Origin of the sequence: Streptomyces sp. NBC_01384 (genome assembly GCF_045040035.1) — a bacterium.
In the GTDB taxonomy this organism is placed as follows: domain Bacteria; phylum Actinomycetota; class Actinomycetes; order Streptomycetales; family Streptomycetaceae; genus Streptomyces.
In genome coordinates this window covers 10,249,510-10,304,033 of sequence record NZ_CP109559.1, presented here as the reverse complement: position 1 = coordinate 10,304,033, position 54,524 = coordinate 10,249,510, and the positions used below count along the sequence as shown (strand labels likewise).

Below are 54,524 nucleotides of genomic sequence, written 5' to 3'. Positions count from 1 at the left end.
GTCACACACACGTGTGATCACACCACCGCTCAGCTGCTCAGCCACTCAGAAGGAGATCGACCGATGGTTGCCAGGAATCTTGTTCTCATCGCCGGCGCCGGTGGCGTGGGCCGCACAGTCCTCGGCCAACTGCGCGCGCAGGACGTGCCGGTGCGCGCGATGGTCCGCCGCGACGACGATCGTGCGGCTGAGTTGCGTGCGCTCGGCGTGGAGGTCGTCGTCGGCGATCTGACCCGACCCGAGAGCGTCGCGGCCGCACTGGAGGGTGTCGGACGGATGTACTTCGCGATGCCCGTGTCACCGGACCATCTCCTGGCGACGACCGTGGTGGCCACCGTGGCGCGCGAGCACGGGAAACTGGACTGCCTGGTGGGCATGTCACAGATGACGGTGTCGCAAATGACCGCCACCAGCACCGCGGAGTCGCACCAGCAGCGGCTGCACTGGCTGGCGGAGCAGGTACTGAACTGGTCGGGCCTGCCGGTGGTACACATCCGGCCGACATCGTTCCTGGACAACCCGCTGTTCACCACGCTGGCGGCGCGGTCGATCCGGGAGAACGGCACGATCGCGCTGCCTTTCGGTACCGGGCGCACGTCGCCGGTCGCCGTGGACGACGTCGCCCGGGTGGTCGCCATCGTGCTCCGTGACCCGGCTGCGCACGTCGGGCACGTCTATGAACTGACCGGGCCACGTACGGTCGACATGACCGAGATGGCCGAGGAGTTCTCGCGGGCGTTGGGGCGTCCGGTGTCCTATGTGGACGTGCCGCTGGACCGGTGGCGGGCCGAGGTGCTCGCGAAGGTGGGCCTGCCGCCGCACACCGAACAGCACATCGCCACCATGGCCCGACTGCACCGCGAGAACCGCTACGACCGCGCGTCCGACGACGTCGAACGCGTGACGGGCGTACCTGCCCAAACGATCGAGGCGTTCGTGGCCGCTCGCAGGGACTTCTACCTGGGCTGAGCCGCTCCGGCTGGGAGGCCGGCCTTCGTTGGCCGTGCCGGGCCGCAACCGACCGGGAGCCGTCACCAAACTGCTGAGGAGACGAGCAGGACGATGCGATGCAACCGTTCCTAAGGACTGAGCGGGAGTGAGTCCTGTTGCCAGGACCCGTGCTCAGCCGTGTGCCCCGAACGGTGTTGGGCACAGCAGGTTCGTATCCATCAGGGGTGCGAGCCCCGGAGTCGACTGGCGAAGCCGTGTGCAGGAGACGGCTGAGAAGGCCACGTTGAACGTCCATGGTGGCGTCCGGGAGCCATGGCGCATGAGGAAGAGCGCCGGCGGGTTCGCGGTGGAGCATGCCGCGAGGGCGTTGCGGGTCAGTGCGGGTGGTCGTGGTCGTCGGGGTGGTCACGGTGGTCGTGGCCTGGGGGGCGTTGTGCCAGGGCTTGGGTGCGTGTGGTGACCTCGTCCGTGGACACGGCGCCCTGGCCGACGAGCACGTCCTCCAGGGCGGCCAGCCAGAGCTGGTAGTAGTTCCACGGCTCGTCCTGGGCCGGTGCGGTCTCCCAGGCCGCGATCCGGGCGATCAGTGCGGCCTGGAATTGCGGCCAGGTGAACGCGCCCGCCTCGTACAGGGTGACGGCCATGCCGAAAGCGCGGCTCTCCCACGGCTCGGCGAACACCAGCTCGCCGTTGGAGCGGGGCGGTGCGGCCGGGCCCTCGATGTCCAGCGGCGCGGTCATGGCGCCTTGACCTTGGCCACGCCGACCATCGCGTCCCGAGTCACCAGCGGCACGAGCTGTTCCTCGGACAGGTGCTCGGTGCCGGCCGGACGCTCGGGCAGCACCAGCCAGCGCACCTCACTGGTGGAGTCGCGGACGGTGATCTGCACATCGTCGGCGAGTTCGAGTCCCATCTCGGACAGCACCGTGCGCGGCTCCTTGACCACACGCGAACGGTAGGCGGGATCCTTGTACCAACTCGGCGGCAGGCCCAGCACCGGCCACGGATAGCACGAGCACAGCGTGCACACCACCACGTTGTGGGTGGTCGCAGTATTCTCCACCACGACGATGTGCTCGCCCTGCGGCCCCGCGAAGCCCAACTCCTTGATGGCAGCGGTGCCTTCGTCGAGCAGCCGTCGCCGGTACTGCGGGTCGGTCCACGCCTTGGCGACAACCTTGGCGCCGTTGAGCGGGCCCACGTTGGTCTCGTATTCGGTGATGATCCCGTCCATCACCTTCGGGTCGATCAGGCCCCGCTCGGTGAGCAGTTGCTCGAGCGCCTCGGTGCGCAGGGCCGCAGGAAGGCGCTCGCCCGGTCCGCCGGTAGTGGTCATGAGTTTGTCTCCAGGTAGCTCTCGAACAGCTCTGCGGTGAGCGCGAAGGGTTCGGCGTCGGCGCCCCACAGCTCGCGTGAGTCGAACCGCACCGAGTAGACGTGCTGCGGGTTCTCGCCCTGGAAGTGCGCGTTGGTGTCCGGCAGCACGGCAGCGGGCTGGATTACCTCGACGACACCGATGTGTCCCCGCACATAGCCCGGCAGCCTGGTGTGCCCGGGTACCGAGATGTCCTTGGCGCGCACGCGCTCGCCGACGGCGAAGGCCGGTGCGGTGTCCACGGTGCGCAGCGAGCCCTCGGCGGTCGGCGCGTAGTCGGGCCTGGCGGGCTCGGGGATCGGTGGTTCCTCGACGTGTTCGCCGCGCAGGTTGCGGGCGCGGGCGTCGATCGCGCCCGGCGCCAGGATGGCACTTTCGGTGAGCATCAGCTCCGCGCCGTTGAGCCAGCGCCCGTAGTAGCCGTCGTCCAGGTAGGCGGCTCGGTCCAGGCGCTCGTGCGCGTGCCGGAAGGCATCCGGGTTGACGCCGCCGCACGCAACGCGGCTGGAGAGAAGCGCCAGCGCGAATGCCCGGCGCTGCCAGGGCTCCTCGAAGACCGGTTCATCACGCCTCGGCGGATGAACGGGACCCCATCCCGGGGTGCCCCCCATATCGGCAATACCCTCCATGGCATAACCTCCCAATTGCCTGTAATAGCAGACATATCTACTCGAATTGTATTCGGCCGCCGCCTTCGACGTCACGGCGTAGGCCGTGCTTGAATCTGTCGATTGCGGCATCTGCAGCATCTGTGCCGGTCTATGAGGGGGCGAAGCCACCCCGGTCGGCCCTGTTCACCAGGCTGAGTCCGTCAATTGCGCGTGCCCGTCACCGCGTTGCGACGCGAAGGTGTCGACCTGGCGTGTACGGGCCGGCCGTGGAGCCTGCGGCGGGAGGCCGGATGCTGCTGCAGCCGTGCCAAGAGGGTCTGCAGAGACATCCGCTGATCGTGGACGGTGCTTGGTCCCGTGCGTAACCCACACGGTCGCCGAGCGGTCACGGAGTCACTGGTACTCGACCGGCGACACGGCTGTCATCGACGCCGACCCCGGCTCGCCATCGTCCTGAGCCGGCTGGTTGCAGGCACCTGCAATGACTGCACGGCGTGGGAGCTGTCCGGCGTGAAGGACGCCGTCGGCAGGGCCGCGCCGCGCCGGGCACGCGTTCACCTGCCCCCGCCTGCACAGCCTCACCGGCATCGCCCCCGGCGCGTTCGGCAGCCAGGGCCTGGCTTCCCGATCGATGGTCACCGGGTGACATGGAAGGTGAGGTGCCTCTCCGTCGCACCGGCGGGGACGGTGTGGACATAGCCCCCAGCCGCACCATAGGCGCCCGTGCCGCCGGTGATGGCGATGTCGACCGCGGAGGCGGCGGGCAGGTGGAGCAGCGCCTGCCCGGTGATCTGCCCCTGAGGCAGGGCGAAGGTGCCCAGGCACTGCAGCTCGTCCGGACTGGTATGCACGTAGGCACACACCACGCTGTGGTCACCGATCTTCTTGCCGTCGCGGTACAGGTCTTCGGCAACGATGAGCTCGTCACCGAGGCTGTGTCCCTTCTTGCCCAGATCGAGGGATGCGGTCTGGGTCTGCCTGGCGACCAGCTGGATGATTTCCGTGCGCCGGTGCGTGACGTGTGTGCTGCTGGTGTCAGCCGACGCCGGCGGGGCGCCGACGAGGATTGCTGCGGCCACGCCGGTGACCGGGATCAGGCAGCGGAAATTGATCTTGCGCATGGTGTGCCTCCTGGTGGTGTTCTGGATCGGTTCCGCCATTGAGCGGCAAGTGGCGATCGTTCGACCAGCAGCCGATCAAGGGCGCAACAGCAAGGGAGCCTCAGCGCTCATCCGCGTATGAGCTGTGATCTGTTGAGAGATGCCGAATACGACGATGGCGGCTGCCTTCGTGGCTGTGACGGTGCAGTTGGCGCCGCCTCGGACGGCCTGAGGTGGACCCACCCGAATCGGACTACCCCTGTATTGGTCCGGCCCACCTCTCACCAGGCCGAACAGGGGAAAGTGGGGCCACAGCAGGCCGTCCTCGAACACGAGAGTGGAGCCAGGTCGAGCCGTCCAAGGTGGGGCCGATCACTCCGTCACAGCCGGCCTTCGACGTTGGCGAGCCACCGTCGGGTCACTCAGGCATGAACGAGGGGTCTGGAGCTGCTGCCGCTGGAGTGCGCTCAAGCGTGTTCTGGTGAGCGGGAGTGAGTGCCGGTGGTCTGTGTCGTGCCTAGCGCCAGGCGGGAACTGACGTTCTTGTGTCGAATGGGTGACCTTTGCGGGTGGTGCTCGTTGGGTGCGGTGACAAGATCTTCGGGTGGGGCCGGGCGGGGGTGACGGGGTGGGCGGGCTGAGGGGGGTGGCGGAGTCGTTCGTCGTGTCCGGTCCGACCGGTGTGGCGGTCCGTACCCGGCTGGGGCACCTGACGCCCGGGGATGAGGAGGTGCTGCGGCTGGTCGGCGCGCACCTGGGCACGCTGGCCTCCCGTGACCTCAAGACGCGCTGCCGGGACGGCCTGGAACACTCCGCCGACACGTGGGCGGCCCGCAAGCGCGAGCTGACGACCCTCTCGTCGTCACGCTGGGCAGGCAGCATCACCAAGGCGTCGCACGACCAGTGGGCACTGGCACGCCGCTGTCAGCTCACCCACGTCCAGAACCTGGAAGCAGGCATCAGGACCCTCGCGCACCGGCTGTCCCTGCCCGTCGGGCAGAAGGGCTCGAAGGGGACGCCGGGCGGCTACCGGTCGCGGCAGGAGTGGCATGCCAAGGCCCGTCGCCTGCACGTGCTGGAGGACCGGCTGGCCGCCGGGCGGGCCGACCGCGAAGCCGGGCTCGTGCATGTCGTACGCGGCGGCAAACGGCTGGCTCGCACCCGGCACCACCTGGATGCCGCCCGGCTCACCAAGCCCGACTGGCGTCAGCGGTGGGAGGCCGAACGCTGGTTCTGCCAGGCCGACGGAGAGTCCGGCAAGCGGTACGGCAACGAGACGATCCGCGTCAGCCCCGGGGGCGAGGTGAGCATCAAGCTGCCCGCTCCGCTCGCGCATCTGGCGAACGCCGGGCACGGCCGGTACGTCCTCGCCTGCCGCGTCAGATTCCCGCACCGGGGCACCGAGTGGGCCGACCGCGTCGAGGCCAACCGGGCGGTGGCCTACCGCATCCACCTGGACGTGGGCCGGGACCGCTGGTACCTGACCGCCTCCTGGCAGATCCGGCCCACCCAGACCATCCCCATCCGTGCCGCGCTCGCCGAGGGCGTGATCGGCGTGGACATGAACGCCGACCACCTCGCCGCCTGGCGCCTGGACGTCCACGGCAACCCGACCGGCCCCCCGCGCCGCTTCTTCTACGACCTGACCGGCAGCGCAGACCACCGCGACGCCCAGGTCCGCCACGCCCTCACCCGGCTACTGCACTGGGCCACCACCTGCGGCGTGAAGGCGATCGCCATCGAGGACCTGGACTTCACGGCGGAGAAGACCCGCGAGAAACACGGACGCAGGAAACGGTTCCGCCGGCTCATCTCCGGCATGCCCACCGGCAGGCTCCGCGCCCGGCTCACCTCGATGGCCGACCACACCGGCATCGCCATCATCGCCGTGGACCCCGCCTACACCTCCAAGTGGGGCGCCCAGCACTGGCAGAAGCCCCTCACCAGCAACAACCGTAAGACGACTCGCCACGACGCGGCAGCGGTGGCGATCGGAAGGCGCGCCCAGGGACACCCGATCCGGCGACGGACGGCACCGCCCCCACACGACCAGAGCGATCGTGCGGGGCATCGGACCGTCCAGGCCCGACCGGACATCCCCGGGCGTGAGGGAACCCGCCCCCGCATTCCCGGACCACGGACACGATCCGTGCCGCCCGGACGCGGAGCGAACGCGGGCGACCAGTGTGCCCAACACCGTTCGGGGCACACGGCTGAGCCTGGATCCTGGCAACAGGACTCACTCCCGCTCAGTCCTTAGGAACGGTGGTCTACTTCACGACGCCGAGGTTCGTACCCCAGAGCTGGCTGTCGGGTACGTGCGTCGGGTCGCCCATCAGCCTGCGTACCCGGATCTGCGAAGACCGGTGCTCGTTCGAGTGGGCGTGGCCCCAGCGGGCGTGGCTCGGGTAGGTCATCGCAAACGGGTGGGCGAAGTCCTTGGTTGAGCCGTTGACCAGCGGGAAGTACCCGTTGGCCGCGGTCGCGGGCGAATCCGTGGTGTCGACGATCCACACGGTCTTGCCCGGAAGGTCGCACGGCTGCAGGGTGAGTCCTTCGTTCTGGTACGCGGTGGCGGCCAGGCCCACGCACAGGCCGCTGGCCTTGCCGGAGGGCGCGTACTCGATCTCTGCCGCGCGCAGGTTGCCGTAGTGACGGTTCACCTTGGAGGAGACCAGGCCGGCCTTGTAGAAGTCGGACACCTTGCCGGCGCGGGGGAGGAAGTCCTCAGCCGGGTTGGAGCTGCTGGCGCGGTGCAGGATCGTCGGCCGGCCGACCTTCGCCACCCCCTTGTACACGGTCTCGACGAAGCGGGGGCTGTCCGCCGTGCCGAACTTTTTGTTGTAGATGTCAATGCAGTGCTGGCCGCACTGCGGGGTGGCCGCGCTCGCGGAGAGCGTCCCCACCGTGCTGACGCCGCCGACCAAGGTCAGCGTCGCCGCGGCGGCGAACACCTTGCTCTTGATGGACATGAGTAATTCCTTTCTTGCACCACAGCCGTACCCTGCGCACGGCTGTGGTGCCGGCTGCTGGACAAAGTCCGGGCCGATGCGTCGTCCTCGGCCGCGAGCGATGGTTCTTACCGGTCGGCTGCGTCACGGCGACCGCTTCGGCTTCCGCTCCGCCGGCCGATCGTGGCCCTGGCGTGCGCCACCACCAATAAGAGCATATGCTCCTATTCATCTGACGGCAAGGTGCACCCCTCAGGACGAACCCGCCGACCCGCCACCGATCACCGGCCCCGGGCGACCCTTTCGCATGTGCGAGCACATGCTCCTATCATGGGTGGAGAAGCCCTGGAGGAGACCATGACCCCTACGCCGACGAACCTCGCCGACCCGTGCAACAACCTGGCACTTCGCAAGGCGGCCCGGTACCTCGGCGCGACTTACGACAAGGCCCTGGCCCCGGTCGGTCTTCGTGCGACGCAGTTCAGCATCCTGCAAAAGCTCAGCGCTCACGGAGAAATGACGATCACCAGCCTCGCCGACATGATCGCTATGGACCGCACGACGATGGCCTCCAACCTCAAGCCGCTCGCACGGGAGGGCCTGGTGACCGTCGAGCCGTCAGCAGCCGACCGCCGCGCACGGGTCGTCACGATCACACCGGACGGCCTCTCCCGGATGAAGGCGGCGCTGCCACTGTGGAAAGCCGTACAAACGCAGTTCGAGGACAACTTCGGCGCTGACGACGCAGCCCGACTGCGCGCATCCCTCGAAGCCGTCCTGCACACCGGCTTCACGCCCTGGGCCGAGTAAGGCACAACTCTCCGAGCGCTGCCGAGAGTTCGGCGGCCGGCAGATGCGTGCCGTTTCGTCGTCGATCCCGTGGGTCCAGCGGTGGATCGTGACCTGCCGGCGGGCTCGGCCGTTGGCGAGCGTGAGGAGCCCGTCGTCACCACCCAGGTGGAGCTTCAGGCGGGGGTGCGCCACGGCCACTGGTCGACGGGCACATGGTGCCACCAGGACCGGGCGCAGGCGCTCGTCCTGGTGGCACCACCGGCACACCGCGAGTGGCGTGCCCTTCGCGGCGGGGAAGAAGAAGTACCGCATCGGCCCGTCGGTGCCGCACCGCGCGCATCGCACCTGGGCTGGTCGGTCCCGAGGCAGTGGCGGGTCGCCCTGCCGCCGGGAAGCTCGCTCCGCTCAGGCACGGGCATCCCTTCGTCGTACGGCTCGCGGGGCCCCCGCCCAGTCCTTGCCGCTCTCCTCGGACTCCCGCGCCGCCCAACGTGCGCAGCGGCTCCTCCCCCAGCAGCGCCACCTCAAGTGCAGGACGTGGATCAGGCGACGATCAGGTGACGACGCCGGACTCCTCGATGACGATCTTCTTGGCGGTGGCGCCGGAGCGGCTGCCGAGGGCCTCGATCGCCTGAACGATGTCCGCGCCCTCGACGACCTCGCCGAAGACGACATGCTTGCCGTCGAGCCAGGGGGTCGTCACGGTCGTGACGAAGAACTGCGAGCCGTTGGTGCCCGGCCCCGCGTTGGCCATGCTCAGCAGGAACGGCCGGTCGTGCTTGAGCCGGAAGTTCTCGTCGGCGAAGGTCTCGCCGTAGATGCTCTTGCCGCCGGTGCCGTTGCCGTTGGTGAAGTCACCGCCCTGCAGCATGAACTCGGGGATGACCCGATGGAAGGGCGAGCCCTTGTAGCCGAAGCCGTTCTGGCCGGTGGCCAGCTCGCGGAAGTTGCGGGCGGTCTTCGGCACGACATCGTCGAACAGCCTGAAGACGATCCGGCCGAGGTCCTTGCCGCCCGCCGAAACCTGGAAATAGACATTCTCACTCATGGCCCGATTCTCCACGACGGACGGACTCAGATCGACACAGGACATGCGCGGCCCGTGGCCAAGGCTCACGCCTTTCCTTGGGCATCCACGGTGATTCGTCACCCCCTGGCGTCATGCCGTCTGTCCGGCGCGGGTGTCGTATGCGGGTGCGAGGGTCGACTGCGCGAGCTTTTCGAGGGGGTGTCGTTGATCGGATGACAGCATCGTGGGCGGGGAGGGAGGCGGTGGTGAGCCGGAACCTGCCGCTCGCCCAGGGGGACGGCCCGCACTGCCTGTGTCCGTGGGCTGCTGCGTGGGGGCGTGGAGGAGGAGACGGGTGAAGTCCTGTCCGCTGGTGTGCTGGTGGAGCGGGCGGGGCGGGCTGCTGATCTGGTGTCCGGTATGGTCGCCGCCCTGCTGACCGACCACTGGAACACCGCCGATGTGGACGTGCCCATCACGCAGTCGCGGTCAGAACCGTTCTGTTGGCCAGTCCGAGCATTCGGGTCGGCCACTCTTGAGTGTTCATCGCGGCAGGGTCCGCGTGATGCGCCACAGGCGACGGGGCAGGTCACTGCTGGAAGCGGCCTACGGCTACGCCTTGCGCAACGGCCTCGGCGAGCTGTCCCTGCGCCGCCCCGGGTCCTGGCCACCGGCCACCTCGTCGGGCTGGTCGAGTGGACCCGCATGCAGGCCCCAAAAGGGCACCTCGACGAGGGCGAGCGCACCCTGGGCGTACATGTCGACCTCAGCCATGAGGCCCCCACCCCGCCCGGCGAGACCCTGACGATCGACGTCGGCTGACCGAGGTGGACGGGCGTCGCCTGCCGTTCGAGGTCACCGCCGTGACGAGGCCGCGGTGGTCTGCCGCGGTACCCACCGGCGCGGGGTGGTCGGCCTGGACCGGTTCGAGGCGAAGCCGAGGCGGAACTGTCCGCCCGCACTGCGGCTTCGGGAGCGTCGGCATGAGCAAGCCCGTTCCTGAGCGCCCGGTCTTCGACGCGCACCTGCACATCATCGACCCGCGCTTCCCGCTCATCGAGAACGACGGCTGCCTCCCGCCCACGTTCACCGTCGAGCAGTACCGCGAGCGCACGAACGGACGCCGACCGGGAGCGTGGGCCCACCCGGACGGAAGCAGGTTCGCCGAAGCCCCGCCGCCGAACGGGCCCGCGTCTGCGTTGCGGCACGGGTGACTCCACAACGCACCCGGTTTCGGAATCGGCGACGGATTTTCCCGCGCCGACTGGTCTAGATACGGACCGAACCCGACCACCACTTCGGAGTGTCCGATGTCCCTTCCCTTCCAGACCGCCGTCGTCACGGGTGCCAGCCGCGGCTTCGGGCGCGCGCTCTGCGCCGCGCTCGTCGCCACGGGCACCAGTGTCATCGGCATCGCCCTCGACAAGTCGGAGCTGCGCGCCGTACGGGACGAACTCGGCGAGGGCTTCACATTCGCAGTCGGCGCAGGCGGCGGGTGGTCTTCTTCGGACGCCTCACCAGGCGCACGGTGCCCTCGATCGTGGTGCGGATGGTCCGGGTGTTGGTGGCGCGGTCGGTGAGGGTGTGGGTCTGGGCGAGCAGGCCGCGGGAGACGATCCGGCGGGCGGCGGCGTGGTCCCGGTCCGTCGACAGTCCACACCCGGTGCAGTGTGCCCACTTCCAGCCGCGTTCGGCGAGTCGGTCGGGGGCGGGGTGGTGGGTGAGCTTGTCGAGGCAGCCGGGGCACAGTGTGGAGGTGCCCCGGGCCGGGACGGTGACCACCGCGATCCCCGCCTTGGCTCCCAGGTGCCGCATCGCCTCGGCGACCGTGCCGCGGACCTGCCCGGACAGGCGGGCGTTGCCGCGCCGGTGGCCGCGGGCTTCCAGGGTGGTGAGGTCTTCGAGGTAGATGACGCTCGCGCCGAGGGCGGTCGCCTGGTCGACGGCCCAGCGGGCCGCCGCCCAGGCCAGCGCATCATTCAGGTGCCGGATGCGGGCACACACCCGGCCGTGCTCCACCTCCAGTACCCGGGCCCGGTTGAGGTGTTCGCCCCAGGCCGGGTGCGGGGAGCCGAGCCCGTCCGCGAGGGCCTGGTAGTGGTCGCGCTTGGCGGCGAGGTGCTCGCGGTGGCCGCGCAGCCGGTGCAGGGCGGCACTGACCGTGGTGGCGTCGAAGACCAGGACGGCCGTCGGTGACCACCCGCCTGGCCGGGCCCTGGCCGGTCAGGCGGCCCAGGATGCCGGTGAGCAGGGTGTTGACACCCCAGTCGAAGCCGAGTGCCACGGTATGCCTGCTCGTCTTGGTGGCTGGGGCGGGCCAGGAGTGTGGCAGGTCGACGGCGATCCGGCCCGTGCGGGTGGTGCGCAGGGTCGGGGTGTGCAGCACCGCGTCGGGTGTGATGGTGCCGGGCAGCCGGATGTCGATCACGTGCCAGGCCCAGTCCCGCCCCGTGGCCGGGGCGGCGCGCAGGGGGAGTTTGACCCGCAGCCGGGCGGTGACCTCGTCCACCCGGGCCAGGGTGACCTGTTGGCGGTCCATCGCCGCCAGCAACACCTGCCCGGCCACCCGGGGCGGGCCCTCCAGGGCGCACAGCCCGGCGGGCAACTGCCCGTGCTCGGTTACATACGCGCCGATCTGCCGGGTGCGGTTGCGGATCTCCGCACCACTCACGTGGGCGGGCAACACCGCACGCAGTGCTGTCCACTCCGCCTCCGTGCGCCGCCGCGGATCATCCGGCCAGGTGGCCAGGACCGCGGCCACGATGGTGCGCCGGTGCAGGGCCAGCCGCAGCGTGCGCGCCGCGTACTCCTCCACGCCCCGGCGCACCCGGTCCGAGACGTACACCCCCGCCGGGGGCGTGACAGTCTGCGGCCAGTTCAGGCGGCGCAGCGCCATCCACCCCTTGGACGGCAGCGCCTCGCCCCGCTCATCCACCCCGGCGGCCAGCACATCCAGGGAATCCTCATCCCACCGGGCGGCCACCAGAGCACCGGCCAGCGTCTGGCTCAACTCCGCGAGAAAACCCACCCGTTCCAGCAGGACCCGCTGCCCGACCCGCTCACCACTGCCCTCCAGCACACCGGAGAAGGCGGTGCACGTGGTCGTCGCCATCAGCCTGGCCATGCCCGCCACCCCGCTTTCCCGCACGCGTCCGGCCATCTTCAGCAGCGGCCGCATCCCGGCACTCCGATCGGCCTAACGACCGACCATCACACAAAGACACGGCCTTCCCGCACCCTCAGGGTCCGGGAAGGCCGGGAAAGTGCGGGAAGACCACGATCGTCGGCATCCGACGAGGACAAGACGGTGAACACCCGCGTCTCTCAAAGTCGACGGAAACCCTAACCAGCCAGGATGAAAGCAGTGGCAGATCCTGAGGATCCGCACCGATGACACGAAATAGCATCAACCAGCCCGCTCAAGCCAAACACCCAACAGTTGAAGACCCTCCGCACCGCGACGGCGGCATCCGAGCGGCGACGGGCCGCGAACAGTCAGCCGGCGGTGCGGGTGGATGCCTGGTCCGCCCGAAGCCGAGCAGGATCTCGTCCGACAAGAACCACAGGCAACTCCACCCCGGCGAACCAACTCCGCGACCGCGAGCGCGGCGAGACCGGTCAGCTCCACTGATGAGTCTCATCTGACCCGCTGTCAGCTCTCTTCGCATCTCGGGGGACCTCAGCCCGGAACGATCCCGAAGGTCAGGTGCGGGAAATCGGTGAAGACCGCGGTGTCCGCGGCGATGACGATGTCGGACAGCAGTACGTACTCACTGTGCGCAGAGGCAGAGCCGTTGACCGCCGCGATGATGGGCATCTCCAGATCGACCAGGCGCTGCCTGACGCGGCGGCCCTCGGCGATGGTGCGATCCCAGTCGGCGGGCTTGGTGATGTCATCCAGGCTGGCACCACGATCGTCAACGGTTGCCGTACGCGTTCCCGGGCCAGGCCCTGCCGGCAAGATCTCGGCACTAGGGCGCGTATCTGGTTTCGATCAATCTGCCGGATCTGGCCCGCGCGGTGGGGTGGATCCGGTAGATCGTCGTGTATGACGCGTGCGCAACTGACTGATGCCGAGTGGGCGTTGATCGAGCCGTACCTGCCGGTCGGCGAGCGGGGTCCGTACCCGGAGCGGCTGCGGCAGCAGTTCGAGGGAGTGATCTGGCGGTTCAGGGCGGGTGCGCAGTGGCGTGAGGTGCCGAGTGAGTTCGGCGCCTGGACGACTGTGTCCAACCGGTTCCGGCAGTGGCGGGACGCCGGGGTCTTCGAGGCGCTTCTGGAGGGGATGATCGCGGAGGCCGCGAAGCGGGGTGAGGTGGACTTGTCCCTGGTCAGTGTGGATTCCACCACCGCCCGGGCTCACCACGACGCTGCCGGGATGCACCTCGGCCAAGAGGTCATGGCCGCCTTGGAGAAGGCGGCCGCCGAGGAGGAGAATGCCCGCCAAAAGGGGGCAGTCCGGAAGGACAAGACGGGCAGGGTGCTTTAGCTGATCCCGAGCGGGAGGAACGGCGACGTATCCGGCGCCGGCACAAGGCCCGCCTGAAAGCAGCCCTGCTCGGACGCTCGAGGGGCGGGCAGACCAGCAAGATCCACGTCGCCGCCGACCGCAAGTGCCGCCCGCTGGTCTTCGTCCTGACCGCCGGCCAGGCGGCGGACAGCCCGCAGTTCATCCCGGTACTCAAGAAAGTCCGGGTGCCCGGGCCGGTCGGCCGCCCCCGGACCCGGCCCGACGCTGCTGCCGGCGACAAGGCCTACTCGTCCCGCGGCAATCGCTCCTACCTGCGCAAACGACGCATCAAGGCGGTCATCCCGGAGAAGAAGGACCAGGCCGCCAACCGCAAGAAGAAGGGCAGCCGGGGCGGCCGGCCCGTCAGCCACGACACCGCGCTCTACAAAGAGCGGAACACAGTCGAGCGTCTGATCAACAAGCTCAAGGCGTGGAGAGGCATCGCCACCCGCTACGACAAGACACCCAAGAGCTACCTCGCCGGAGTCCACCTGCGCGGCTCGATGATCTGGATCAAGGAGCTCGCGCGGGCCACCCCTTGATCAAAACCAGATACGCGCCCTAGGGTGCTGATCGTGACGACAGAACGATGTGCACTGGGCGGCGACTTGAGCGTCGCGAGGATCGGGTACGGCGCGATGAAGCTGACCGGTTGGCCGAGGGGCGACCGGCCCAGCCGGGAAACGGCACTGGCTATCCTGCGCCGGGCCGTGGAACTCGGGGTGAACCACATCGATACCTCGCACTACTACTCGCGTGACGGGGTGGCGGCCAACGAGCTGATCCAGGAGGCGCTGCACCCCTACCCGGACGACCTGGTGATCGCGACCAAGGTTGGCGCGCTGGTCGAGGGCTCTGATATCGCCCTGCCGGCGGCGGAAAAGACCGGTCTCACCCCTGACAACCTGCGCCGTGGCATCGAGGCGAACCTGCGCTCGCTCGGCCTGGACCGCCTGGATGTGGTGAACCTGCGGTTGGGCGACCTCGACCGGACCGGGACACCCTTGGCCGCGCCCCTGGAGACCCTGCTCGCGCTGCGCGAGGAGGGCCTGATCCGCCATCTGGGCATCTCCAACGTCACAGCCGCCGAGTTCACCGAGGCCCGCAAGATCGCGCCGATCGCCTGTGTCCAGAACCTCTACAACGTGTCCCGGCGCGATGACGACCTGCTCATCGACGCCTGCGCGGAGGCCGGCATTGCCTATGTCCCCTTCTTCCCAGTCGGCGGTTTCCAGCCGATCACGGCCGAGCACCTGGACACCGTCGCGGCCCGGCACCGCGTGACCGTGCCGCAGGTGGCGCTGGCTTGGCTGCTGGCCCGGTCTCCGAACATCCTTCTTATCCCCGGCACAGGCTCGCTGGACCACTTGGAGGAGAACATCGCCGCTGGCGCGCTGAGGTTGAGCACGGAGGACATCGCCGAGCTCGGGTAGGGCGAAGGCAGCTTGAACAACCCCGCAGCCGACGCTCACGCTCACCCGGTTGCCGTCATCTCCCCCGCTCAACTCCTCTGCTCGTTGGCTTGGTTGGGTGATGGCGCGGTCCGCTGGGCTCGGCAGTGAAGAACATCCGGGGCCGCTGTCACACCTGCCCGCTAGGGTCGCGATCATGAGTGACGGAATCGAGTGGATAGACGACGAGCTGGGCCGTGGAGGCTTCTCCCTCACGATGGTGAAAGGGATCGGCCAGGAGGAACTGGCCGTCTACCTGGGCGCGCAGCCCGGCACCGTCATGGACCCGGACACCGCCCACGAAATGCTGAAGCTCTCCCCTGGACCGTGGGACCTGCCCGACTACGCGATGCTGGGCGAAACCGGCAACGGCTGGGCGTTCGCGGTCGAGTCTCCCGAGGCCCGTGACCGCGTAGACCGGCTCGCCCCGGGCAGGGACATGTGGTCGAAGCACACCGTCGTCAGTATCTGGGACAGCACCATGGACCCGCCGATCATCAGCGTCAGCGTGGACGGGAAGCACGATTGGATGTTCTGGGAGTACAACACCAACGAGACAGACCACCCGCTCACCCGCCGCTTGGTCGCCGAGGGCGGATTCGTCGTGCTCTCCGACCGCGTCCACAGAGACGATGAGTCCGACGATGTGACGATGTCGGACGTGTACCGGATCATGGGCGAGTACTATGGTCTGTCCCTGCCGCGGCAGGCCATCACCGACCAGCGCCTGCCGCACGTCTTCAGCGAACCCAGGGTGCTGGTGCGGCCGCAGACGCGGTGCCCGGTCTGCAATAAGCAGATGGTGCCGTACGGCGGCGGATCCTGGGGGCCGGGCGAATACCGGCTGGTGTGCGTCTACTACAAGGTCCGCGACATACCTGGCCACCCGCCGCAGGGATGCCCAGGAGAGATCAGCGGACCCGCGCTGGCCCAGGTGGTGCGCGAGGAGCCGAACCCGAAGTACGGCAACATCCGCATGCCTCGCGTTACGTGAGGACCGCGGCATCACATGATCGGCCGGACACGACCTGAGCGCCCTCTTGGTGGACCGCATGATGTTCGGGCGCACGGGCCTGACGGGAGATGCCACCTTCTGTCCCACTCCCCCTGCGACAACCAGCACCACCTCCCAGGCCGCCTGCAACGCCATCGCCCTCGGACGGGAACCGACCTGGCATCGGGGTCGCATCAACGACGTGCCGGCGGCTTGGGAGGCCGAGCAACTGGCCCTCGACCGACGGCTGTTCACGCAACGGACCGTGCTGGGCAGCCGGAGCCGGGGCGGACTCCACCGCGTCCTCCCTCACAGGAGCCTGCCGGTGCGTTGATCAGGCATCGGCCCTCACGCGCACGCCGGTCCTCCCGCGGCCGCGCGACGAAGACGCCCTTTCGGCCTCATGACGGCGAGCCCCGCGTCCAAGGCCAGGGAGATGAGATACACATCGAACACGGACGGTGGCCGGCTCGGCCGCAGCGGGCCGACCGGGCATCAGGGGCCGTCCGCCGGTGTCGCATCACAAGAAGGACGGCGCCGGCACCGCCGCACGTCCTGACCGACACAAGGAGCCTCTGTGAGCGCGGAACTGTCGGGATCCACCGCCCTCGTCACCGGCGCCACCGCCGGCATCGGCCAGGCCATCGCCGGCCGCCTGGCCACGCTGGGTGCCACGGTCATCGTCCACGGGCGGGACGAGCACCGCGGAGCCGAGACGGTGGGCACCATCGCCGCCGCGGGCGGAACCGCCCGGTTCGTCGCCGCCGACCTGGCCGATCCCGACGACGTGCTGCGCCTCGCCGCTGAAGCCGGCGAGGTGGATGTTCTGGTCAACAACGCGGGCATCTATCAGTTCGCCAGCACCCCGAACACCACAGCCGGGATGTTCGACACCCATATGGCCATCAACACACGGGCTCCACTACTGCTGGTCGGCGCGCTCGCCCCGGGGATGACCGCACGGGGACATGGCGTCATCATCAATCTGAGCACGTTGGCGGCCACCACTCCGGCTCAGGGCGCAGCGGCCTACGGGGCTTCCAAAGCAGCCCTCGAACTTCTGACTCGCGTGTGGGCCGCGGAGTTCGGCGCGCAGGGCGTCCGCGTGAACGCTGTGGCCTGCGGCCCCGTCCGTACCCCCGGGAGCGCGGACATGGGCGAGGAGGCCCTCCAGATGATTGGGCGGACCACCGTCTTGGGACGCGCCGCGGAGCCCGAAGAGATCGCCGAGGCAGTCCTCTTCCTTGTTTCCTCCCGGGCCAGCTACGTCACCGGCACCGTCCTTGAAGCCCGTGGTGGCCAGCTCGCCATCGGCTGACGTCATCACGTCGCTTGTCCTGCCATCAGGCGACTGCCCCACGGCCGCCCGGTACCGGCTTGCAGGCAGATCCTGAGCGAAGGAAAAGACGATGACCGCGATGGATCTGGGTCCCACCGTCCTCGCCCGGATCCAGTGGAGAGCCCGGTTCGCGCAGCGCGTCCGGGCTCGCGCCGTGCGGTGCTACCCATACCCCGGCGGCCGCAGGCTGACCATGTGAAGTGGCCTGCAGACGTCGCCCCGGCGCGGCCCGTGCCTCAGTTGCCGACCGGACCGCGGGCCGACGAGATCAATGGAGAGGGTTTTCAACTGTCCGTTGTTCCTGCCTGGTTATCGATCGGATCGGAAGCGGGCACGTCGCCAGGGTGGCGCTGCGGGCGTAGGTGAGCGGCAGCCGGACGACGTTCCTCTCCGTCCGCCAAAAGGCCCGCCGGGGGTTCGACATGAGCAAGCTGTGCAAGCGAGGGTGACCGTTTGAGTTTCGAGCGACAAGTGAGCGACTGCGGAGTAGTCAGGTGACTCCTCCCCGGCGTGAAGGCCGGGGAGGTTCGTCAAGCCGGTTGGGCTTGCCGACGGACCAACCCGCCCGTAAAACGTCAGGCGTTCCGGGCGCGGGCGGCCCGGCCGGGCGAATGCGCCGGCCGCCATGGACCCCGCGTACGGCAGCCTTCAGCCGTTGGAGGGCACCGGCGGCAAAGACGTGTCGTTCTGCCGCAGTTCGACCAGCAGTTCGTTCTGCCCGGCCAGCAGCTCGGTGAGAATGCGGCGGGCCGAGCACAGGAGCTCTGCGACGTCACCGCCGGCCAGCGCGTAGCTGACGGTGGAGCCCTCCCGGATGGACACCACGATGCCGGAACGACGCAGGACGGCCAGTTGCTGCGACAGGCTGGACGGCTCGATCTCGATGTCGGCGAGCAGGTCCCGCACCGGAACGGGGCCATGCTGCAGCAGTTCCAGGACCCTGATGCGCACGGGGTGTCCGAGCATGCGGAAGAACTCCGCCTTGGCCTGGTAGAGGGGGACCCGCATCGGTGCTCGCTCCCTGCCGCGTGGGGATGGTCGTCACGGTGCGGCGACGCCCGGAAGGCGCCGCCGCAGGATGTGTCCGTCGGTACCGATCCTTCTCGCCCGCGGCCACGCGCATCCACCTATTGGAATCATGCTGATGTGGTGACTTGAAGAAGTCTTCACATCATGGGCGCGCGTCAGCCGAAGGCTCCGGCCGGCCTAGATTTCCAGCTGCTCCTCGACACGCTTGAGTTGGTGGCGGGCCATCGCCAGGTTCGAACGCGCCTTGTCGAGCACGAGGTAGAGGAACAGGCCATTGCCGTTGCGTCCGGTGACCAGTCGCAGGAGGTGGTACTGAGAATTGAGGGTGATCAGGATGTCCTCGATCCGGCTCTTGAGACCCAGCTGCTCCATGGTGCGCACCTTCGCGCGGACGACATCCGTATTGCCGGCGGAGGCGATCGTGAGGTCCAGGTCCTTGCCCCCGCCCAGCGTGCCCAGCGCCATGCCGCTGGTGTAGTCGACGACGGCCGCCCCCACCGCCCCCTCGACCGCGGTCATCATTTCCTTCAGTGACACTTCCACACTCGCCATAGCGCCTCCCCTTGGTTATCGGCTGCGCGGCGGGGCCGACAACGCCTGTCCCGCCGCGTAACCGCACCGTATGCGTACACCCGAGGCACCGGCTGAGCATCTTCGAGGCTGACACCCGGTGATCGGACATGCGCACGCAAGAACCCTTTTTCGACTGCTACTGAGCCTCTTCCCACCTCTGACCGGGGGCTGGTGTGTCATTGGCGTCGGGTTCGGGCCGGGCCCGGGTTACGTGGTGTCGCCCTCCCAGTCGAAGTGCCGCCGCTCCCCGGGGCGTTGCGCGTACAGGGCGCGGCCTCCGGGACCGTAGCGGCCTATCTCTGTCGGCAGGGCGGCGCCGTCGGCACGCTGCTGGTCGCTCCAGCCGGTGACGTCCAGGAGCAGGCCGTCCAACGGGCCACCCACCAGTTGCGCGTACACGCGCCCCGGCCGGGGGCCGGCGTCGTCGTGGTCGGCCCCGTAGACACGGCCCCGCATGAACTCCAGCTCATCCATGACCTGCACGATCGCACCCGGCACTGACAGCGGATCATCGCGTGCACCGGGCGGGTGGTGCGCAGCTGGTTCGCAGGAAGGATTCAACGGCGCAGGAGGTAGCGGGTGAGGCGGGAGCGGGCTTTGTCCGGGCTGAGTCCGAGCGCCTTGCCGATCGTCTCGCTCGACAGCTCGTCTGCCTCGGCCCCGTAGGCGGCCTCGCGGCCGACGGATTCGGCAAGGCGCTCCAGCCGGGCCACCGCCAGGAGTGCGGCAACCGGGGCCTGTTCGGCGAGCGCGACCAACCGGTCCTCCAGCCGGTCCATCACCTCGGTGAGTCCGGCGGGCAGCGGCACTGTCTGGCGTTCGACGGCGCTGATGTGCTCCCACCAGTCGTCGTACGGGCCGGAGGTGTCCAGGTCCTCCAGGCGGTCGTCTTCCATCAGGTCCCGGTCGATCGGGTAGCACGTGCCGCGCCAGCCGCACGCGCAGGCCGCCCGGTACGCGGCCGCTCGCGGACGGCGCAACCGGCCGTTGTACGCCCACCACTCGCTCGTGGTGTGTCCCGCACTGCCGCTGCCCACGTCCAGGTACACGGGCCCGGGTTCACTGCCATCGGCGAGGACCGCTCCCGCGATGCCCTCATGGGACTCCCCGAACTCCTCCGTCCTCCATCCCACTGTTCCCGCATCCTCCCTGCCGTTGGACGAAGACGGCGGCCGGGCATCGCCCGGAGCGCCCGTGCACTCTGCGTTCCGAGAATGCCGCAGGTCGCGCGTCGGCGAGGGGCCGTTGCCCAAAACGACCGGATCGCAGCGCACGAGCTCTCCCGGCGTCATGACGCCATGGCGTCATACCGCCGCCGTCTCCTGGTCACGACGTGGCGGCGGCTTACGGCGTCAGTGCCTGCCGCGACTCGCAGGAGCTGTCGGCCGGCAGCGGGCAGGGGCGTGTGACGAGCACGCGGCTCCGCTACGTCGGCCACACCAAATCCGAACGCCGCGCCCTGCACGCCCTGGCCCCGCTCACCGACTTCGGCCTTGTCATCGACGACGACCGCACACCGGAGTCGGTCCTGGAGGAACTCCACGGGGCGCCGGGTCAACGTCGAGGTGGCCAAGACCGGGTGACCACGTCGGCCGGAGACTTCCGGCGGGGCCGCTCCGGGCGGCGCGCCGCGCAGACGCCTGATGTACGAGCCGCTCCTCGTCTGCCGACCGCTGTGCGGCAGGATGGGGTCATGAGCGTAGTCAAGATCAACGTACTGGCCGTCCCCACCGAGCAGCGGGAGACGCTGGAGAAGCGCTTCGCCTCCCGTGCCCATGCCGTGGAGAGCTCCGACGGGTTCGAGTGGTTCGAACTGCTCCGCCCCGTCGAAGGCACCGACAGCTACCTCGTCTACACGCGGTGGCGTGACGAGGAGTCCTTCCAGGCCTGGATGGAGGGCCCCATGAAGGCGGCCCACCAGGGTGGTGACGCGCAGAGCGGCGAGCGTCCCAAGCCGGCGGCGAGCGGGTCCACGCTGTGGTCCTTCGAGGTCGTGCAGCAGGCGGCGCCGACGAGCTCGTAGGCAGGTCGTCGCGGGCGACAGGAGTACGGGAGCGTCTCGGCCCCGGGCAGGGGGCGACGAAGCAGCGGCGGCGTGCCGACTTCCCGTGAGCCGCCGGCTTCGGCCGCGCGTTTCGTCACGCCTGCGGCATACCGTCAAAGGACTGCCGGGGCCACGCCTCCGCCCGGGGATGAACTCACCGCCGACGGCGGAACCAAGCTGCTCCCGCGTCCGTTACCGCCGCCACCGCTTGATCCCGTGATCGCACGAAAAACCCGCCTCCGGTATTCCGGAGGCGGGCCTGTGTGGAGCGCCGGGCAGGCCTTGCACCTGCATCTCCCCGCAGGAAGCGGGACGTCTTTCCTTGGACCACCAACGCCGGGCTCACCGCCGGAAGTCCGGGCGGGAAGCTCAAGATCAATGATAGCGCAGCTGCAAGCGCCCGAAATCAGCGGGCGGCGCGCCGCGATCGGGTGGGCCGCCGCGCGCCGCCAGGCAGTCATCTTTCCGCTGTCCGGCCACTTCCGGTGTCCGGCTGGACGGTCACCGGAAGAAGTGAGTCAGTGACGGCCGTCGTGACGGCCGGCACCGTCGTCGTAACGGTCGCCGCGCTCGTCGCCGTGACGGTCGCCGCGTCCATCCCGGTGGTCACCGCCGAGACGGCCGCCACGGTCACTTTGGTGATCACCGTCGTGGTCGCCGTGGCGGCGGCCGCCCCAGGAGACTTCGTCGACGAGTCGGCCGTCCTCGTCGCGCAGGGTGGCGGTGTCGGCGCGGTCGTCCCACACACGGGTGCGGCGGTCCTGGTAGACGTCGCCGAGGGCGTCGTGGCCGATGCCGGTGTGGACGCGGACGGTGGAGCCTCCGTCCAGCCGGTAGTGGCGGAAGGTGTAGGTGTGGCCGTCGCGGTCCGACAGCGTCCAGCGGTCCAGGTTCACCGCGCGGCGGGCGGTGTTGGTGACCTCCGCCCACTCTCTGTTCAGCGACTGGTTGGAGCGGATGTCACGGCCCGGGAAGTTGTACTGGACGTTGCTGATCTCCACGGCCCCACGGCGTGAGGAGTGGTCGGCCGCAAAAGCCGGCAGCGCGGCCGACCCTGCCACCGCCGCCACCGTCAGCATGGCGGCGGCGAGACGACGGGCGGTCACAGACGCAGAAGCGGGCACAAAGTCCTCCTGAGGGTGCCGGCATCCCGTGGACGGCCGACTCGGTCCGTGCACGGGATGCGGGTGCGGGTGTGCGGCCGGCTGGCCGATGCCCACACATTGCCCCCAGTTCATAGCGATCTGGGTGATATGCGACCCGTGTTGCGAATTGCCGACATCGTTGTGACACTCGCCTGCACTGTCCATTTATGAATTGAACGCACCAGCTTGGTGGTCTGTCAGGCTCCGTGCCCTTGCAGGCACAGGTCCCCGCCGGATGCTCACCAGGGCGCACCGTGCCGCACTCGCCCGGACCGTCACCCGAAAGTGGATCACAGTCACTTGGCCCCAGTACCGTGTCCGTTCATACCCGCCGGCCGCGTCAACGCTGGGCTGTACGGGGCGGAGCGGGTCCCCCTGGGTGGCCGGCCGTTTACGGCGCGGAGAATCTGCTCGGCTTCCTGATCAAGGGTCTCCAACGCTCACGTGTTTCCCTCGGCGGTGCTGCACCTGCCCACCCTGCGCGTCCGCGAGGGGCGCGTGCGAGCGGATCTCGCCTACACCCACGCCGTTCCCAAGACCGCCCGCATGGGGCACACGGTCGCGCTCGGCGTGGACTGGGGGCTGAACACCCTGCTCAGTGCCGGGGCCGCCCGTCTCCACGACGACGGCACCATCACCGCCCTGGGAGCCGGGGGCATGTTCCGCGCGGCCGGTGTCCTCGCCCAGCAGCACCGGCTGCGCCGCCACCGCGGGCCTGCCCCCGCCCGGTGTGCGACTGCCACATCGGATATGTGCACCTGGAGACCCTGCCGCTGTACGACGTGTTCGCGGGCGGCATCCTGGAGCGCGTTCCGCGGGCTCTCCCGGACCGCCCGCTCCTGCCCGTGGTGCCTCTCACGTCCGGTGCGGGCCCCGGCTGACGGTCACCTGGCCCGCACCGCCGTCCGGTCGCTCAGGGCGTCGACGCCCTGAGCGACCGCTAGCTCGCCGGTTCGGCGGTCCAGGTGATGTGCGGGGGCACGACCCGCGCGCACAGGGGGTTGCCGCGTGCGTCGGTCAGGCCGAGGCGTGCGACCAGCAGACCCTCCCGGGCGGCGGCGAGCACCTCGGCGGGGACGGCGTCGAGCATGAGCTTGGCGCGGCGGAACATGGAGAAGACGCCCGCCTCGTCGACCGTGCCCCACGACAGGTAGATGAACCGGCGGCCCAGACGGTCCTGTACATAGGGGCCTTTCACCTCGGTACCCGTGGGCGAGGCGACCGTCGTGCACTCCAGGGTCCAGGTTGCGGACGTGGCGTCGCCGGGCTGCGGCCCGAGGAGTTCGGCCGGACGGTCGCGGCGTTGCACCGCGACATGGATGTTGCCGTACGCGGGGACATCGCGGTCGGAGGGGGCCGGACAGGTGAGGCCGGGCAGGTCGACGGCGTCGATACGGATACGCATACCGGCCATCATCCCGCCGTCGTCCGAGCCTGGTGCGTCGTCGGGGAGCCCACAGGGTCGAGGGGGAGTCGTCCGGTGGCCGGGGCGGATGCCGGTCAGCAGCCCGAGGCAGGGATCGGCCCCAGGAATGGAAGAGGGCCCGGATCATGTGGATCTGATCCGGGCCCTCTTCATTGGTAGCGGGGACAGGATTTGAACCTGCGACCTCTGGGTTATGAGCCCAGCGAGCTACCGAGCTGCTCCACCCCGCGTCGTTGTGTTTGCAACTCTACGCCATCTCAGGGTGTGCCGGAGACCATCTCGCGGGACGTCGGGCTCGCTCACGGCATCGGCAGGGACCGCCGGCGGCAGGGGCCGGCCTCGTGAGCCGTCCGGGTGATGGCGGACTGCGTCTCTCGCCGGCTGGGCGCAAGGCGGGTACTGCTGCGCGTCGAGACGGGAAACGCCCCGAGTACGGCCGTCGCCCGGGCAGCCGGCTTTCCGGCTCACCGGCGACGAGCCTGTCCTGCGCGGGCTCAAGGGCCGTCGAGGGGTGAGCGCGGGGGCGCCGGCGTCATGCTCGGGTTCTTGACATGCCGTTGAGTGGAGCAATGAGTGGTATGGCGTAGCGAGGCGCAGGAGGCTGGGCGTCTTGCCGGAATCGGGTGCCAGGAGTTCCGTGTGTACAGGCCGCATCGAACGAGCCGTCAGTCGTGTCGTCCGCTCGCATGCCTGCCCTCGGTCCGCTCCCCTGCTCGGGCGGCGTCCGTGGTCCTGTTGCTCGCGCGGCGTCGTAGGGTGCTGTGAGGTGGCCGGGCCGCAGGCCGCAGCCGGGCGGTGCGGGCCGCCCGCTGCCGGCACCGGCCGTGTGGATGCGCTGGCTGCCTCTTTTCTACGTCGCGGCTGTCCTGGCGCTCGAGCCCATCACGCCGGTGCAGTGGCCGGTGAGCTTCATGCTGATCGCTCTTCCGCTGGTGGCCGCGTTCGCCCACGGCCCCATCGACGTCATCGGCGTCACCGTGTTCGCTGTCGCGTTCGAGGCGGTGCTGGCCGGCACCGCGTGCTGTGCGGGACGTTCCGTCGGCTATCTGTGGGACCGCCATTACGTGGCCGCCTATTTCTGCACCGCCTTGATCGGCGCCCTGGGAACCATCCTGGCTGTCAGCCGGACACGGCGGGAACGCACGCTGGCCACCGTGCGCTTCGTGGCCGAGATCGCCCAGCGTGTGCTGCTCAGGCCGCTTCCTCACCGTATCGGTGACATTCTGGTGGAGAGCTTCTACCTCTCCGCCGACGCGGAGGCGCACATCGGGGGCGACCTCTACGAGGCCGTGCCCACCGTGCACGGCATCCGGCTTCTGATCGGCGACGTCCGGGGCAAGGGCCTTCTCGCCGTGGAGACCGCCGCCGCCCTGCTCGGCGCCTTCCGCGAAGCCGCCCACGACGAACCCGACCTCGCCGCCCTGGCCGGCCGGGTGGAGACCAGCATGACCCGGCGTGCCGCCCTGCCCGGGAGCGACATGGGTGAGCGCTTCGTCACCGCGGTCTTCGCGGAAATCGTGGCCCCCGACCGTGTCGTGCGGATCGTCAACTGCGGCCACCCGCCGCCCTTGCTCATCAGCGCCGCCGAAGTCACCGAACTGGAAACCGCCCAGTCCTCACCGCCCCTCAACCTCGGCGTGCTCGTCGGGGAGCCCTACCACGTCGATGAACATGCCTTCCGCCCCGGCGACCAGCTCCTGCTGTACACCGACGGCGTCACCGAAACACGCGCCCGGGACGGCTCTTTCTATCCCCTCGTTCAGCGGGTCCGCTCCTGGGGTCTCCTCCCGCCCCGGGAGCTCCTCGACCGTCTCCATCACGATCTCCTCGACTACAGCGCCGGCCGTCTCCAGGACGACACGGCCGCTCTCGTCGTCTGTCACGCGCCCGTTGAGCCCTCGGCGCCCGGGCATCACGGACCATCGACGCGGGAATGAGCGGGTGACCCGGCCCGGCTGGGCCCCGGCTCACCGCCCGGCGGCCACCGGTGCCGCTGCCGCGGCCTGGGCCGCCGCGATGAATCCCGCCACCTGCGGGGGCAGCCCGGCGCCGCGGCGCCAGGCCAGGCGGACCTGGGTGGGCGGCAGGTCGTGGATCGGAATGATCCGGATGGCCGGCGGCGCCACATCGGCCAGTGAGGCCACCGAGATGTGCACCGCGCCGGCGTTCATGACCAGCGCCATCATCTCCGCGATGGTGTCCACCCGGTGGCCGCGGTGGATCGTGCGGCCCCGCGGGGTGCGGCGCGGCACGATCTGGTCCCACAGGTACTCGGGGAAGGCTCCGGGGCGTTCGAAGGCCTCGTAGTCGGCGAGCTCCTCGAGGGAGACCGAGTCGCGGCCGGCGAGCGGATGGCCCGCGCCCACCACGGCGGCGCGCGGCTCGAGGCCCAGCACCGTGCTCGTGGCCAGGTCGCTCTCCTGGGGGCCGAACTTGACCACGAGCACGTCCAGTTCGCCGCCGCGCAGCGCCGAGAACGGGTCGGCGAGGTCGTAGGGTGCCAGCACCGCCTGATCCCCGGTGAGGCCCGCGGAGGCGAGGATGTCCAGCGCGGTCTGCGGGGAGCTGGGGTAGCCGAGGCGGATGGGGCCGGTGGCGGGGTCAGACATCGTGTGCCTCCTCGGTGAGAGCGGCGTAGGCGCGCAGCTGGTGGGGGCGGTCCGGCAGGCCGGTGGCGCGCAGGGCCGCGAACGGTCCGGGCAGTCCGGGCAGTGCGGGTGCCTGGCGGAGGGTCAGTTGGTCGCCGGGGCCGATGATCCCGTCGAGGACGGCCTCCACGAGCAGGTGGTTGAGGTGGACCAGGCAGTCGGCGACGGTCACTTGGGCGGTGGCGACATGCAGTTCGCGCCGGAGGGGCGTGCGTCCTGCGGGGTCCTGGTCCTCCAGGACCCGCACCACAGCGGGAGGGCGGGTGGGCAGTTCGGCCGTCCCGTCGAAGAGCTTGAGCAGCCGGCGCAGGGCGGCGGTGTCCTCGGCCGGTGCCGGGCCGAGCCAGGCGGCCGAGCCGTCGGCGGCGGTATGGCCGAAGGTGAATCGCTCGTCGAGGTTGTCCGGGTTGCCGGCCAGGAAGACGGTGCGGGTGAAGTCGCGGCGCCAGGCGGCGGCCGCTGCGGGATCGATGCCGTGGGCGAATGCGCAGGTGTCGCGCAGCCATCTGGGCAGGTCGAAGCCGCGCAGCACGCACACCGCCAGCACCTGGGCGTCCTGGGCCGCGCGGGTGATCTCCCGCTGGGCGGCCAGCAGCCCGTCGGGGGTCGGCAGGTCGAAGCGCGCGGCCAGGTCCGGCCGGGCGGCACGGATGCGCCCGGCGACCTCGGTGCGCAGGAATTCCTGGGAGACGCTCACAGGTACACCGCCGTGAGCAGTTCACGGCTGGGGGCCGGGCGGTGTCGGGCGAGCAGGCTGGAGGTCACCCGGTAGGGGTTGACGTGGAGGCGGTCGCCACGGTGGCGTGCGAGCACTTCGGGCAGCGGGGCCGGGTCGGTCTCCCGGCCGCCCGACAGCAACCGGGCGGCACGGGTCAGGCTCTGCCGCAGCACCTCGTGGCGGAAGGACTGCTGCTGGCCGGGCCCCAGCACCGCGATGAAGTACAGCCGCATGCCCAGGCGCAGCACCGGGTCGTCGTACTCCGCGGCGGCCCGGCCCAGCAGGGCGCCGGCCGTATGGTCGTGCCAGTCGCCGTGGCGCGCGGAGCGGATGGTCCCGTCGATGGGGACCCGGCCGAGGGTGACCCGGCAGACGGTGGCGCCGAACGCGGACAGGGTGCGCTCCAGCAGCCGGTAGTCGGCCTCCAGTTCACGGTCGTACAGGAGGACGATCTCGTCGAACCGCGGGGCCAGCGGGAGCAGTTCGCGCAGCGCGCAGGCGAGGTAGTTCGGGCGGCCCTCCCGGTCGACGATCTGGCGCAGCGGCAGGCCGTGGCGTGTGGCGTCGAGGAAGACCGGGCTGCCGTAGGCGCGCAGGTCCAGGCACATGCCGAGGCCGGCGAGCTTCTCGAGCATCTCCTCCAGGCCCAGTTCGGGCGGCTGGTGGGCGAGCAGGCCGGGGTCGTGCATGCCCAGGCGGGCGTAGTGCGCCGCCCACAGTTCCAGCACCCGGGAACTGGCCGGGTGCACCCAGCCGTGGTGCTCGACCGCGTCGGCGTACGGTCGCAGGACCGCGGCGCCGGCCCGTGTCTCCTCGGCCCGGTAGCCGACGTACAGCTCGCCGATCTGTTCCTCGGACAGTGCCGCGTAGTCCGTGTCGCCGCGGGTGCGGTCCAGGTACTCCCAGAAGCCGAGGGTCTGTTCGGTGGGGTGGTAGGTGGTCGGGCTGTAGCGGTAGGTGACGTCGGCGTCGGCGAGCCGGGCGGTGGCCCGGTACATCGCGTCGGTCCACAGCAGCCCCTTGAGGTGGCTGGGGGTCAGTGGCTTGGACGGGGTGACGGTGATCGGGGCGAGCAGCACTCGGCGCCGGGCAGAGCGGGCGGGTGTGTCCGTGGTCCCGGGGTGGGTGGCGCCGTGTACCGGGGTGGCGCGGTGGGTGAGTGTCTCGGTCGTTCGGAGGGCAGGCACCGGCTACCCTCCTTCCGTCGTCTTGACGGCTTGGACCAGTTCGTGCCGGCTGGGCGCCGGCGGCAGCAGCGCGGGGTCGAGCGGCGGTGCCTGCCGCACTCGGGCGAGGAACTTGTCGTCGCCGAAGACCTCGGCGGGTGTGCTCAAGCCCATGAGCACCCGGGTGACCGAGCGCCAGACCAGTGGGTCGGTCAGCGTCGCGGCCTGCACCTGGTTCGGTCCGGCCTGCTCGCCGGAGGCCTTCTGCCGCGGTGCCGCGGGATGTCCGGTGCCCGTCGCCGCGCTCCACCGGGCGGCCCGCTGCCGGTCCTCCTGGACCGCGAACTCGTACCAGGGGGTGAAGAGTTCTTCGGCGAGGCGGGCGGCGGCGTGGCCGAGGTCCGAGTCCGCCTCGGCGCCGGCCGCCAGGTCGGCGAGGCGGAAGGCATGGTCCAGGGCGAGCGACATCCCCCGCCCGTAGAGCGGGTTGGTGACGCAGGCGGCGTCGCCGACCGGGAAGAGGCCGGCGACCGGCCGCTGCCGGGTGGTCGCGTGGCCGGACAGCCGGTTGGGCGGGCAGCCGATGATGTTCACCGGGGTCAGCGGTTCGGCGACGGACGGGGCGAGCCAGGCGCCGATGCCGGGGGTGGCACGGGCGGCGGCGGTGAAGCCCTCCGCCTCGCGCAGTCCCGCCGTCTGCCGGTCGCCGGGGGGCATCATGACCGCGACGGCGAAGGTGTGGTTGTCCCCGGGATGCAGGGCGGCGGCGTAGTGGTCCCACACCCCGCCGGCCGCGTTGCCGCGGTTGAGGGGGCCTGGACGGGTTGTGCCGCGCAACCGGTACTGGCGGCTGTAGCCGGTGATGGCGCTGGGGTGGGTGAGGTCCTCGGCCAGGGGGACGCCTGCGGCGGCGAGCCAGTCGCGGGAGTCGGCGCGCCGGCCGGTGGCATCGACGACCAGGCCGGCCGGCAGCCGCTCGCCGCCGGAGGTGAGCACCGCGCGGACCCGTCGCAGCGAGGGGTCCAGGGCCAGTCCGCGCACGGTGATCCCGTGGTCGATCCGCACCTGTGGCAGGGCACGCACCGCCCGGTACAGCACCAGTTCCAGGACGCTTCGGCGGCAGGCGAGTGCGGCCAGCTGGTCGTCGTCCACCTGCCGGGTGCGGTCCTCGACCAGCGGTGGCAGCGCCTCGGTGAGGTCGAGGAGTTCGGCCCCGGCGGCCAGTGCGGCCTGAAGGACCCGGGGCGCCCGGGTGCGCAGCACCTGTACGCCGACCGAGGTGAGGGTGTGCGAGTGGATCGCCTGCGGCACGGTCGGCCGGTGCCAGCTGCTCGCGGCCTGCTCGATGGGGCCGTCGGGCGGTGGGGCGGAGCGTTCCAGCACCCGTACGCGGTGTCCCGTGCCGGCCAGGGCGAGCGCGGCGGCCAGGCCGGCGATGCTCGCGCCGGCGACGACTGCGTCCGCCATCTCAGTACCGCCTGCCGTGGACGAAGAAGACCCGCCTCACCTCGGCCTCGGCGCGCGGCGCTACCGGCTCGGGCCATCGGTGGTAGTCGGCGGCCGGATCGCCCGGCTGGAGGGCCTCCACGGTGAAGCCGTGGGCGTCGAACAGTGCCTCCGGCTCGTCGGTGCCGAACAGCCAGGGGCAGCCCCAGCCGGAGAACACCTCCAGCAGCGGGCGCATGGAGGGCAGGGTGAGCGCGGCGGCGTTGACGATGTCGGCGGCGATCAGGCTGCCCGGCGCCATGATGGCGGCCACCCGGTCGAGGATGCGGTGGACGTCGTCGCCGGGGATGTAGTAGAGCAGTCCCTCCAGCAGCCAGGTGGACGGCAGGCCGGGGTCGTAGCCGGCGGCCGCCAGCTCGTCCTCCCAGTCGGGTGAGGTGAGGTCGACGGGGACCGTGCGGTGGGCGACCCGGGGCCGGATTCCGGGCAGCCGCTCCTGCTTGAAGTCCAGTACGGCCGGACGGTCCACCTCGAAGTAGCGGATGTGGTCGGGCCAGTCGAGCCGGTGGGCACGCGAGTCCATCCCGGCGGGCGCCAGCACGATCTGGGTCATGTCCGCGTCCTGGGCCGCCTGCTGGAGGAAGTCGTCGAAGAACCGGGTGCGGATGGCGTTGTAGTCGGGTGTGCTGGGCACGGTGCGCTCGGCGTCCTTCGGGAAGGTGACCCGGCGTATCTCGCCGAGCAGCTCCTGGCCGATGCCGCCGGCCAGGAGGGCGGCGTAGGGGTCGTTGAAGAGCCGGTCCGGCCGGCTGCTCTCGGCCGCTCGCAGCGCGGCGGTCAGCAGCGCGGTGCGCTCGACGGCGTCCAGTGTCCCGGTCGTGGTGTCGGTCGTGGTGTCCGTCGTGGTGTCGGTCATGCCTGTCCTCCTCGGCCGGTCGCGGGGGCGCCGGTCAGTTGTTCCCAGAGCGCGGTGTCCTGCCGAAACAGCCGGTCCTTGACCTGTGGCGGCCGGACTCCGGAGGCGACGGTGGTGTGCCAGGCGCGCAGGAAGGCCTCGCCGTCGAGGCGCCGCAGGGTCAGTGGTCCCAGCCGGCCGGCACGGCGCGCCGCCCGGTAGCCGGGAGACTCGCGGCCGATCGCGGCGTCCAGCAGTTCGGCGAAGTGGTCACTCTCCAGCGCGTTCCACTCGTCGTGGGCCGCGACCGCGAACTCGTAGTGCGCCGCGCCGCCCTGCGCCGCGGCGTCCGGCGGCGGGTTCACCCGGCAGGCGGCGTTGCGTACGTCCAGTCCGGTGGACCGGGCGGCCGCCGCGAGGGCCCGGACGACCTGGGCGTCGCGCAGCCGCTCGCCCGCTGCGTCGCAGCGGGTGCCGCGGCCCGCGTACTCCACCCTGGGCACACCGCCGACCCGGTCGACGACTCGTACGACATCGCCCACCGCGTAGCGGTACAGGCCGCCGATGTGGCTGAACACCACGTGGTAGTCGCGGCCCGGCTCCAGCTCCTGGAGGCTCAGGGTCGGCGCGTCGGGCCGGACGTCGGTCTCGGCGTCCAGGAACTCATAGACCGCGGCGGTGACGACCAGTGAACCCGCCGACCCGTGCCGGTCGAGGGCGACTGCCGTGGGGCCCTCGGAGGCGGCGGCCGGCGCGGGCAGCGCGGCCACCCCCACCCCGAACTCCTCGCGCAGCCGCGGCAGGTAGAGCGTGGCCATGCCGGTGGTCCAGCAGAACAGCGCCCGCATGTGCGGCCAGACGTGGGCGGGGCGGAGCGTCCCGAAGTGGTCGGCGAGGCGCTCCAGTTCGGCGGCCCGGGCGGGGTTGGGGCTGGTGTGCGGGACACCGCCGAGCGTTCCGTCGCGGATCTCCTTGACCAGCCGGGGCCACCACAGGTTCAGCTGGTACGGCACGGCCGCGACCATCGCCGGGTTGATCCCGATCACACAGCGGACGTCGCTCTCCGCCGCCAGCCGCAGCCGCAGATAGGTCTTCTCCAGGTGATCGTCCTGGGCGACGGGCACCGGCAGCGTGCCCCACGGCGCCGCGGTACCGGGCTCCGCGGACAGCGGCTCGCCGAACCTGGCGCCGAAGTCGACCTGGCTGGCGCCCACATGGGGATGGCCGGAGGCGGTGGTCGGCGGGGCGGCGATCGGGTCGTGCTTGAGGTTCAGCACCGCGTCGGGCCGGGCGAGCACGTCGGGGTGGTGCTCGATCAGCGGGGCCCAGGCGGCGTAGTAGAACGGGAAGAACGTCCGGCGCATGAAGCTCGCCGTGACCGGGATCTTCTTGTGGGCGCCGGTGGTGCCGCTGCTGGTGAAGTACACGGCCGGGTCGTCGGCGCTGAGCAGGTTGCTCTCGCCCGCGGCCATCCGCTCGATCCACGGTGCCAGCGCCGCGTAGTCGTTGATCGGTACGGCCTTGCGGAAGTCGTCCAGCGACCGGATCGAGCCGAAGCCGTGGGCGCGGCCGTATGCGGTGTCCGCGTTGTGTTCCAGCAGCTCGGCCAGGACCCGGCGCTGGTGGCCGGCCGCGTCCCCGAGGGCGGCGCGCAGGCCGTCGCGTTCGCCGAAGACCCGTTCCCGGTAGCGGCGTACGCGGTTCGGGTCGCTCCCCTCGCTCCCCTCGCTCCCCGAGTCATCGGGGCCGGTCCCCTCGGGCCGCGAGTCAGCCGAGTTCACGGGCTATCACTTCTCGTATCTCCTGCGCGGTCCGGGTGACACGGTCACGTTCCTTAATGACGGTGACCGGCAGGTGCCGGACCTCCTCCCGCATGACCTTGCGCAGATCGGACTGGAAGCTCGCGAAGAACGCCTGTTGCGGCTGGTCGCCGTAGTACTCCAGGGGGTTCGCCTGGCTGCCGGACCCGCAGCGCCGCCAGGCGGTCTCGGCCGACACATCGAGGAAGATCACCCGGCGCGGCTGCGGGAAGGTCCGCCACCAGTCGAACATCGGGTGCTCGTCGATCCCGGTCAGACGGCACTTGGCGAGAATCTTGTAGTAGTAGGAGTCCACCAGGACCGGCGCTTTGCCCGCGCTGCGCTCGATGCTGTCGCGCAGATGGAGCACGGCCGTCTGCAGCACGGTGACCATGAAGTCCGGCGAGTAGTCCCGGTGCAGGCCCCGCAGCACATCGCCGACCAGGTCGCGGCGGAGCCGGGCGATGAGGGAGTGGCCCGGCTCGAGGAACTCGTCGTCGGCGGAGACGATCCGCCAGGCGGTTTCGCGGTCGGCGAGCTCGGCCAGTACCGAGGACTTTCCCGCATAGTCCGGGCCGAGCAGTACGAAGAACGGGGGTGTCGCGGCGGGCTCGGTGGACGGGGGGCGCTGCGGGGTGCCGGGGGCGGTGGCGTCCTGGGTCATCGGCTGTTCCCCGGACAGTGGCCGGGGGCACCGGGGCCCCGGCCGGCGGGCAGTGGGGCCGATGCCGGCGGACACATCAGCGGTGCCGGGCATGCGCGTCGAGGCAATGTCATGGAGGGTTGCTCGTCCCTTCCTTCGTACCGGCTTGTGGGAGCGGGCAGCGCTGCGGTCACCGAGCGGGCAGCACTGTGGTCACCACCGGAATGGCGGGGGCGGCGACCATCTGTCCCTGGAACCTCACTATCCCCCCCGCGCACATTCCGTGCTTCAACTACCGGGCCGGGTCTAGGGACTTCCCCGGCAAAGGCCCCCTTCGGCTGCAGCGCCCACGGCGCTGTGTGCTCGGCGCCGGGCGCACCAGGCGGCCGGCTGCCACGCCTCCGCTCCCCCCCGCACGGGCGGTTTGGCATCCGTGCCGGCTCAGGGGCGCCGTGGCGCCCCTAGCGTGGATCTTGGCAGCGCGGGCCGGTCGGCCCGCGCATTCCTCCTGTTTCTCTACCGCTTGAGGAGTCCCGTGCGTATTCGCTCGATCCTGTCGCTGGCCGCGTCCGCCGTTGCCGTGGCGGCGCTGGCCACCCCCGCCCAGGCCGCCGACGACGGCGCCTACTTCATCCGTGACGCACGCACCGGAGCGTGCCTGGCGGGCGGTGAAGGGCCGCTGGGCGGCCGCCTCGAACCCTGCAACCCCGCCACCGTGTGGGAGATCCGCAACCAGGACGACGGCATGGCCCAGATCGTCGAGGCGCGCGGGGGCCGCTGCCTGGCGCTCTCACCGGTCCACATCTACCCGCCGCCCGTGTGGGTCGACGAGTGCGGCCGCCAGCCCGACCGGTGGACGATCCGGGGGCCGGCCGACGAGCCGGTCGCGATCGCCCTCGGCCGGGGCGAGTGGGGCTACCTGACCACGCAGGGCTACCGTGCCGTCGTCAGCCAGGACGGCGGGCCCCAGTGGATCCTTCAGCGGCTCGGCTAGTACCTGCTCGGCCGGTCGTGCGACCGCGCCGCCCCCGTGCCGGGGCGGGGCGGTCGCAGCCGGTTCAAGCGGACTGTCGCCGGGTGGGCGGAGCAGACGCGCGGGGCGCCCCGGTGCAGCGCGGGACGGTGCATGCCGCGGGACAGGCGTCGCGTACTGACGGGGGTCATGGTGCAGTCCCGCCGGCCGCAGCCCGTACAGCCGTCGGGCCGGGGGCGGGCAGTTGTCGCGCTTCTGCTGTGGCGCCCCGGGTAGGCAACAGGCCGGTACCGCAGCCGCGTCGAGACGTCACACGGTCTGCGGGGCGAGGTCTGCCAGTGGTTTGCCGGAGAGGCGGAAGACGGTCAGTTCCTTGCCCTGGACCGAGGGGATCTCCGCGCCGAGCGACCGGTAGAAGGCGGCGGTCGGTTCGTTGGTGACCCGTCCCCACCACTGCATGTGGCGGTAGCCGCGCTCGGTGCACAGGCCGGCCAGCGTGCTCAGCAGGGCGGTGTCGAAGCCGCGCCCGACCGCGTCCTCACGGACGTAGATGTCGTCGATGTGGATGGCGGTGCCGCGCCAGGTGCTGTAGACGAGGCACCACAGGGTGTAGCCGACGATCTCGCCGGTCTCGTCGTCGACGGCGAAGTGGGCGAAGGCCACCGGGTCGGGGCCGAACAGAGCGCGGCGCAGTTCGTCCTCGTCGGTGCTGATCTGCGGTGTCGCCTCCTCGTCCTCGGCCATCCCGTGGACCATGGTGTGGAGCAGTGTGACGTCTTCGGCGGTAACTGGGCGAATCATGTCTGCCATCCCCTGATCCAGTCGTTCGGTGCACCAGGTGCACCAGGTGCGCCGGTGCACAGGCCGAACGGCGTCCGGCGGCCCTGCGGGCTGAGGTTCGCACACGTATGCAGATGCCATCCGTCCGGCCGGAGGGGAACTGGTGGAATGTCCAGTCTTCGGCGTCTGGGACTTCCCGCGGGAGAGTGGGGAGGGTAAAGAGAGAGGCCGGTGGTGTGGTTCGTGCGTACCAATTCCCGGCAGGGAAAAGAAGGCCCCGGCGGCCGCCGTCCGGCATTCTCTGGATTTTCCATTGTTTTCCCTACGACCTGTCGGGCGAGGTATCCAGTCGGTGTGTCCGGTGGCCAGAATGCGTTGTCTGGAGGCCAGCCCGACCGTCGCGGTGGCCGATAGAACGATTCAACGCGCAGAGAGGCAGCCATGATAGAGCCGGTACGGTTCGAGCTCAGCGCCCGGGACATTCCTGAGACCTGGTACAACATCGCCGCCGACCTCGACTATGTGGCGCCGGTGTTGAGCCCGGCGACCGGTAAGCCGGTCACTCGTGACGAGATGACCCGCACCATGCCGGAGGCGCTGGTCGACCAGGAACTGAGCAGGGAGGCCGAGTTCGAGATCCCCGAAGAGGTACGGCAGTTCTACGCCCGCTGGCGGCCGGCACCGCTGCTGCGCGCCCGCGGCCTGGAGCAGGCCCTGGACACGCCGGCGCGGATCTACTTCAAGTACGAGGGTGTGGCACCGACCGGCAGCTTCAAGCCGAACACCGCCATCCCGCAGGCCTACTACAACAAGCGGGCGGGCCGCACCGGCCTGATCGCCGAGACCGGCGCGGGGCAGTGGGGCAGCGCGATCGCCTTCGCGGCGGCCCTGTTCGGCATGGACGCCAAGGTGTTCATGGTCAACGTGAGCTTCCAGCAGAAGCCGTACCGCCGGGCGCTGATGGAGACCTTCGGCGCGAGCTGCACGCCGAGCCCGAGCATGGAGACCGAGGCCGGGCGGGCGGTCCTCAAGGAGAACCCGGACCACCCGGGAAGCCTGGGCATCGCCAAGTCGGAGGCGCTGCAGGTCGCCTTCTCCGACCCGCGCTGGGGCTACACCCGCGGCAGCGCGCTCAACCACGTGTGCGCGCACCAGACGGTGATCGGCCAGGAGGCCATCCTGCAGATGGAGATGGCCGGGGACTATCCGGACATCGTGGTCGGCTGCGCCGGCGGCGGCAGCAACCTGGGCGGCCTGGCGTTCCCGTTCCTGCGGTCCCAGCTCCACGGCGGGCCCAGCGTCCGGCTGATCGCCGTCGAGCCGGCCGCCTGCCCGACGCTCACCCAGGGCCGGATCGCCTACGACTACTCGGACACCGCCGGGCTCACCTCGCTGACCCGCACCCACACGCTGGGCCACCAGTTCGTGCCGCCGTCCGTGCACGCCGGCGGCCTGCGGGCGCACAACATCGCCCCGCTGGTCAGCCGGGTCGTGGAGGAGGGGCTGATGGAGGCGGTCGCGGTGCGCCAGCGCGACTGCTTCGAGGCCGGTGTGCTGTTCGCCCGCAGTGAGGGCATCGTGCCGGCCCCCGAGTCGACCCACGCGATCCGCGGCGCGATCAACGAGGCGATCCGGTGCCGTGAGGAGGGTGTGGGCCAGACCATCCTGTTCGGCCTGTCCGGTCACGGGAACTTCGACCTGAGCGCCTACGACCGTTATCTGGCCGGCTCCCTCGCCGATGACAGCATCGACCCCAGCGCCCTCGAACTGGGACTGGACAGCATTCCCAAGCTGGTGAACGGCTGACGCGGCGCGCCGCGCCGGGAACCGTGAGTTCGACAGAAGGGACGGGTCGATCCCGTGAAGCGTCTCAGCGCCCTGCAGTTCGTGGCCCTGGGGATCATCTGGGGTTCCAGTTATCCCCTGATCAAGGTCTCCGGCGAAGGGCTGAACCCGGGCCAGCTGGTGCTGGCCAGACTGGTCCTCGGGTCGGTGGTCCTGGTCGCCATCGGCCTGGCGACCGGGGTCAGGCTGCCACCGTTCGGATTCGTCTGGGTGCACATCACCATCACGACCGTTCTGGGCATGGTCGCCCCGTTCCTTCTCCTCGCCTGGGGCGAGCAGCACACCAGTGCCGCCATGGCCGGTGTGCTCACCGGCGCCACTCCGCTGCTGACGCTGGCGCTGGCCACCGTGCAGCTGCGCAGTGAGCGGGCAACAACGCGCCGCAGTGCGGGGCTTGCGCTCGGCTTCGCGGGAATCGTCCTGGTCATCGCGCCGTGGAAGGGCGCGACGGGCACCGTGGGCGGCGAGCTGGCCTGCCTGGCGGTCGCCGGGATCTACGCCGCTCACGCGGTGTTCGTGCGCAAGTTCCTCTCCGACCGGGGCATCCCCCCGACGGCCTCGGCCGGCGCGCAGACGCTGGTCGCGATGGTCATCCAGGCGGCGCTGCTGCCGTTTCTGGGCTGGCGTACCCCGTCGTTCACCTGGTCGGTCTCCGTCAGCATCGTGCTGCTGGGGGTGTTCGGCACCGGGCTCGCCTATGTGCTCTACAACCGGCTCATCGCCGACATCGGGGCGGTCGGCGCCTCCGCGGTCAACTACCTTGTCCCGTTCATCAGTCTGCTCATCAGCGCGGTCTTCCTCGGCGAGACCATCAACTGGAACGTGCCCATCGGCGGGGTGCTGATCGTGGTGAGCATCCTGCTCGGCGAGAACCAGCTGCGAACGGCGCGGTTGCGGTGGCGGCGGGGCCCGGCCGTTCCCGGGCCCGAGCCGGTGCTCGCGACGGCCACGACGGCCGCGACCGCCTTGGGGACCGTGGGGATCGCGGAGGCAGGACCCGCGGGTGAGGCCGGCCGCGCCCCCTGAGCCGACGCGTCATCGGGCACCTCCATGACGGCGCACCCCGGCCGTCGGTGACACCGGTCCGGATGCCGTGGAGGGGGCTTCGCCGGAGCTCTCCCGGAAGGCGGAGGCGCCTGGGCGCCCCCTTTCGGAAGTATGGAGGTTGATGTTGATGTCACAGATGCCCGCAGCCGATCCCGCCACACGCTCGATCCGGGTCGCCGTCCTGGCCGGCCGGCCGCTGCTCGTCACGGCACTGCGCACGGTCCTGGCCGGGGAGCCGGAGCTGGAGGCGGCCGGGGAGGCCGGCTCCCGTGCGCAGTTGCTGCGTCTGCTGGACGCCACGGAGCCGCAGGTCGTGCTGATCGACGACTCCGATCCCGGCTGGGAGACCGTCGACATACTGCGTGCGGTCCTCGGGCACACCTCCCGCAGGATCGCGGTGGTCGTGCTCATCGGCCAGGGCGTGGACGACGCCGCGCTGGAGTACCTGTGGGCCGGGGCGGACGGGCTCGTGCCGCACGACGCGGCGCTGAGCGAGATCGCCGCCGCGATCCGGGCGGCCTCGGCCGGCCACGCCGTCCTTCCCCCGCCGCTCACCCGCCGGCTCGTGGACCTCCTGGTGCGGCGCGTCCCCGCGCAGGCCGCCCCGCCCCGGGTGTCGACCCTGACGTCACGGGAACGGGAGATCTTCGATCTGATCGCGGCGGGCATGTCCAACAACGAGGTCGCCCGGGCCCTGGTGCTGAGTGAGAAGACCGTGAAATTCCACGTGTCCAATCTGCTGCGCAAGCTCGGCGTGCGCAATCGCGCCCAGGCGATTGTCTGGGCATGGGACCAAGGTGTTCTCTCCGGCCGGCAGGGCGGAGCCTTCTAGCGGTTCTGACGGCCGGAGAACTTCTCGAACAACGTTGTCACGGGCCCCGCCGGGGCGGTGCGGGCCGGGAATTGCTTTCCGGCCCGCACCGCCCCGGCGGGGCTTTTCGTTTTCCCGGACCGCGGCGACAGCAGCAATTCCCCTCGAACGCCTGTCGTGAATTAACGGTCGGTGTCCCGGAATACAGGTCCAAGGAACGGGTACCAAACCCCGCCGCTGGTCCGAAGAAATTCACAGGACTTGGGCTACAGACTGTTCATGACGGTTCATCCGGTCGGTGGACACAAAAACGTAGGTCCTCCGATGCTCGATCAATGGGGAGCTATGTCCAGATCGCTGGCAGGGGACGTCATAGCGCGTGCGCAGCAGAGCCCGGACGCTGGGGCACTGGTGCTCGGCGGCGCGGGGGACCAGGTCGTCACGTACGCCGAACTGGCCAAAACGGCGGACCGGATCGGCGCGGAACTGGCCGCCCGGTATCCCGACACCCGCCGGCCGCTCGCGCTCCAGGCGGCCAAGTCACCTGCGGCGATCGCCACCGTGCTGGCCTGTATGCACGCCGGACGGCCCCTGCTGCTCGCCTCCACGGATCTCGGCCCGCAACTCCTGGCCGATCTGGTCGGGCGCAGCGGCTGCCAGGCCGTACTGGGTCTCGCCGACGGCGCTCTGACGCACCGTCCGGCCCCCGGCGGGCCGGGGGCGGCCCCGCTGCTGCCGCCGGACACCAGCCTGCTGCTCACCACCTCCGGCTCCACCGGCACCCCCAAGCTCGTTCCGCTGGGCGGCGACGGCGTCGACGCCTTCACCTCCTGGGCGGGGAGCGCGTTCTCGCTCGCCGCCGGGGTGCGGGTGCTCAACTTCGCCCCGCTCAACTTCGACCTCACCCTGCTGGACATCTGGGCGACGCTGCGGCACGGCGGCACGGTCGTACCGGTGGACCACGACCGGTTCGTGGATCCGGCGTATCTGCTCGGGCTGCTGGCCGCCACCCGGCCGCACGTCGTGCAGGCGGTGCCGATGTTCTTCCGCCTGCTGACCGAGTCGAACGCCGGGTCCGACTTCCCGAGTGTGCGCGACGTGCTGCTGACCGGTGACCACGTGCACCGGTCGGTCAGGGCCGGGCTGTCCGGGCTCTTCCCGGCGGCGCGGTTTCACAACGTGTACGGCTGCACCGAGACGAACGACAGCATGCTGCACACCTTCACCGCCGGCGAGGCGGCCGACCGGGACGTGCTGCCGCTGGGGAGCCCGCTGCCGGGTGTCCTGGTCGAGGTACTGGCCGGCGGCGAGGTCCTGCGGGGCGCCGGCACCGGCGAACTCCTCGTCTCGACACCGTTCCAGAGCTCCGGATACCTCGGCGAGAGCGGGGCGGAGGAGAAGTTCACCGTCCGCGGCGACCGCACCTGGTACCGCACCGGCGACGTGGTCGCCCGCTCCGGCAGCGGTGAACTGGCCCTGGTGGGCCGCACCGACCTGCAGGTCAAGGTCCGCGGCGTGCGGATCAACCCGGAGGAGGTCGAGCGGGTCCTGCAGAGCCATGAAGGCGTCGCCGAGGCGGCCGTGGTGGCCGTGCCGCACCCCGCCGCGGGAAACGCACTGCACGCGTTCGTCCGGCGGAGCGACGACGCGGTGACCGGACTGCAGCTGCGCAGCTACTGCGCCGCCAAGGTCAACCGGGCGGCCATTCCCGCCGCCTTCCACCTGATGACCGACCCGCTGCCGATCGGACCCACCGGCAAGGTGAGCCGTCGCCTCCTCATGGAGAAGATCGAATGACCGTCAAACACGACATCACCGCGCACATCGCGGCGGAGTACCTGCCCGGCACCCCCGCCTCGGAACTGGACCCGTCCTACGACCTGCTGGCGAACGGGGTGATCAGCAGCCTGGACCTGCTGCGGCTGATCGGGTGGCTGAGCGACCGGACCGGCATCCCGTTCGAGGACCTGGAGATCTCCCCGGACGACTTCCGGTCCGTCTCGGCCATCGAGAAGGCCGTCCAGCGCTTCGCGGGCACCACCGCCCCCGAGTAGCCCCCCAGCTCCCCCACTCGCCCATTTCCCCCACTCCCCAGCTCCTCCCATCATCCTCACCGCCATCCCCACCCAGGAGAAAGAAACAAGAACATGTTCATTCGTGAGAAGTCGCAGGTCACGCCGGTCGAATGGGGCAGCGGCCCGAGCCACCGGCTGCTGGTCGAGGCGGACAACATGGGCTTCGGCATCTGCCACACCGTCGTCCGGGCGGGCACGAAGTCGAGGCTGCAGTACCGGCGCCATCTGGAGGCGTGCTACTGCATCTCCGGCTCGGGCCGCGTCGAGGCCGCCGACGGCAGCCTCGGGCAGGACCTGTACCCCGGTGTGCTGTACGCCCTCGACGAGCACGACGCCCACTTCCTGATCGCCTCCCCCGACGAGGACCTGGAACTGGTCAGCGTCTTCAACCCGCCGCTGAGGGGCGACGAGAGCCACACGCTGAGCCAGGACGCCTTCTCCCAGTACTGAGGATCGGAAGTCCACCGCCATGATTCGCTGGAGCGAGGAACAGCAGGAACTGCGTGCGGCGATCGGCGCCGTCGCCGCGAAGCTCGGCGCCGACCACCTCGAACGCGACCCGACCGGCACCTTCGACCGGGACGGCTGGCAACGGCTCAAGGACATCGGCCTGTTCGCGCTGCCGTTCGACCCACAGCACGGGGGGCTCGGCAAGGACCTGCTGACCACCGTCCATGTGCTGGAACAGCTCGGCTACGGGTGCCAGGACTCCGGACTGAACTTCTCGGTGTCCACCCACATGGTGAGCACCGGTGTCCCGCTCCAGCGATTCGGTTCGTCGGCGCTGAAGGCCCGCTACCTGCCGGAGATCTGCGCCGGCACGATGATCGGCGCGCATGCCATCACCGAACCCTCCGGCGGTTCGGACGTGATGGGGATGCGCACCACCGCCGTCCTGGACGGCGACGACTTCGTCCTCAACGGAAGCAAGGCGTTCATCAGCAACGGCTCCATCGCCGACCTGCTCGTCGTCTACGCCCGTACCGGCGCCCCGGGGGATCTCGCCGGGATCACCGTCTTCCTGGTGCGCCGGGACTCGCCGGGAGTGTCGGTCGGCCGTCCCATCCCGAAGATGGGCCTGCGCACCTCGCCGCTGGCCGAGGTCTTCCTGGACGGCGTCCGGGTGCCCCGGGACCATGTGATCGGCGGCCGGGGCGCCGGGTTCCTCATCCTCGACCACGTCATGAAGTGGGAGATCCTGTGCGGCTTCGGGATCATCGTCGGGGAGATGCGCCGACGGCTGGAGCGGTGCGTGGAGTACGCCCGCACCCGTACCCAGTTCGGCGCGGCCATCGGCTCGAACCAGTCGGTCGCCAACATGATCGTCGAGATGCGGATCGACCTGGAGACCTCGCAGAAGTGGATCTACGACACCGCCGAGAAGCTGCAGTCCAAGGCCGACGTCTCCGCTGACGTCGCGATGACCAAGCTGGTGGTGAGCGAGGCCAACGTGCGCTCCGCGCTGAACGCGGTCCAGGTCTTCGGCGGTTACGGCTACGTCAGCGAGTACGGGGTCGAGAAGGACCTGCGGGACGCGGTCGGCGGGCGGATCTACTCCGGCACCTCGGAGATCCAGCGCCAGCGCCTGGCCACCCTGATGGGTCTCAACCGTCCGGCCAAAACCGCCTAGACCCGCCCAGCCCCGCCCTGGACCTGGAAGGAATCCCGAGAACATGGCAGAGAACACCGGTGCCGCCGACCCCGCGGCCACCGCCGCCGCACCGGCCACGCTGGCCGCGACCGAGTTCCTGGACCACGAGTCGCCGGCCGTCCGCGCGTTCGTCGACAAGACCCTCTCCGGCGCGGCCGACACCGACACCGACACCCAGAAGGCCATCGCCCTCTACTACGCCGTCCGGGACGGCATCAGCTACGAGGTGTACGGCGCGGACCTGACCCGGCACGGCCTGAGCGCGACCGGCGTGCTGGAGAAGGGCTTCGGGTTCTGCGTCCACAAGTCCATCCTGTACGCGGCCGCCCTGCGCGCCGTGGGCATCCCCAGCCGGGTCTACTACGGCGATGTGCGCAACCACCTCGCCTCGCCGCGGCTGCGGGAGCTGGTCGGCGGAGACGTCTTCCGCTTCCACAGCCTGACGTCTGTTCACCTCGACAACACCTGGGTGAAGGCGACCCCGGTCTTCAACAAACTGCTCTGCCGGCTCTACAAGATCAAGCCGCTGGACTTCGACGGCCGGACCGACAGCCTGTACCACCCGTTCGACGAGACGGGCCGGCAGCACATGGAGTTCATCCACGAACACGGCACCTTCGACGACGTCCCCTACGACCTGGTGGTCGGCGGGATCCGGCAGGCGCACCCGCTGCTGTTCGCGAGTGCCCACACCACCGTCGCCGGCTCGCTGTCCGACGAGGCCGCGACCGCGACGGCCTGAGACGGCGTCCGGTGCGGCCCGCCCCGGTTCCCCCCTTCCCGGGCGCGCCGCACCGGACGGCCCACCGCACGACGGACCGGTCGGCTGACCGGAGGCCGGCGGACGTGATGCGTCCGGTCACCGTGGACAACGACGTCCCGGTGACCGGTCCCCACCGATCCCACGGGGGCGGTGGCGCCTTCGCGTACCCGCCGCAGGGCCGCCACCGCGGCGGGGCCCGCCGGCTCCCGGACGGCAGCGGCAAGAAGGCGCGGGAACTCTAGGGAACTCCTGGTCCGGCGGGGGCGAGCATGGGATGCCAGAGCACGCACCGGGCCTGGCCGGGTTCCGTTCCGCGGTGTCCCGGGCGGCGTGCGAGTCAGCGCTGTCTCCCCCCGCCCGCACGGTGGTGCGCCGGGGTCGTGGGGAGGAACCGCTCCCCCACCACATCCCGCACTGGAGTGTCATGACCGGCAACTACATCACGCTCACCGTCGTCCTGTCCCTCGGCCTCATCGGCTCGGCCTGGGCCAAACTCACCCGGCAGGAAAGGACGGTTGCCAGTCTGCGTGCGGCCGGTGTGCCGGACGGCTGGCTGCCCCGGCTGGCCCTGCTGGAGATGGCCGGAGCCGTCGGTCTGTGCGCCGGCTTCGCCTGGCGCCCGCTGGGCGTCGCGGCCGCGGGGGGCGTGGTGCTGTACTTCGCCGGAGCGCTGGTCTTCCACGGGCGCGCCGGGGACTACAAGGGCACGCCGGCCCCGGCGGCCCTTCTGCTGGCCGCTGTGATCGCGGGACTTCTCGCGCTCAGCACCGCTTGAGACGACTGCGAAAGACAGGAAGCGCCGTGTCCACTGCCCCGGTCACCGACCACGACTCCCCCCTGCGTCTCCTCGGCGAGATCCGGTCCGGCCGGCCGCTGGTCGTCGCGGCCGTCGAGGAGGAGACGGCCCACCTCGACGGCCGCCTGCCCGTCCTCATCACCGGGATGGGGAAGGTCAACGCGACGGCGGCCCTCGCCCTCACCCTGTCCCGGAGCGAGCGGCCCTGCGAGATCGTCAACCTGGGCACGGCCGGGGCGCTGAAGGAGAACCTCCTGGGCCTGCACGAGGTCTCCCGGGTCCTCCAGCACGACCTCGACACGGCCCTCCTGCACCAGATCAGCGGCCGCGTCTACGGCGCTCCCCTCACCGTGGCCGCGGGCCCCGGGCCGACCCTGGCGACCGGGGACACCTTCGTCACGGACCCGGCCGTCCGCGAGCGGCTGGCCCGCGAGGCCGACCTCGTCGACATGGAGGGGTACGCCGTCGCGGCCGTGGCACAGCGCCTCGGTATCCCCGTACGGCTCGTCAAGTTCGTGAGCGACCAGGCCGACGAGGGCGCCCGCACCGCCTGGCCCGAGGCCGTGGACCACGCCGCCGAGATCCTTGCCGCCTGGGTCGAGGACCACCTCGCCCCGCGCCGCCCGCGGCTGCGCAGGCGGGCGTCCGCTGCCCGTCCGCGCACAACCGTTCCGTCCACCGTCCACCCGCTGCCCGCGCCCCAAGCCTCGTAAGACCTCGTCGCCGGCAGCCGCCGCACCCCCAGGGAGCGTTGTGTCTCATCGCCTGTTCACCTCGGAGTCCGTGACCGAGGGCCACCCCGACAAGATCGCCGACCAGATCAGCGACACCATTCTCGACGCGCTGCTGCGCGAGGACCCCACGTCCCGGGTCGCCGTGGAGACGCTGATCACCACCGGCCTGGTGCATGTGGCCGGCGAGGTCACCACCAAGGCCTATGTGCCGATCGCCCAGCTCGTGCGCGAAAAGATCCTGGAGATCGGCTACGACTCCTCCGCGAAGGGCTTCGACGGCCTGTCCTGCGCGGTGTCCGTGTCGATCGGTGCGCAGTCCCCGGACATCGCCCAGGGTGTCGACTCGGCGTACGAGAACCGGAGCGGGGATGCCGCGGGCGGGCAGAGCGACGACCTGGACCGGCAGGGTGCCGGTGACCAGGGCCTGATGTTCGGTTACGCGACGGACGAGACGCCGGAGCTGATGCCGCTGCCGATCTCGCTGGCGCACCGGCTGTCCCACCGGCTGTCGAAGGTCCGCAAGAACGGGACGGTTCCCTATCTGCGGCCCGACGGCAAGACGCAGGTCACCATCGAGTACGACGGCGACCAGGCGGTCCGCCTGGACACGGTCGTCGTCTCCTCCCAGCACGCCTCGGACATCGACCTGGACTCCCTGCTGGCCCCGGACATCCGGGAGTTCGTGGTGGAGCCGGAGCTGAAGGCGCTGCTGGACGACGGCATCAAGCTGGAGACCGAGGGCTACCGCCTGCTGGTCAACCCCACCGGCCGCTTCGAGATCGGCGGCCCGATGGGCGACGCCGGCCTGACCGGCCGCAAGATCATCATCGACACGTACGGGGGCATGGCCCGCCACGGCGGCGGCGCCTTCTCCGGCAAGGACCCCTCCAAGGTCGACCGTTCGGCGGCCTACGCGATGCGCTGGGTCGCCAAGAACGTCGTCGCCGCGGGTCTTGCCTCGCGCTGCGAGGTCCAGGTCGCCTACGCCATCGGCAAGGCCCAGCCGGTCGGCCTGTTCGTGGAGACCTTCGGCACCGCCAAGGTCGACGCCGAGAAGATCGAGACCGCCATCGCCGAGGTCTTCGACCTGCGCCCGGCCGCGATCATCCGCGACCTCGACCTGCTGCGCCCGATCTACTCCCAGACCGCCGCCTACGGCCACTTCGGCCGCGAGCTGCCCGACTTCACGTGGGAGCGCACCGACCGCGTCGACGCCCTGCGCACGGCCGTCGGTCTCTAGGGCCTCCCCGGCTTCGGGATCCTGCCCCGCGATCACCGGGGCCCGGCACCCCCGCGGGGGTGCCGGGCCCCGGTGATCGCGCCGCTCAGCCGCGGGGCGCGTAGGCGTGCAGGCGTTTGGTCCACTCCGGCGTGACGAGCGCCTCCGCGATCTCGCGCGGGACGCTGAAGTGCACGTCGCGGCTGCCGTCGGCCACGGGCGTGGGAGTGACCAGGAGCGTCCACGGGACGGTGCTGGCGGGGTACTCGAACCAGAACGGCCGGCCCGCGCCGAGGTCGATCTCGTAGACGGGCAGCCGGCTGACGTTGTTCAGCGCGATGGTCCCCTCGAAGGCGTCCAGGCTCATACGGCTCAGGACGCGGTGGGCGCGGCGGGCGCGGCGCTGGGCCTCCAGGAAGGCGACCTCGTCGCGCACACGGTCCACGGTGACGCTGCTGACGGCCTCGCGCACGGCCGCGACGGTGTCGGAAAGGGGAGCGCCGCGCAGGTCTCCCGCCGGCAGCGCCGGGGTGACGTTCGTGACGGCGTTGCCCCAGAATCCGTCGGGGATCCTCTCGCGCAGTACGGAGCGCAGGCCCACGACCATCCCGAGCCGCTCGATGCTGTGGTCGGGCCGGGCCCGCAGTTCGGCGAGCACCTTCCACAGGTGGGCGCTCAGGGCGTCACCGGTGGAGGGCACAAGGCCCCGGCCGGCGAGCCCGGCGAGGGCGTGTTCCTTGAGTGCGCGCACCTCGTCGGCGGCGAAGCGCAGGGTGATGGTGCGCACGCGGCGCGAGCGGGTGTTGACGCGCCAGATGAAGCCGAACTTCTTCCGGCCGGGCACCAGGACGTACTGGGTGCTGTGCTCCTGGGTCCCGGGGGCGGCGCCGTCGGCCACGCCGTCGAGGAGGGTGCGCGCGTACGGTGCCGCGCGGTGCTCCAGGCCGTGGTGGACGCTCGACCAGTGCCGGAGGAAGTCGAGATAGCCCGAGCCGTCGACGATGCTGTGGTTGATCGCGATGCCCAGGACCGAACCGCCGCCGCGCATGTGGGTGATCCGCACGGTCAGCAGCGGCGTGTCGTGCCCGACAATCCGGAAGGGGTTGACCCCGTGGATGTAGGAGCGCAGGTCCGGCTTGGCCGACCGGTCGGGTCCGTACTCGGGCATGGGCCGGTCGCAGTGGCTCTCGGTGAACAAGGCACCCGCGTCGTTGCAGACGACGCTGAGCCCGCGGTCGGCGTCCCGCACCAGCCGCCCCGTCAGGAGCGGATAGTGCGCCAGGGTCGCGGCGAGGGACGCCCGGAGGGCCTCGGCGTCCAGGGCCTGGCGGTAGTAGAAGGTGCGCAGGGTCGCGAACGTACCGGTCATGAGGTCGTAGACACCCAGCCGCACCCGCTCGCCGGTCGCCTCACCGGCCCGCACGGTGACGGTGTGGCGGTGTGTCCGGGGGGACGCTGAGCGGAGGTTCATCCTGCCTCACTGAGATCGGCTGACGGGGCACGGCAGTTGCCCGGGCACTCCCAGCGTTCCTCGTCCGAAGCGAGGAAACCCCTAGACAACCGGCTCCGTGCGGGCCGGGCGGCTGCGGGCGGGAGCGGTTTTGGTGGATCCCCTGGACTTGTCCGGCAGTGCTGGGCACACCGGTGCGCCACGTGCTGGGCTGGGCATCCCGACCGGCAGATCCGGGCGCGGGGACCCACTCGCACTTCCTGCCGCCGAGGTGACGGCTCCCGTCCCCGCCGGCAGACACAGGAGGCCACCAGCCGATGGGCAATGACAAGAAAGAGATCCTCGACCTGGTACGCGAGTACCACCGCAACGGCGCCGCATCGGGATTCGTCCCCGGTGTCACGCCCGTCATGGCCTCCGGTGCCGTCCTCGACGAGGAGGACCGCGTCGCGCTGGTCGAGGCGGCCCTGGACCTGCGGATCGCCGCGGGGCCCAGCTCCCGCAAGCTGGAACGCGCGCTGGCCAGGTACTTCGGTCTGCGCAAGGCGCACCTGACGAACTCCGGCTCGTCGGCGAACCTGCTGGCGCTCAGCTCACTCACCTCGCCGCAGCTGGAGGACAGCCGCCTGGTGCCCGGCGACGAGGTCGTCACCGTGGCGGCCGGCTTCCCGACGACCGTCAACCCGATCATCCAGAACGGTCTCGTGCCGGTCTTCACCGACATCGAGATCGGCACGTACAACCCGACGCCGGAGCGGATCGAGCAGGCGATCGGCCCCCGCACGCGGGCGATCATGGTGGCGCACGCCCTGGGCAACCCGTTCGCGGTCGAGGAGATCGCGCAGATCGCCGAGGACCGCGGCCTGTTCCTCATCGAGGACAACTGCGACGCGCTGGGCAGCACCTACAAAGGCCGCAAGACCGGTACGTTCGGCGACCTGGCGACCGAGAGCTTCTACCCGGCCCACCACATCACGATGGGCGAGGGCGGTGTGGTCCTCACCGACAACCTGGCGCTGGCGCGCATCGTGGAGTCCATGCGCGACTGGGGCCGCGACTGCTGGTGCGAGCCCGGCGAGGACAACCGCTGCTTCAAGCGGTTCGAGCAGCAGATGGGGACGCTGCCGGCCGGCTACGACCACAAGTACATCTTCTCCCACGTGGGCTACAACCTGAAGTCGACCGACGTGCAGGCGGCGCTCGGCCTGCAGCAGCTCTCGCACATCGACGACTTCGGCCGGGCCAGGCGCCACAACTGGGCGCGGCTGCGGGAGGGTCTGGACGGTCTGCCGCACCTGATGCTGCCGCAGGCGACGCCGGGAAGCGATCCCAGCTGGTTCGGTTTCGCGATCACCGTCAGCCCGGGCGCCCCGTTCGCGCCGCACGCGCTCATCGACCACCTGGAATACAGCAAGGTGGCCACCCGCCGCTTCTTCGCCGGCAACCTCACGCGCCACCCGGCCTACGCGCAGCGGGAGTTCAGGGTCAGCGGTCCGCTGACCAACAGCGACATCACCACCGAGCGCACGTTCTGGATCGGCGTCTACCCGGGCCTCACGGACGAGATGATCGACCACAGCATCGCGACGGTGAGCGAGTTCGTCACCCTGCCCCACTGAAACCGTGTTCGCGCCCCGGCGGACCGTGGTGCGCTCGGCCGTGTCCCGGCCCGCTCGGGCCGGGACGCCCGTCCCCGGCCGGTCAGGCGGGGACCGGGCTGTGCGGGCGCGCCGCGGCCCAGGTCTGGAGAAGGTCGGCGGCGCGCGCCGCGCCGCCGGCGCCGTGGACGGCGGCCCGCATCCGCGCCAGGCTCCCGGGGGTTTCGGGGTCGGCCAGCAGCTCGGTCACGGCGCCCGCGAGGACGCCGGCGTCCAGGTCCGCCCGGGACAGCGTGCGCCCGACGCCGCACTCCTGAAGCCGCCGGCCGCTGAGGTCGAGTTCGTGGGCGCGCGGGATCGCCACCACGGGCACGGCGAAGTACAGGGCCTCCATGAGGCTGCCCATGCCGGCGTGGCAGACGACGACGTCGGCGTGCGGCAGCACGGCCGGATGGGGCAGCCACTCGTGGACCTCGACATGTGCCGGCAGGGGCTCCAGCTGTGCGCGGTCGGCGCCGCGCCCGAGCGTCATGACGACGTGCCAGGCGGCCGGGTCGAACGCCTCGGCGCAGATACGGAAGAAGTCGCCGCGGTCGCCGGACTCGGTGCCCAGGGACACCAGCGCGGTACGGCGGCCGTCCGCCGGCGGCGACCAGAGGCCGGGGCCGGCCTCGGTGACCATGGGGCCCACGAACGCGAAGCGGTCGTCGAAGGTGTCGCCCTCGATCTGGAAGGCGCGGGGCAGGAAGACAAGGTTGTGCTCGTCCCACTCGGTGCCGTAGCGGCCCATCTCCTCCAGGCCGATGCCGTGTTCGCCCATGAAGCCGATGACGAGCTCCGCGCCCTTGCGCATGACGGGGTCCTGCGGGTCCCACATCTGGGCGCGCAGGGAGAAGGTCTCGTTCGCCGCGTGGCTCGGGAAGAGCTGTACCGACACCGCGTCCAGGACCCGGGCGGCCACCCGTCCGGCGGCCACGTTCTCGAAGTCGTACAGCACCAGGTCCGGGGCGTCGGGGGCAAGGGCGGACAGGGCCGCGGGGAAGACGGTGCGCACGGTGTCCACCATCAGCTCGTAGCCGTCCCTCGCCAGTTGGCCGGGGCTCGGGTCGGCGGCACGGTAGAAGTCGCCGCGCGCGGAGGTGTAGGTGACGGCGCGGGCGCCCGCTTCCTCGACCGGCGCGGCGAACCGCTCGTCCACGACGTAGGTCACGCGGTGGCCGCGTGCGATGAGCTCGCGGGCGAGGCCGAGGCTCGGAGCGACGTGCCCGAAGTCCGCGAAGGGCAGGACGGCGCAGTGGAGCGGGCGTGCTTCGGTGCGGTACGGCATCGGCTGTTCCTTCGAATGCGGCGGTGGCCTTGGGCTGTGCGCTCGCGGCGGCACCGGGGAGAACGACGTGGGCCCGCTGCGAGGGGCTCAGCGTGCGCCGCGCAGCGCCGCGTAGTGGGCGAGGCAGTCCTCGTAGCGGGGCAGCAGGCCCGCCTCGCGGGCGGTGGCGACGGAGACGGCGCGGGAGTCCTTGGCCGACATCAGCGGGGTCTCCGACAGATCCCAGGGCAGGTTCAGCTCGGCGTCGAAGGGGTCGATGTCGACCTGGGTGCCGGGGACGAACTCCGTGGAGCACAGGTAGGAGACGCAGGTGTCGTCGGTGAGGGCGAGGAAGCCGTGCACGAGCCCTTCGGCGACGAAGAGGGTCTCGCCCGACTCGGCGTTCAGCCAGTTCACCTCGTGCACGCCGAAGGTGGGCGAGCCGAGGCGCAGGTCGACGACGATGTCGAGGACCGCGCCCCGCACGACGCAGACGACCTTCGCCTGGCCCGGCGGCAGCAGGGTGCCGTGCAGCCCGCGCAGGGTGCTCCGACGGGAGACCGAGTAGTTCACCTGCGCCACGGGCACCGGCCGGCCGATCTCCTCGGCCAGTCTGTCGTGGCGGAACGACTCGTAGAAGTTGCCCCGCACGTCGCCGATCTTGTGCGGCGTGATGTGGAAAGCGTCCGGCACAGCCGTCTGTCGAACCTTCATGGTGACGCCACGGTATGGCGCGCCGTTCGAGGACCGGTCAAGGGCCGTACGGGGGCCGGTCGAATCGAACCGTTCTGGAGGGGGTCTCGATCGCGGGGTGCCACCGTGGCTGCCTGGAGCCACGGCACCCGGTGCGGTGGCACAGCAGGACGACGTAGGGGTGCCCGGCACCCGGCCCGGGAGGAGAGCGGCATGGCGCTGGTCGGTAGGCAGGGACAGCCCGGACGGCCGGACGGACCGTCCGGCCGGGTGGTCGTCCTCGGCGCTACCGGATTCGTCGGCCGGCACGCGGGCGCGGCCCTCCGGGCGGCCGGTCACGAGGTGCTCGCCGTCGCACGGCAGGCCGTCAAGACGCCGGCCGCGTGGCGCTTTCACCCGATGGACCTGGTCAAGGACGGGCCGGGCGCGCTGACGGAGCTGATCGACGCGAAGCATCCGGTGGCCGTCGTCAACGCGGCCGGCGTGGCCTGGTCGTCGTCGCCGGGCGTCATGCGGCAGGGCAACCAGCTGCTGGTGGACCGGCTGCTGGCGGCGCTCGACGCCGCCTCGTGGCGGCCGCGCCTGGTGCATCTGGGCTCCGTGCACGAGTACGCGCCGCAGAGCGCGGGGGTGGATCTCGCCGAGGACTCCCCCACCCGCCCGGTGACGGACTACGGGCACTCCAAGCTGCTCGGCAGCCGGGCGGTCCTGCAGTCCGCCGCCGAGGGCCGGACGGACGCGGTGGTGCTGCGGCTGTCGAACGTGATCGGCGCCGGGACCCCGCCCAGCAGCCTGCTGGGCCGCGTGGCGCAGCAGCTGCTCGCCCCGGCCGCCCCGGGCGGGCCGGTCACGATACGGCTGTCCCCGCTGCGCAGCAGCCGGGACTTCGTCGACGCCAAGGACGCGTCCGAGGCGATCGTGGCCGCGATGCGGACACCGCGGGCGCGGGGCCGGGTGCTGAACATCGGCAGCGGCACGTCGCAGCATGTGCGGGTGATGGTCGACCTTCTGATCGCGGCGAGCGGCAGGAGGGTGCGGCTGGTGGAGGACACGGGCGGTACCGTGCGGCCCGCCGCGGACGCGGACTGGATGCGCGTGGACGTCACCGCGGCGCGTGAACTGCTCGGCTGGTCGCCCCGCCGCAGCCTTGAGGAGACCGTACGGGACCTGTGGAACGCGGCGGCGGGCAGCGACGGCTGAGCCGCCCGGCCCGCGGCATCCGCGGGGACTGCCCGGCGGGATACGGCATCAGCCCGGCAGCAGGCTGAGGTCGGCGGCGCTGACGCGGTCGGTGAGCACGTGCTGGCGGATCTGCTGCAGCCCCGGGGAGGGGTCGAGGCCCAGTTCGTCGCGGAGCAGTTCACGCAGCCGCTGGTAGACGTGGAGGGCCTCGCTGCGGCGGCCGCAGCGCTGCAGCGCGATGATGAGGCCGCCCTGGAACCACTCGTGCAGCGGATGGGTGCTGGCCAGCTCCTTGAGTTCCGCGACGAGTTCGCGGTGCAGGCCGAGCCCGAGACCTGCGCTGATGCGCAGCTCCAGGGCGTGCATGTGGAGCTCCTCCAGGCGCAGCGCGTACGCCTGGAGGTAGGGGCCCTGGGTGACGTCGGCGAACGGCCGGCCGGCCCACCCTGCCAGTGCGGCGGCGATCCGGTCGGTGGCCGTGCGGGCGTCACCGTCCTCGAGTGCGGCCCGTGCCTGGACGGTGAGCCGTTCGAACTCCTCGGCGTCGTAGTCCCCGGGGGCCACCCGCAGCATGTACCCGGTGGACCGGGTGACGAGCGGCCCCGTGCCGGCGGCCGTCTCGCCGTCGCTCTGCAGGAACTTGCGCAGCTGGTAGACGTACGTCTGGACGGTGGCCGTGGCGCTGCGCGGGGGGTGGTGGTCCCACAGTTCGGCGACGATGGTGGGCATCGACACCAGGGTGTTGCGCCGGGCCAGCAGCAGGGCCAGCACCTGGCGGACCTTGGGAGCGGTCGGCGTGGCGGGCCGCCCGTCCAAGGTCACCTCCAGGAGCCCGAGGCTGCGCCAGGTCAGCATGCGGGAATCCCGGTCGTGGCCTCCACGGCCCGGGGGACGGCCTGCACGGCCCGGGGGGCGGCGGTGTGCGGTGTCCGGTCCGGGAGCTCCCACCAGTCGCGGTGCTCGCGGTACCAGGCGACGGTCTCGGCGAGGCCCTCGGTGAAGTCCTTCTGCGGCTTGTAGCCCAGCTCGGTGTGGGCCTTGTGCCAGTCGACCGAGTAACGGCGGTCGTGGCCCTTGCGGTCGGTGACGTACTCGACCTGGTCCCAGGAGGCGCCGCACGCCTCCAGCAGCAGGGTGGTGAGCTCGCGGTTGTTGAGCTCGGTGCCGCCGCCGATGTTGTAGATCTCGCCGGGGCGGCCCTGGGTGCGGACCAGTTCGATGCCCTGGACGTGGTCGTCGATGTGCAGCCAGTCGCGCACGTTCATCCCGTCGCCGTACAGCGGGACCGTCTTGCCTTCCAGGAGGCGGGTGACGAACAGCGGGATGATCTTCTCGGGGAACTGGTGGTGCCCGTAGTTGTTGGAGCAGCGGGTCACCCGGACGTCCAGGCCGTGGGAGCGGTGGTAGACCAGCGCGAGCAGGTCGCTGGACGCCTTCGAGGCGGCGTAGGGCGAGTTGGGGTTCACGGACTGCTCCTCGGAGCAGGAGCCGGCCGGGATGGATCCGTAGACCTCGTCGGTGGAGACGTGCACGAAGGTCTGGATGCCGTGCTGCAGCGCGGCGTCCAGGAGCACCTGGGTGCCCATGACGTTGGTGCGGACGAACTCGGCGGAGCTGGACAGCGACCGGTCGACGTGCGACTCGGCCGCGAAGTGGACGACCTCATCGTGCTCGGCCATGAGGCGGCCGACGACCGCCGGGTCGCAGATGTCGCCGGCGACGAGCCGGAAACGGGGCGAGTGGCGGACCTCGTCGAGGCTGGCCGGGTTGGCGGCGTAGGTGAAGGCGTCCAGGACGGTCACCGATACGTCGTCCAGGCCGAGGGGTCCGAGGAGGGTGCGGACGTAATGGGAGCCGATGAAGCCGGCACCGCCGGTCACCAGGATGCGCGTCTGACTCATCGGGATTGCGGCGCCCGGTACCCCGGCGGGGTCGTGGGGGGCGCCGTCCTCCTTCCTCGTGTGTGCGGTGTGTTGCAGGGGTCCGGCCGGTGTGCCGGTGTACGCGGAGTGCTTACGGCGTCCGCGACCAGGCGCTCCATGTGCGCGACCAGGGCGTGGGGGCTGGGCATGGCGGCGGACTCGTCCCGCAGCCGTCGTGCGGCGGCCGCGAACGCCGGCTCCTGAAGGAGCAGGCGGGTGTCGGCGAGGACCTGCCCGGCGTCGACGTCGCTGTGGTGGACGAAGATCCCGGCGCCGGCCTTTTCCAGCGAGCGTCCGCGCAGTTCCTGGTCGGCGACGTTCGTCGACAGGGCGAGTTGCGGGACGCCGTTGACGAGGGCGGTGGAGAAGGAGCCCCAGCCGCCGTGGTGGACGACGGCGCTGCAGGTGGGCAGCAGGGTCTTCAGGGCTATTCCGCTGACCGCCCGCACGTTGGGGGGCAGGTCGTCCCCGAGCTGTTCGGCCTGTTCGGGCATGAGCGCGGCGACGACGTCGATGTCGAGTCCGCCCAGGGCGCGCAGGATGTCGTCGACGGGGACGTAGTCGCCGCCGTAGGCCTCGGTGTTGGTGCTGCCGAGCGTGACGCAGACCCGGGGCTGCTTGGGCTCCTCGCGCAGCCAGTCCCACTGCACGGCGGCACCGTTGTAGGGGAGGTACCGCATGGACAGCTGGTGCAGGGCGCTCGGCGGGCGCAGGCTCGGGGGCAGGGTGTCGATGGTGAACTGGCCGTTGAGGAGTTCCTCGTCGCAGGCCACGCCGTAGGAGCGGGCACGGTCGTCGATCCACTCGGCGAGCGGGTCGACGCGTTCGGTCTCGGGGACGTCGCGGGCGAGTTCGACGAAGGTGCGCCGCGCCTGCCCGTAGACGTCGGCGCACCACAGCAGGCGGGCGTGGGCCGCGCCGCAGACGCGTGCGGCGACCGCGCCGGCGTAGGCGAGGGGGTCGCGGATGACGAGGTCGGGCCGCCAGTCGCGGGCGAGGGCCACCATGTCGTCCATGACGGGCTCGTTGTAGCGGGCGAAGCCCCAGGGCACGCTGATCTCGTA

Annotated in this window: 55 protein-coding genes, 1 tRNA gene and 3 pseudogenes (1 of these 59 running past the window's edge); 29 read left to right on the top strand and 30 right to left on the bottom strand. The window is 70.8% G+C overall.

What is annotated here, in order from left to right; translation table 11 throughout:
• Positions 1 to 63: 63 nt before the first annotated feature.
• On the top strand, positions 64 to 969 hold the full coding sequence (locus tag OG747_RS46960) for an NAD(P)H-binding protein (RefSeq protein ID WP_405876620.1): 906 nt from the start codon (positions 64 to 66) through the stop codon (positions 967 to 969).
• A gap of 356 nt (positions 970 to 1,325) precedes the next feature.
• On the opposite strand, the gene OG747_RS46955 is transcribed toward OG747_RS46960, so the two are convergent.
• The 4 genes from OG747_RS46955 to OG747_RS46940 form a co-directional block, all read right to left on the bottom strand.
• Positions 1,326 to 1,691, bottom strand: coding sequence for a nitrile hydratase accessory protein (locus OG747_RS46955; RefSeq protein WP_405876622.1), 366 nt, complete (start codon positions 1,689 to 1,691; stop codon positions 1,326 to 1,328).
• Complete coding sequence (gene nthA, locus OG747_RS46950; RefSeq protein WP_405876624.1) at positions 1,688 to 2,287, bottom strand: nitrile hydratase subunit alpha; 600 nt, start codon at positions 2,285 to 2,287, stop codon at positions 1,688 to 1,690. The genes OG747_RS46955 and nthA overlap by 4 nt, the downstream gene beginning before the upstream one ends.
• Positions 2,284 to 2,955, bottom strand: coding sequence for a nitrile hydratase subunit beta (gene nthB / locus OG747_RS46945; protein ID WP_405876626.1), 672 nt, complete (start codon positions 2,953 to 2,955; stop codon positions 2,284 to 2,286). The genes nthA and nthB overlap by 4 nt, the downstream gene beginning before the upstream one ends.
• Before the next feature lie 617 nt (positions 2,956 to 3,572).
• Entirely contained in the window at positions 3,573 to 4,058 is a 486-nt protein-coding gene (locus tag OG747_RS46940) for an allene oxide cyclase barrel-like domain-containing protein (protein ID WP_405876628.1), read from the bottom strand.
• Positions 4,059 to 4,665: 607 nt separating this feature from the next.
• Here OG747_RS46940 and OG747_RS46935 point away from each other — a divergent pair.
• Positions 4,666 to 6,297, top strand: a pseudogene (locus OG747_RS46935) (IS200/IS605 family accessory protein TnpB-related protein).
• Between the two features lie 10 nt (positions 6,298 to 6,307).
• Here OG747_RS46935 and OG747_RS46930 read toward each other — a convergent pair.
• Positions 6,308 to 7,009: a hypothetical protein gene (locus OG747_RS46930; protein WP_405876630.1), complete on the bottom strand. Its 702-nt coding sequence runs from the start codon at positions 7,007 to 7,009 to the stop codon at positions 6,308 to 6,310.
• 309 nt (positions 7,010 to 7,318) lie between these two features.
• On the opposite strand from OG747_RS46930, the gene OG747_RS46925 reads away from it, so the two are divergent.
• The gene (locus OG747_RS46925) at positions 7,319 to 7,798 is read left to right on the top strand and encodes a MarR family winged helix-turn-helix transcriptional regulator (RefSeq protein ID WP_405876632.1); all 480 of its coding nucleotides are present in this window, start codon (positions 7,319 to 7,321) and stop codon (positions 7,796 to 7,798) included.
• 535 nt (positions 7,799 to 8,333) lie between these two features.
• Here the strand turns inward: OG747_RS46925 and OG747_RS46920 are convergent.
• Positions 8,334 to 8,828, bottom strand: coding sequence for a peptidylprolyl isomerase (locus OG747_RS46920; RefSeq protein WP_405876634.1), 495 nt, complete (start codon positions 8,826 to 8,828; stop codon positions 8,334 to 8,336).
• 381 nt (positions 8,829 to 9,209) lie between these two features.
• On the opposite strand from OG747_RS46920, the gene OG747_RS46915 reads away from it, so the two are divergent.
• The 3 genes from OG747_RS46915 (at position 9,210) to OG747_RS46905 (ending at position 10,369) form a co-directional block, all read left to right on the top strand.
• Positions 9,210 to 9,611: a thioesterase family protein gene (locus OG747_RS46915; RefSeq protein WP_405886062.1), complete on the top strand. Its 402-nt coding sequence runs from the start codon at positions 9,210 to 9,212 to the stop codon at positions 9,609 to 9,611.
• A 161-nt stretch (positions 9,612 to 9,772) separates the two neighbouring features.
• The gene (locus OG747_RS46910; RefSeq protein WP_405876638.1) at positions 9,773 to 10,003 is read left to right on the top strand and encodes a hypothetical protein; all 231 of its coding nucleotides are present in this window, start codon (positions 9,773 to 9,775) and stop codon (positions 10,001 to 10,003) included.
• A gap of 96 nt (positions 10,004 to 10,099) precedes the next feature.
• The gene (locus OG747_RS46905) at positions 10,100 to 10,369 is read left to right on the top strand and encodes an SDR family NAD(P)-dependent oxidoreductase (RefSeq protein WP_405876640.1); all 270 of its coding nucleotides are present in this window, start codon (positions 10,100 to 10,102) and stop codon (positions 10,367 to 10,369) included.
• Here the strand turns inward: OG747_RS46905 and OG747_RS46900 are convergent.
• The 3 genes from OG747_RS46900 to OG747_RS46890 form a co-directional block, all read right to left on the bottom strand.
• A complete protein-coding gene (locus tag OG747_RS46900) occupies positions 10,257 to 10,793 on the bottom strand; it encodes a zinc ribbon domain-containing protein (protein WP_405876642.1) in 537 nt (178 codons plus the stop codon). The two genes, OG747_RS46905 and OG747_RS46900, sit on opposite strands and share 113 nt — an antisense overlap.
• Complete coding sequence (locus OG747_RS46895; RefSeq protein WP_405876644.1) at positions 10,765 to 11,967, bottom strand: hypothetical protein; 1,203 nt, start codon at positions 11,965 to 11,967, stop codon at positions 10,765 to 10,767. The genes OG747_RS46900 and OG747_RS46895 overlap by 29 nt, the downstream gene beginning before the upstream one ends.
• A gap of 501 nt (positions 11,968 to 12,468) precedes the next feature.
• Entirely contained in the window at positions 12,469 to 12,750 is a 282-nt protein-coding gene (locus tag OG747_RS46890; protein ID WP_405876646.1) for an enoyl-CoA hydratase-related protein, read from the bottom strand.
• Between the two features lie 87 nt (positions 12,751 to 12,837).
• Here OG747_RS46890 and OG747_RS46885 point away from each other — a divergent pair.
• The 5 genes and pseudogenes from OG747_RS46885 (at position 12,838) to OG747_RS46865 (ending at position 17,282) form a co-directional block, all read left to right on the top strand.
• Positions 12,838 to 13,841: pseudogene (locus tag OG747_RS46885) on the top strand (IS5 family transposase).
• Between the two features lie 33 nt (positions 13,842 to 13,874).
• Entirely contained in the window at positions 13,875 to 14,732 is an 858-nt protein-coding gene (locus OG747_RS46880; RefSeq protein ID WP_405876648.1) for an oxidoreductase, read from the top strand.
• Between the two features lie 175 nt (positions 14,733 to 14,907).
• A complete protein-coding gene (locus tag OG747_RS46875; RefSeq protein ID WP_405876650.1) occupies positions 14,908 to 15,744 on the top strand; it encodes a hypothetical protein in 837 nt (278 codons plus the stop codon).
• A 577-nt stretch (positions 15,745 to 16,321) separates the two neighbouring features.
• Positions 16,322 to 17,062 carry an SDR family NAD(P)-dependent oxidoreductase gene (locus OG747_RS46870; protein ID WP_405876652.1) on the top strand — a complete coding sequence of 247 codons (741 nt, stop codon included), beginning with the start codon at positions 16,322 to 16,324 and terminating at the stop codon, positions 17,060 to 17,062.
• Positions 17,063 to 17,153: 91 nt separating this feature from the next.
• Positions 17,154 to 17,282: a hypothetical protein gene (locus OG747_RS46865; protein WP_405876654.1), complete on the top strand. Its 129-nt coding sequence runs from the start codon at positions 17,154 to 17,156 to the stop codon at positions 17,280 to 17,282.
• 449 nt (positions 17,283 to 17,731) lie between these two features.
• Here OG747_RS46865 and OG747_RS46860 read toward each other — a convergent pair whose 3' ends face one another.
• The 4 genes from OG747_RS46860 to OG747_RS46845 all read right to left on the bottom strand — a co-directional run bounded on the left by OG747_RS46860 (position 17,732) and on the right by OG747_RS46845 (position 19,818).
• The gene (locus OG747_RS46860; RefSeq protein ID WP_405876656.1) at positions 17,732 to 18,091 is read right to left on the bottom strand and encodes an ArsR/SmtB family transcription factor; all 360 of its coding nucleotides are present in this window, start codon (positions 18,089 to 18,091) and stop codon (positions 17,732 to 17,734) included.
• Positions 18,092 to 18,289: 198 nt separating this feature from the next.
• Positions 18,290 to 18,664 carry a hypothetical protein gene (locus tag OG747_RS46855; RefSeq protein ID WP_405876658.1) on the bottom strand — a complete coding sequence of 125 codons (375 nt, stop codon included), beginning with the start codon at positions 18,662 to 18,664 and terminating at the stop codon, positions 18,290 to 18,292.
• A gap of 228 nt (positions 18,665 to 18,892) precedes the next feature.
• Positions 18,893 to 19,159, bottom strand: coding sequence for a hypothetical protein (locus OG747_RS46850; RefSeq protein ID WP_405876660.1), 267 nt, complete (start codon positions 19,157 to 19,159; stop codon positions 18,893 to 18,895).
• An 83-nt stretch (positions 19,160 to 19,242) separates the two neighbouring features.
• The gene (locus OG747_RS46845; RefSeq protein WP_405876662.1) at positions 19,243 to 19,818 is read right to left on the bottom strand and encodes a hypothetical protein; all 576 of its coding nucleotides are present in this window, start codon (positions 19,816 to 19,818) and stop codon (positions 19,243 to 19,245) included.
• A 560-nt stretch (positions 19,819 to 20,378) separates the two neighbouring features.
• Between OG747_RS46845 and OG747_RS46840 the strand changes: the two genes are divergently transcribed.
• Positions 20,379 to 20,708, top strand: a complete 330-nt coding sequence (locus OG747_RS46840) for an antibiotic biosynthesis monooxygenase family protein (RefSeq protein WP_405885391.1) — start codon at positions 20,379 to 20,381, stop codon at positions 20,706 to 20,708.
• Between the two features lie 539 nt (positions 20,709 to 21,247).
• Here the strand turns inward: OG747_RS46840 and OG747_RS46835 are convergent.
• Positions 21,248 to 21,853 carry a lamin tail domain-containing protein gene (locus OG747_RS46835; protein WP_405876664.1) on the bottom strand — a complete coding sequence of 202 codons (606 nt, stop codon included), beginning with the start codon at positions 21,851 to 21,853 and terminating at the stop codon, positions 21,248 to 21,250.
• 716 nt (positions 21,854 to 22,569) lie between these two features.
• Here OG747_RS46835 and OG747_RS46830 point away from each other — a divergent pair.
• Positions 22,570 to 22,755 (top strand): annotated as a pseudogene (locus OG747_RS46830) (radical SAM protein); the annotation flags it as partial.
• Positions 22,756 to 22,814: 59 nt separating this feature from the next.
• On the opposite strand, the gene OG747_RS46825 reads toward OG747_RS46830, so the two are convergent.
• Positions 22,815 to 23,279 carry a DUF5990 family protein gene (locus OG747_RS46825; protein WP_405876666.1) on the bottom strand — a complete coding sequence of 155 codons (465 nt, stop codon included), beginning with the start codon at positions 23,277 to 23,279 and terminating at the stop codon, positions 22,815 to 22,817.
• Between the two features lie 174 nt (positions 23,280 to 23,453).
• A tRNA-Met gene (locus OG747_RS46820) sits at positions 23,454 to 23,530 on the bottom strand.
• Positions 23,531 to 24,130: 600 nt separating this feature from the next.
• Between OG747_RS46820 and OG747_RS46815 the strand changes: the two genes are divergently transcribed.
• On the top strand, positions 24,131 to 25,237 hold the full coding sequence (locus OG747_RS46815) for a PP2C family protein-serine/threonine phosphatase (protein ID WP_405885392.1): 1,107 nt from the start codon (positions 24,131 to 24,133) through the stop codon (positions 25,235 to 25,237).
• Between the two features lie 30 nt (positions 25,238 to 25,267).
• Here the strand turns inward: OG747_RS46815 and OG747_RS46810 are convergent, their stop codons facing one another.
• Genes OG747_RS46810 through OG747_RS46780 form a run of 7 tightly spaced genes read right to left on the bottom strand, consistent with a single transcriptional unit; the run spans position 25,268 to position 32,636 of the window.
• Positions 25,268 to 25,909, bottom strand: coding sequence for a LysR substrate-binding domain-containing protein (locus OG747_RS46810; protein WP_405876668.1), 642 nt, complete (start codon positions 25,907 to 25,909; stop codon positions 25,268 to 25,270).
• Positions 25,902 to 26,645 (bottom strand): DUF6182 family protein, encoded by a 744-nt coding sequence (locus OG747_RS46805; protein ID WP_405876670.1) that lies wholly within the window; start codon positions 26,643 to 26,645, stop codon positions 25,902 to 25,904. Before OG747_RS46805 ends, OG747_RS46810 begins: the two co-directional genes overlap by 8 nt.
• Complete coding sequence (locus OG747_RS46800; RefSeq protein ID WP_405876672.1) at positions 26,642 to 27,853, bottom strand: hypothetical protein; 1,212 nt, start codon at positions 27,851 to 27,853, stop codon at positions 26,642 to 26,644. The genes OG747_RS46805 and OG747_RS46800 overlap by 4 nt, the downstream gene beginning before the upstream one ends.
• Before the next feature lie 3 nt (positions 27,854 to 27,856).
• A complete protein-coding gene (locus tag OG747_RS46795; protein ID WP_405876674.1) occupies positions 27,857 to 29,299 on the bottom strand; it encodes an NAD(P)/FAD-dependent oxidoreductase in 1,443 nt (480 codons plus the stop codon).
• A gap of 1 nt (position 29,300) precedes the next feature.
• Entirely contained in the window at positions 29,301 to 30,194 is an 894-nt protein-coding gene (locus OG747_RS46790; protein WP_405876676.1) for a class I SAM-dependent methyltransferase, read from the bottom strand.
• On the bottom strand, positions 30,191 to 31,954 hold the full coding sequence (locus OG747_RS46785; RefSeq protein WP_405876678.1) for a GH3 auxin-responsive promoter family protein: 1,764 nt from the start codon (positions 31,952 to 31,954) through the stop codon (positions 30,191 to 30,193). Before OG747_RS46785 ends, OG747_RS46790 begins: the two co-directional genes overlap by 4 nt.
• Positions 31,941 to 32,636 carry a dTMP kinase gene (locus OG747_RS46780; protein ID WP_405876680.1) on the bottom strand — a complete coding sequence of 232 codons (696 nt, stop codon included), beginning with the start codon at positions 32,634 to 32,636 and terminating at the stop codon, positions 31,941 to 31,943. The genes OG747_RS46785 and OG747_RS46780 overlap by 14 nt, the downstream gene beginning before the upstream one ends.
• Positions 32,637 to 33,150: 514 nt before the next feature.
• Between OG747_RS46780 and OG747_RS46775 the strand changes: the two genes are divergently transcribed.
• The gene (locus tag OG747_RS46775; RefSeq protein ID WP_405876682.1) at positions 33,151 to 33,609 is read left to right on the top strand and encodes a hypothetical protein; all 459 of its coding nucleotides are present in this window, start codon (positions 33,151 to 33,153) and stop codon (positions 33,607 to 33,609) included.
• A gap of 288 nt (positions 33,610 to 33,897) precedes the next feature.
• On the opposite strand, the gene OG747_RS46770 is transcribed toward OG747_RS46775, so the two are convergent.
• Positions 33,898 to 34,389, bottom strand: a complete 492-nt coding sequence (locus OG747_RS46770; protein WP_405876684.1) for a GNAT family N-acetyltransferase — start codon at positions 34,387 to 34,389, stop codon at positions 33,898 to 33,900.
• A gap of 420 nt (positions 34,390 to 34,809) precedes the next feature.
• Here OG747_RS46770 and OG747_RS46765 point away from each other — a divergent pair, with 420 nt between their 5' ends.
• The 12 genes from OG747_RS46765 to metK all read left to right on the top strand — a co-directional run bounded on the left by OG747_RS46765 (position 34,810) and on the right by metK (position 45,330).
• Complete coding sequence (locus OG747_RS46765; RefSeq protein WP_405876686.1) at positions 34,810 to 36,174, top strand: TrpB-like pyridoxal phosphate-dependent enzyme; 1,365 nt, start codon at positions 34,810 to 34,812, stop codon at positions 36,172 to 36,174.
• A gap of 54 nt (positions 36,175 to 36,228) precedes the next feature.
• Entirely contained in the window at positions 36,229 to 37,239 is a 1,011-nt protein-coding gene (locus tag OG747_RS46760) for a DMT family transporter (protein WP_405876688.1), read from the top strand.
• A 148-nt stretch (positions 37,240 to 37,387) separates the two neighbouring features.
• Positions 37,388 to 38,092 carry a LuxR C-terminal-related transcriptional regulator gene (locus OG747_RS46755; RefSeq protein WP_405876690.1) on the top strand — a complete coding sequence of 235 codons (705 nt, stop codon included), beginning with the start codon at positions 37,388 to 37,390 and terminating at the stop codon, positions 38,090 to 38,092.
• A gap of 324 nt (positions 38,093 to 38,416) precedes the next feature.
• Entirely contained in the window at positions 38,417 to 39,868 is a 1,452-nt protein-coding gene (locus tag OG747_RS46750; protein WP_405876692.1) for an AMP-binding protein, read from the top strand.
• Positions 39,865 to 40,125: an acyl carrier protein gene (locus OG747_RS46745; protein ID WP_405876694.1), complete on the top strand. Its 261-nt coding sequence runs from the start codon at positions 39,865 to 39,867 to the stop codon at positions 40,123 to 40,125. The genes OG747_RS46750 and OG747_RS46745 overlap by 4 nt, the downstream gene beginning before the upstream one ends.
• Before the next feature lie 93 nt (positions 40,126 to 40,218).
• Positions 40,219 to 40,596 carry an ectoine synthase gene (locus OG747_RS46740; protein ID WP_405876696.1) on the top strand — a complete coding sequence of 126 codons (378 nt, stop codon included), beginning with the start codon at positions 40,219 to 40,221 and terminating at the stop codon, positions 40,594 to 40,596.
• A gap of 19 nt (positions 40,597 to 40,615) precedes the next feature.
• Entirely contained in the window at positions 40,616 to 41,776 is a 1,161-nt protein-coding gene (locus OG747_RS46735; protein ID WP_405876698.1) for an acyl-CoA dehydrogenase family protein, read from the top strand.
• Positions 41,777 to 41,819: 43 nt separating this feature from the next.
• The gene (locus OG747_RS46730; RefSeq protein WP_405876700.1) at positions 41,820 to 42,539 is read left to right on the top strand and encodes a transglutaminase family protein; all 720 of its coding nucleotides are present in this window, start codon (positions 41,820 to 41,822) and stop codon (positions 42,537 to 42,539) included.
• A 104-nt stretch (positions 42,540 to 42,643) separates the two neighbouring features.
• Positions 42,644 to 42,802 carry a hypothetical protein gene (locus tag OG747_RS46725; protein ID WP_405876702.1) on the top strand — a complete coding sequence of 53 codons (159 nt, stop codon included), beginning with the start codon at positions 42,644 to 42,646 and terminating at the stop codon, positions 42,800 to 42,802.
• Positions 42,803 to 42,984: 182 nt separating this feature from the next.
• Positions 42,985 to 43,335, top strand: a complete 351-nt coding sequence (locus OG747_RS46720; RefSeq protein WP_405876704.1) for a DoxX family protein — start codon at positions 42,985 to 42,987, stop codon at positions 43,333 to 43,335.
• A 26-nt stretch (positions 43,336 to 43,361) separates the two neighbouring features.
• Entirely contained in the window at positions 43,362 to 44,069 is a 708-nt protein-coding gene (locus OG747_RS46715; protein WP_405876706.1) for a nucleosidase, read from the top strand.
• Positions 44,070 to 44,109: 40 nt separating this feature from the next.
• The gene (gene metK / locus OG747_RS46710; RefSeq protein ID WP_405876708.1) at positions 44,110 to 45,330 is read left to right on the top strand and encodes a methionine adenosyltransferase; all 1,221 of its coding nucleotides are present in this window, start codon (positions 44,110 to 44,112) and stop codon (positions 45,328 to 45,330) included.
• A gap of 85 nt (positions 45,331 to 45,415) precedes the next feature.
• Here metK and OG747_RS46705 read toward each other — a convergent pair whose 3' ends face one another.
• Positions 45,416 to 46,780 (bottom strand): acyltransferase, encoded by a 1,365-nt coding sequence (locus tag OG747_RS46705; RefSeq protein ID WP_405876710.1) that lies wholly within the window; start codon positions 46,778 to 46,780, stop codon positions 45,416 to 45,418.
• A 296-nt stretch (positions 46,781 to 47,076) separates the two neighbouring features.
• Between OG747_RS46705 and rfbH the strand changes: the two genes are divergently transcribed.
• The gene (gene rfbH, locus OG747_RS46700) at positions 47,077 to 48,378 is read left to right on the top strand and encodes a lipopolysaccharide biosynthesis protein RfbH (protein WP_405876712.1); all 1,302 of its coding nucleotides are present in this window, start codon (positions 47,077 to 47,079) and stop codon (positions 48,376 to 48,378) included.
• Between the two features lie 82 nt (positions 48,379 to 48,460).
• Here rfbH and OG747_RS46695 read toward each other — a convergent pair whose 3' ends face one another.
• Together OG747_RS46695 and OG747_RS46690 are read right to left on the bottom strand one after the other, a co-directional pair.
• Positions 48,461 to 49,684: a macrolide family glycosyltransferase gene (locus OG747_RS46695; protein ID WP_405876714.1), complete on the bottom strand. Its 1,224-nt coding sequence runs from the start codon at positions 49,682 to 49,684 to the stop codon at positions 48,461 to 48,463.
• A gap of 87 nt (positions 49,685 to 49,771) precedes the next feature.
• Complete coding sequence (locus tag OG747_RS46690; RefSeq protein WP_405876716.1) at positions 49,772 to 50,377, bottom strand: dTDP-4-dehydrorhamnose 3,5-epimerase family protein; 606 nt, start codon at positions 50,375 to 50,377, stop codon at positions 49,772 to 49,774.
• Positions 50,378 to 50,569: 192 nt separating this feature from the next.
• Here OG747_RS46690 and OG747_RS46685 point away from each other — a divergent pair, with 192 nt between their 5' ends.
• Positions 50,570 to 51,556 (top strand): NAD-dependent epimerase/dehydratase family protein, encoded by a 987-nt coding sequence (locus OG747_RS46685; protein WP_405876718.1) that lies wholly within the window; start codon positions 50,570 to 50,572, stop codon positions 51,554 to 51,556.
• Between the two features lie 48 nt (positions 51,557 to 51,604).
• Here the strand turns inward: OG747_RS46685 and OG747_RS46680 are convergent, their stop codons facing one another.
• The 3 genes in view from OG747_RS46680 to OG747_RS46670 are tightly spaced (each overlapping or abutting the next) and all read right to left on the bottom strand, a layout consistent with a single transcriptional unit that may run on beyond the window.
• Positions 51,605 to 52,393: a BTAD domain-containing putative transcriptional regulator gene (locus tag OG747_RS46680; protein WP_405876720.1), complete on the bottom strand. Its 789-nt coding sequence runs from the start codon at positions 52,391 to 52,393 to the stop codon at positions 51,605 to 51,607.
• The gene (gene rfbB, locus OG747_RS46675; protein WP_405876722.1) at positions 52,387 to 53,439 is read right to left on the bottom strand and encodes a dTDP-glucose 4,6-dehydratase; all 1,053 of its coding nucleotides are present in this window, start codon (positions 53,437 to 53,439) and stop codon (positions 52,387 to 52,389) included. Before rfbB ends, OG747_RS46680 begins: the two co-directional genes overlap by 7 nt.
• Positions 53,436 to 54,524, bottom strand: partial view of an activator-dependent family glycosyltransferase gene (locus OG747_RS46670; protein ID WP_405876724.1) — the 3' portion only. Its footprint extends 279 nt past the window's final position; 1,089 of the gene's 1,368 nt are visible here — the last part of the coding sequence; its start codon lies beyond the right edge, outside the window — the gene reads right to left on this strand; the stop codon is at positions 53,436 to 53,438. The genes rfbB and OG747_RS46670 overlap by 4 nt, the downstream gene beginning before the upstream one ends.

What these genes read in the sequence shown, in the direction of transcription:
- OG747_RS46695 (WP_405876714.1), bottom strand. Translation starts at nt 49,684, where the DNA reads ATGCCGTACCGCACCGAAGCACGCCCGCTCCACTGCGCCGTCCTGCCC.
- OG747_RS46910 (WP_405876638.1), top strand. Translation starts at nt 9,773, where the DNA reads ATGAGCAAGCCCGTTCCTGAGCGCCCGGTCTTCGACGCGCACCTGCAC.
- OG747_RS46825 (WP_405876666.1), bottom strand. Translation starts at nt 23,279, where the DNA reads ATGCGTATCCGTATCGACGCCGTCGACCTGCCCGGCCTCACCTGTCCG.
- OG747_RS46795 (WP_405876674.1), bottom strand. Translation starts at nt 29,299, where the DNA reads ATGGCGGACGCAGTCGTCGCCGGCGCGAGCATCGCCGGCCTGGCCGCC.
- OG747_RS46780 (WP_405876680.1), bottom strand. Translation starts at nt 32,636, where the DNA reads ATGACCCAGGACGCCACCGCCCCCGGCACCCCGCAGCGCCCCCCGTCC.
- OG747_RS46705 (WP_405876710.1), bottom strand. Translation starts at nt 46,780, where the DNA reads ATGAACCTCCGCTCAGCGTCCCCCCGGACACACCGCCACACCGTCACC.
- OG747_RS46930 (WP_405876630.1), bottom strand. Translation starts at nt 7,009, where the DNA reads ATGTCCATCAAGAGCAAGGTGTTCGCCGCCGCGGCGACGCTGACCTTG.
- nthA (WP_405876624.1), bottom strand. Translation starts at nt 2,287, where the DNA reads ATGACCACTACCGGCGGACCGGGCGAGCGCCTTCCTGCGGCCCTGCGC.
- OG747_RS46770 (WP_405876684.1), bottom strand. Translation starts at nt 34,389, where the DNA reads ATGATTCGCCCAGTTACCGCCGAAGACGTCACACTGCTCCACACCATG.
- OG747_RS46875 (WP_405876650.1), top strand. Translation starts at nt 14,908, where the DNA reads ATGAGTGACGGAATCGAGTGGATAGACGACGAGCTGGGCCGTGGAGGC.
- OG747_RS46755 (WP_405876690.1), top strand. Translation starts at nt 37,388, where the DNA reads ATGTCACAGATGCCCGCAGCCGATCCCGCCACACGCTCGATCCGGGTC.
- OG747_RS46840 (WP_405885391.1), top strand. Translation starts at nt 20,379, where the DNA reads ATGAGCGTAGTCAAGATCAACGTACTGGCCGTCCCCACCGAGCAGCGG.
- OG747_RS46745 (WP_405876694.1), top strand. Translation starts at nt 39,865, where the DNA reads ATGACCGTCAAACACGACATCACCGCGCACATCGCGGCGGAGTACCTG.
- rfbB (WP_405876722.1), bottom strand. Translation starts at nt 53,439, where the DNA reads ATGAGTCAGACGCGCATCCTGGTGACCGGCGGTGCCGGCTTCATCGGC.
- OG747_RS46905 (WP_405876640.1), top strand. Translation starts at nt 10,100, where the DNA reads ATGTCCCTTCCCTTCCAGACCGCCGTCGTCACGGGTGCCAGCCGCGGC.
- OG747_RS46765 (WP_405876686.1), top strand. Translation starts at nt 34,810, where the DNA reads ATGATAGAGCCGGTACGGTTCGAGCTCAGCGCCCGGGACATTCCTGAG.
- OG747_RS46815 (WP_405885392.1), top strand. Translation starts at nt 24,131, where the DNA reads ATGCGCTGGCTGCCTCTTTTCTACGTCGCGGCTGTCCTGGCGCTCGAG.
- OG747_RS46940 (WP_405876628.1), bottom strand. Translation starts at nt 4,058, where the DNA reads ATGCGCAAGATCAATTTCCGCTGCCTGATCCCGGTCACCGGCGTGGCC.
- OG747_RS46850 (WP_405876660.1), bottom strand. Translation starts at nt 19,159, where the DNA reads ATGGATGAGCTGGAGTTCATGCGGGGCCGTGTCTACGGGGCCGACCAC.
- OG747_RS46750 (WP_405876692.1), top strand. Translation starts at nt 38,417, where the DNA reads ATGTCCAGATCGCTGGCAGGGGACGTCATAGCGCGTGCGCAGCAGAGC.
- OG747_RS46810 (WP_405876668.1), bottom strand. Translation starts at nt 25,909, where the DNA reads ATGTCTGACCCCGCCACCGGCCCCATCCGCCTCGGCTACCCCAGCTCC.
- OG747_RS46855 (WP_405876658.1), bottom strand. Translation starts at nt 18,664, where the DNA reads ATGGCGAGTGTGGAAGTGTCACTGAAGGAAATGATGACCGCGGTCGAG.
- OG747_RS46740 (WP_405876696.1), top strand. Translation starts at nt 40,219, where the DNA reads ATGTTCATTCGTGAGAAGTCGCAGGTCACGCCGGTCGAATGGGGCAGC.
- OG747_RS46955 (WP_405876622.1), bottom strand. Translation starts at nt 1,691, where the DNA reads ATGACCGCGCCGCTGGACATCGAGGGCCCGGCCGCACCGCCCCGCTCC.
- OG747_RS46920 (WP_405876634.1), bottom strand. Translation starts at nt 8,828, where the DNA reads ATGAGTGAGAATGTCTATTTCCAGGTTTCGGCGGGCGGCAAGGACCTC.
- OG747_RS46895 (WP_405876644.1), bottom strand. Translation starts at nt 11,967, where the DNA reads ATGCGGCCGCTGCTGAAGATGGCCGGACGCGTGCGGGAAAGCGGGGTG.
- OG747_RS46690 (WP_405876716.1), bottom strand. Translation starts at nt 50,377, where the DNA reads ATGAAGGTTCGACAGACGGCTGTGCCGGACGCTTTCCACATCACGCCG.
- OG747_RS46925 (WP_405876632.1), top strand. Translation starts at nt 7,319, where the DNA reads ATGGGTGGAGAAGCCCTGGAGGAGACCATGACCCCTACGCCGACGAAC.
- OG747_RS46915 (WP_405886062.1), top strand. Translation starts at nt 9,210, where the DNA reads ATGGTCGCCGCCCTGCTGACCGACCACTGGAACACCGCCGATGTGGAC.
- OG747_RS46790 (WP_405876676.1), bottom strand. Translation starts at nt 30,194, where the DNA reads ATGACCGACACCACGACGGACACCACGACCGACACCACGACCGGGACA.
- OG747_RS46730 (WP_405876700.1), top strand. Translation starts at nt 41,820, where the DNA reads ATGGCAGAGAACACCGGTGCCGCCGACCCCGCGGCCACCGCCGCCGCA.
- OG747_RS46720 (WP_405876704.1), top strand. Translation starts at nt 42,985, where the DNA reads ATGACCGGCAACTACATCACGCTCACCGTCGTCCTGTCCCTCGGCCTC.
- OG747_RS46680 (WP_405876720.1), bottom strand. Translation starts at nt 52,393, where the DNA reads ATGCTGACCTGGCGCAGCCTCGGGCTCCTGGAGGTGACCTTGGACGGG.
- OG747_RS46685 (WP_405876718.1), top strand. Translation starts at nt 50,570, where the DNA reads ATGGCGCTGGTCGGTAGGCAGGGACAGCCCGGACGGCCGGACGGACCG.
- OG747_RS46860 (WP_405876656.1), bottom strand. Translation starts at nt 18,091, where the DNA reads ATGCGGGTCCCCCTCTACCAGGCCAAGGCGGAGTTCTTCCGCATGCTC.
- OG747_RS46960 (WP_405876620.1), top strand. Translation starts at nt 64, where the DNA reads ATGGTTGCCAGGAATCTTGTTCTCATCGCCGGCGCCGGTGGCGTGGGC.
- OG747_RS46865 (WP_405876654.1), top strand. Translation starts at nt 17,154, where the DNA reads ATGACCGCGATGGATCTGGGTCCCACCGTCCTCGCCCGGATCCAGTGG.
- rfbH (WP_405876712.1), top strand. Translation starts at nt 47,077, where the DNA reads ATGGGCAATGACAAGAAAGAGATCCTCGACCTGGTACGCGAGTACCAC.
- nthB (WP_405876626.1), bottom strand. Translation starts at nt 2,955, where the DNA reads ATGGAGGGTATTGCCGATATGGGGGGCACCCCGGGATGGGGTCCCGTT.
- OG747_RS46735 (WP_405876698.1), top strand. Translation starts at nt 40,616, where the DNA reads ATGATTCGCTGGAGCGAGGAACAGCAGGAACTGCGTGCGGCGATCGGC.